The sequence below is a fragment of the Streptomyces sp. S3(2020) genome (assembly GCF_013044505.1).
GTDB lineage: Bacteria > Actinomycetota > Actinomycetes > Streptomycetales > Streptomycetaceae > Streptomyces.
Genome location: NZ_JABERD010000056.1, coordinates 1 through 51,939, shown reverse-complemented (window position 1 = coordinate 51,939; position 51,939 = coordinate 1). Strand labels below are relative to the sequence as shown.

At 70.5% G+C, this 51,939-nt stretch carries 36 protein-coding genes; 20 read left to right on the top strand and 16 right to left on the bottom strand.

Annotation, left to right across the window (positions count from 1 at the left end; translation table 11 throughout):
• Positions 1–190 precede the first annotated feature (190 nt).
• The 4 genes from HLK59_RS19750 to HLK59_RS19735 all read right to left on the bottom strand — a co-directional run bounded on the left by HLK59_RS19750 (position 191) and on the right by HLK59_RS19735 (position 4,469).
• Positions 191–694, bottom strand: coding sequence for an ATP-binding protein (locus tag HLK59_RS19750; RefSeq protein ID WP_171142794.1), 504 nt, complete (start codon positions 692–694; stop codon positions 191–193).
• 288 nt (positions 695–982) lie between these two features.
• Positions 983–1,750, bottom strand: coding sequence for an enoyl-CoA hydratase-related protein (locus tag HLK59_RS19745; protein WP_171142793.1), 768 nt, complete (start codon positions 1,748–1,750; stop codon positions 983–985).
• A gap of 79 nt (positions 1,751–1,829) precedes the next feature.
• On the bottom strand, positions 1,830–3,023 hold the full coding sequence (locus HLK59_RS19740; protein ID WP_171142792.1) for an Ig-like domain-containing protein: 1,194 nt from the start codon (positions 3,021–3,023) through the stop codon (positions 1,830–1,832).
• 225 nt (positions 3,024–3,248) lie between these two features.
• Positions 3,249–4,469 carry an Ig-like domain-containing protein gene (locus HLK59_RS19735; RefSeq protein ID WP_346779770.1) on the bottom strand — a complete coding sequence of 407 codons (1,221 nt, stop codon included), beginning with the start codon at positions 4,467–4,469 and terminating at the stop codon, positions 3,249–3,251.
• 151 nt (positions 4,470–4,620) lie between these two features.
• On the opposite strand from HLK59_RS19735, the gene glgX reads away from it, so the two are divergent.
• The 3 genes from glgX (at position 4,621) to HLK59_RS19720 (ending at position 11,512) form a co-directional block, all read left to right on the top strand.
• Positions 4,621–6,861, top strand: coding sequence for a glycogen debranching protein GlgX (gene glgX / locus HLK59_RS19730; RefSeq protein ID WP_171142790.1), 2,241 nt, complete (start codon positions 4,621–4,623; stop codon positions 6,859–6,861).
• Positions 6,862–6,932: 71 nt separating this feature from the next.
• On the top strand, positions 6,933–10,031 hold the full coding sequence (locus HLK59_RS19725; protein WP_171142789.1) for an NACHT domain-containing protein: 3,099 nt from the start codon (positions 6,933–6,935) through the stop codon (positions 10,029–10,031).
• A gap of 80 nt (positions 10,032–10,111) precedes the next feature.
• Positions 10,112–11,512 (top strand): sulfatase-like hydrolase/transferase, encoded by a 1,401-nt coding sequence (locus tag HLK59_RS19720; protein ID WP_171142788.1) that lies wholly within the window; start codon positions 10,112–10,114, stop codon positions 11,510–11,512.
• Here the strand turns inward: HLK59_RS19720 and HLK59_RS19715 are convergent.
• Genes HLK59_RS19715 through HLK59_RS19700 form a run of 4 tightly spaced genes read right to left on the bottom strand, consistent with a single transcriptional unit; the run spans position 11,509 to position 15,032 of the window.
• A complete protein-coding gene (locus tag HLK59_RS19715; protein ID WP_171142787.1) occupies positions 11,509–12,147 on the bottom strand; it encodes a response regulator transcription factor in 639 nt (212 codons plus the stop codon). The two genes, HLK59_RS19720 and HLK59_RS19715, sit on opposite strands and share 4 nt — an antisense overlap.
• Positions 12,137–13,369: a sensor histidine kinase gene (locus HLK59_RS19710; protein WP_171142786.1), complete on the bottom strand. Its 1,233-nt coding sequence runs from the start codon at positions 13,367–13,369 to the stop codon at positions 12,137–12,139. The genes HLK59_RS19715 and HLK59_RS19710 overlap by 11 nt, the downstream gene beginning before the upstream one ends.
• Before the next feature lie 26 nt (positions 13,370–13,395).
• Positions 13,396–14,130 carry an ABC transporter permease gene (locus HLK59_RS19705; protein ID WP_171142785.1) on the bottom strand — a complete coding sequence of 245 codons (735 nt, stop codon included), beginning with the start codon at positions 14,128–14,130 and terminating at the stop codon, positions 13,396–13,398.
• The gene (locus HLK59_RS19700) at positions 14,127–15,032 is read right to left on the bottom strand and encodes an ABC transporter ATP-binding protein (RefSeq protein WP_171142784.1); all 906 of its coding nucleotides are present in this window, start codon (positions 15,030–15,032) and stop codon (positions 14,127–14,129) included. Before HLK59_RS19700 ends, HLK59_RS19705 begins: the two co-directional genes overlap by 4 nt.
• A gap of 196 nt (positions 15,033–15,228) precedes the next feature.
• Here HLK59_RS19700 and HLK59_RS19695 point away from each other — a divergent pair, with 196 nt between their 5' ends.
• From HLK59_RS19695 to HLK59_RS19665, 7 genes are all read left to right on the top strand, one after another.
• Positions 15,229–16,998 carry an ABC transporter ATP-binding protein gene (locus HLK59_RS19695; protein WP_171142783.1) on the top strand — a complete coding sequence of 590 codons (1,770 nt, stop codon included), beginning with the start codon at positions 15,229–15,231 and terminating at the stop codon, positions 16,996–16,998.
• Positions 16,995–18,857 (top strand): ABC transporter ATP-binding protein, encoded by a 1,863-nt coding sequence (locus tag HLK59_RS19690; RefSeq protein WP_171142782.1) that lies wholly within the window; start codon positions 16,995–16,997, stop codon positions 18,855–18,857. The genes HLK59_RS19695 and HLK59_RS19690 overlap by 4 nt, the downstream gene beginning before the upstream one ends.
• A 20-nt stretch (positions 18,858–18,877) precedes the next feature.
• Positions 18,878–20,686: an ABC transporter ATP-binding protein gene (locus HLK59_RS19685; RefSeq protein WP_171142781.1), complete on the top strand. Its 1,809-nt coding sequence runs from the start codon at positions 18,878–18,880 to the stop codon at positions 20,684–20,686.
• A complete protein-coding gene (locus HLK59_RS19680; RefSeq protein WP_171142780.1) occupies positions 20,683–22,434 on the top strand; it encodes an ABC transporter ATP-binding protein in 1,752 nt (583 codons plus the stop codon). Before HLK59_RS19685 ends, HLK59_RS19680 begins: the two co-directional genes overlap by 4 nt.
• A 332-nt stretch (positions 22,435–22,766) precedes the next feature.
• Entirely contained in the window at positions 22,767–24,773 is a 2,007-nt protein-coding gene (locus HLK59_RS19675) for a M4 family metallopeptidase (RefSeq protein WP_240982520.1), read from the top strand.
• A 298-nt stretch (positions 24,774–25,071) separates the two neighbouring features.
• On the top strand, positions 25,072–26,736 hold the full coding sequence (locus HLK59_RS19670; RefSeq protein WP_171142778.1) for a M4 family metallopeptidase: 1,665 nt from the start codon (positions 25,072–25,074) through the stop codon (positions 26,734–26,736).
• A 70-nt stretch (positions 26,737–26,806) separates the two neighbouring features.
• Entirely contained in the window at positions 26,807–27,313 is a 507-nt protein-coding gene (locus HLK59_RS19665; RefSeq protein WP_171142777.1) for a DUF1990 domain-containing protein, read from the top strand.
• Positions 27,314–27,359: 46 nt separating this feature from the next.
• Here HLK59_RS19665 and HLK59_RS19660 read toward each other — a convergent pair whose 3' ends face one another.
• A complete protein-coding gene (locus HLK59_RS19660) occupies positions 27,360–29,978 on the bottom strand; it encodes a glycosyltransferase family 1 protein (RefSeq protein WP_171142776.1) in 2,619 nt (872 codons plus the stop codon).
• Between the two features lie 350 nt (positions 29,979–30,328).
• On the opposite strand from HLK59_RS19660, the gene HLK59_RS19655 reads away from it, so the two are divergent.
• From HLK59_RS19655 to HLK59_RS19630, 6 genes are all read left to right on the top strand, one after another.
• Positions 30,329–31,534 carry a S8 family peptidase gene (locus HLK59_RS19655; RefSeq protein ID WP_171142775.1) on the top strand — a complete coding sequence of 402 codons (1,206 nt, stop codon included), beginning with the start codon at positions 30,329–30,331 and terminating at the stop codon, positions 31,532–31,534.
• A gap of 201 nt (positions 31,535–31,735) precedes the next feature.
• Positions 31,736–33,820, top strand: coding sequence for an alpha-1,4-glucan--maltose-1-phosphate maltosyltransferase (locus tag HLK59_RS19650; RefSeq protein WP_171142774.1), 2,085 nt, complete (start codon positions 31,736–31,738; stop codon positions 33,818–33,820).
• Entirely contained in the window at positions 33,817–35,517 is a 1,701-nt protein-coding gene (gene treS / locus HLK59_RS19645) for a maltose alpha-D-glucosyltransferase (RefSeq protein WP_171142773.1), read from the top strand. Before HLK59_RS19650 ends, treS begins: the two co-directional genes overlap by 4 nt.
• A gap of 84 nt (positions 35,518–35,601) precedes the next feature.
• Positions 35,602–36,966: a maltokinase gene (locus tag HLK59_RS19640; protein ID WP_171142772.1), complete on the top strand. Its 1,365-nt coding sequence runs from the start codon at positions 35,602–35,604 to the stop codon at positions 36,964–36,966.
• A gap of 11 nt (positions 36,967–36,977) precedes the next feature.
• Positions 36,978–39,407 (top strand): 1,4-alpha-glucan branching enzyme, encoded by a 2,430-nt coding sequence (gene glgB, locus HLK59_RS19635; protein ID WP_171142771.1) that lies wholly within the window; start codon positions 36,978–36,980, stop codon positions 39,405–39,407.
• A gap of 65 nt (positions 39,408–39,472) precedes the next feature.
• Positions 39,473–40,282, top strand: coding sequence for a hypothetical protein (locus HLK59_RS19630; protein WP_171142770.1), 810 nt, complete (start codon positions 39,473–39,475; stop codon positions 40,280–40,282).
• On the opposite strand, the gene HLK59_RS19625 is transcribed toward HLK59_RS19630, so the two are convergent.
• The 4 genes from HLK59_RS19625 to HLK59_RS19610 all read right to left on the bottom strand — a co-directional run bounded on the left by HLK59_RS19625 (position 40,279) and on the right by HLK59_RS19610 (position 43,885).
• A complete protein-coding gene (locus HLK59_RS19625) occupies positions 40,279–42,492 on the bottom strand; it encodes a UvrD-helicase domain-containing protein (protein WP_171142796.1) in 2,214 nt (737 codons plus the stop codon). The two genes, HLK59_RS19630 and HLK59_RS19625, sit on opposite strands and share 4 nt — an antisense overlap.
• 153 nt (positions 42,493–42,645) lie before the next feature.
• Positions 42,646–42,960, bottom strand: a complete 315-nt coding sequence (locus HLK59_RS19620; RefSeq protein ID WP_171142769.1) for a thioredoxin domain-containing protein — start codon at positions 42,958–42,960, stop codon at positions 42,646–42,648.
• Entirely contained in the window at positions 42,957–43,346 is a 390-nt protein-coding gene (locus HLK59_RS19615; RefSeq protein ID WP_171142768.1) for a MerR family transcriptional regulator, read from the bottom strand. Before HLK59_RS19615 ends, HLK59_RS19620 begins: the two co-directional genes overlap by 4 nt.
• Before the next feature lie 29 nt (positions 43,347–43,375).
• The gene (locus HLK59_RS19610; RefSeq protein WP_206327329.1) at positions 43,376–43,885 is read right to left on the bottom strand and encodes an Lrp/AsnC family transcriptional regulator; all 510 of its coding nucleotides are present in this window, start codon (positions 43,883–43,885) and stop codon (positions 43,376–43,378) included.
• Between the two features lie 39 nt (positions 43,886–43,924).
• On the opposite strand from HLK59_RS19610, the gene HLK59_RS19605 reads away from it, so the two are divergent.
• Both HLK59_RS19605 and HLK59_RS19600 read left to right on the top strand, forming a co-directional pair.
• Positions 43,925–44,845 carry an NAD-dependent epimerase/dehydratase family protein gene (locus tag HLK59_RS19605; protein WP_171142767.1) on the top strand — a complete coding sequence of 307 codons (921 nt, stop codon included), beginning with the start codon at positions 43,925–43,927 and terminating at the stop codon, positions 44,843–44,845.
• Between the two features lies 1 nt (position 44,846).
• On the top strand, positions 44,847–45,743 hold the full coding sequence (locus HLK59_RS19600) for an aldo/keto reductase (protein ID WP_171142766.1): 897 nt from the start codon (positions 44,847–44,849) through the stop codon (positions 45,741–45,743).
• Here the strand turns inward: HLK59_RS19600 and HLK59_RS19595 are convergent.
• A complete protein-coding gene (locus HLK59_RS19595; RefSeq protein WP_171142765.1) occupies positions 45,722–47,347 on the bottom strand; it encodes an ATP-binding protein in 1,626 nt (541 codons plus the stop codon). The genes HLK59_RS19600 and HLK59_RS19595 overlap by 22 nt on opposite strands.
• Before the next feature lie 124 nt (positions 47,348–47,471).
• Complete coding sequence (locus HLK59_RS19590; RefSeq protein ID WP_171142764.1) at positions 47,472–48,086, bottom strand: hypothetical protein; 615 nt, start codon at positions 48,084–48,086, stop codon at positions 47,472–47,474.
• Between the two features lie 125 nt (positions 48,087–48,211).
• Between HLK59_RS19590 and HLK59_RS19585 the strand changes: the two genes are divergently transcribed.
• On the top strand, positions 48,212–48,829 hold the full coding sequence (locus tag HLK59_RS19585; RefSeq protein ID WP_171142763.1) for a TetR/AcrR family transcriptional regulator: 618 nt from the start codon (positions 48,212–48,214) through the stop codon (positions 48,827–48,829).
• 108 nt (positions 48,830–48,937) lie between these two features.
• On the opposite strand, the gene HLK59_RS19580 is transcribed toward HLK59_RS19585, so the two are convergent.
• Positions 48,938–50,320, bottom strand: a complete 1,383-nt coding sequence (locus tag HLK59_RS19580) for a cation:dicarboxylase symporter family transporter (RefSeq protein WP_171142762.1) — start codon at positions 50,318–50,320, stop codon at positions 48,938–48,940.
• Positions 50,321–50,472: 152 nt separating this feature from the next.
• Here HLK59_RS19580 and HLK59_RS19575 point away from each other — a divergent pair.
• The coding region (locus HLK59_RS19575; protein ID WP_171142761.1) for a sensor histidine kinase at positions 50,473–51,939 on the top strand (1,467 nt) is incomplete at its 3' end.

The following is a 51,939-nucleotide window of genomic DNA, read 5'->3' as shown; positions in this document are numbered from 1 at the left end:
GGTGGCGGCTCGGCCGGTGCGCGGGAGTGGGCGGGGTGGGCGACGGCACCACTGGTGGCACACCCGGTGGCGAGGACGAGCCCGGCGCTGGCACGCAGCACGGTCCGACGATCGGTCGTGGTCACCCGCCCCATTTAAGGGGGATTGAGGGAGAAAACTCGCGATTGAGCCGTTCGACGGCCCTACCGGATCAGCGGTCCGCGACCCTCATCTCGAACCATGTGGTCTTCCCTCGGGGCAGCAGATCGACTCCCCACCGGTCGGACAGCTTGTCCACCAGGAAGAGTCCCCGCCCGCTGATGTCCATCTCCTGCACCGGCATCAGACAGGGCAACCCACGCGAGGGATCACGCACCTCGACCCGGATCCACCCACGGCGACGCCGCATCCGGAGCCCGAAGACCCGGGCCCCCGTATGACGCACCGCGTTGCCCACGAGCTCGGAGACGAGTAAGACCGCGTCCTCGGTCATCTTCGGGGTGAGCCCCCACTGGCGCAGGACCACGACCTGGGTCAGCCGCCGCGCGGCCGCCGCGGACTCGGGACGCGAGGGCAGCGGAACCTCCGCCTCCGTCGGGTTGCCGAACAACTCCAGCGCCTTGAGCGCGTGTTCGTCCTCGACCGTGGGCGACCACCGCGCCGCGGTCGCACGGCCGTGTCCCCGCGGCTGTTCGATACCGTCCAGCCCCGCCATGCCCCCATCATGGCCGCACCGGACGCCCTCCGGGGCCGTCTCTACGGAATACGCCCCCCGGAATCCACCATTCCGCCGGTTCCGATCGGCATATGCCAAAGGCATTTCAGGGCTTGCTGAAGCCCCTCTGACCTGCGGAGAAGGCTCGACTGGGGGCAATCCAGGACTCCCTCGACAAGGCAGACTTAAGGTTGCCTTAAGGCTCCCATAAAACCGCCCCATCGAGGGACCCGGATCAGACATCCCGTCAACAGCAAGTGGTTCAGGCGACTTTCCTCAGGAGTTTCCTCACAGGAACTTGGCCTTGCCAGGGCCTTCCTCGACGAAGCTGCGCATACCCGTCTCGCGGTCCGCGGTGGCGAACAGGCCCGCGAACCAGTTCCGTTCGACGGCCAGTCCGGTGTCGATGTCGGTCTCCAGTCCGGTGTCGATGGACTCCTTCGCGGCGCGCAGCGCGATCGCCGGGCCCTGTGCGAGCCGCGCCGCCCAGGCGTGCGCCTCGGTGTACACGTCGGCGGCCGGGACGACCCGGTCCGCCAGGCCCAGCCTCTCGGCCTCGTCGGCCTTGACCATCCGGCCGGTGAAGATGAGGTCCTTCGCCTTGGACGGGCCGATGAGCCGGGCGAGACGCTGGGTGCCGCCGGCGCCCGGGATCAGGCCGAGCAGGATCTCGGGCTGGCCCAGCTTGGCGTTGTCGGCGACGATACGGAAGTCCGCGCACAGCGCCAGTTCGCAACCGCCGCCCAGGGCGTAGCCGGTGACGGCCGCGACGACCGGCTTGGGGATGCGGGCCACCGCCGTGAAGGAGTCCTGGAGGGCGCGGGCGCGCAGGACCATCGCCGTGTGGTCCATGGCCTGCATCTCCTTGATGTCCGCGCCCGCCGCGAACACCTTCTCCCCGCCGTAGAGCACCACGGCCCGCACGTCCTCGCGCCGCGCGGCCTCCTCGGCGAGCTCCTTGAGCCGGTCCTGGACGGCGATGTCCAGCGCGTTCATGGGCGGGCGGTCGAGGCGAATCGTGCCGACTCCGTCGGCCACTTCGAGAGTCACGGTCATGAGGGAAGGTTAACGGCGACTAACGACAACGGCCCCGGTGCGATGTCTCACACCGGGGCCGCCGTCGTCGTACGAACCGCTACTTCTTCCACTCCGCCCAGGACAGGTTCCAGCCGTTGAGGCCGTTGGCCGGGTCGACCGTCGGGTCGGTGGAGTTCTTCACGGTCACCACGTCACCGACCATGGAGTTGTTGAAGAACCACGCGGCCGGCACCGAACTGTCGTAGCCGCCGCGGACATCGCGCAGACCGATGCAGCCGTGGCTGGCGTTGTAGTTGCCGAAGGCGCCGCCGCCCCAGTAGTTGCCGTGCACGAAGGTGCCGGAGTTGGTCAGCCGCATGGCGTGCGGGACGTCCTTGATGTCGTACTCGCCGTCGTAGCCGACGGTGTCGCCGTTCATCCGGGTCACCGTGAACTTCTCGCTGATGACCATCTGGCCGTTCCACGTGGCGTAGCCGGGCTTGCCGGTCGTGACCGGGATGGTCTTGTAGAGCTTGCCGTCCCGCATGACCTTCATCGTGTGCTTCTTGGCGTCCACGATGGAGACCTGGCTGCGGCCGACGGTGAAGGACACGGTCTTGGACTGCTTGCCGTAGACGCCGCTGCGGCCCTCGACGCCGTCCAGGTTCAGCTCGACGGTGACCTTGGTGCCGGCCTTCCAGTAGTCCTCGGGGCGGAAGTCCAGCCGGTCGTTGCCGAACCAGTGACCCGCGACCTCGACGGCCGGCTCGGTCTTGATCGTGATGGCCTTCTCGACGTCCTCGGGCTTGGTGATGCCCCGGGTGAAGCGGATGGAGAAGGGCATTCCGACGCCGACCTTGGAGCCGTCCTCGGGCGTGAAGGTGCCGATGAAGGTGTTCTTCGGCGTCAGCGTGGTGAAGCTGGAGTCCTCGGCGGCCTCACGGCCCTCGGAGTCCTTGGCGACCGCGTGCACCGTGTACTTGGTGGCGGCGGCCAGATGGCTGGACGGCGTCCAGGAGGCGCCGTCGGCGGATATCGCGCCGTCGATCTTCTCGCCCTTGGAGTCCTTGACCTCGACCGTGGTCAGCTTGCCCTTGTCGGCGCCGATCTTGAGGGCCCCGCTGGTCTCGACGGACTTGGCGCCGTCCTTGGGGGCGATGGACACGACGGCCACCGACTGCTTGCTCTGCGCGGAAGCGGAATCCCCGGCGTTCTTGCTCTCTCCGGCCCCCGGCTTGGCGTCCGAGCCCCCGCCGCCTCCCCCGCACGCGGTGACGGCGGTCAGCACGACCCCCAGCACAAGCGCCGCCATCCGCCTGCGGCCACGCCCGCGTGCGTCAACCGACGCCCCCGATATCGGTCGCACGTTCAAGATCTTTTCTCCCCTCGCCGGGCCCGGTCCCAGGCCCGCAACCCCTGCGCGTCCCGCGCGTCCGGCGATATTAACCGCAAGATCAGACCCGTCGGCGGGGGCGATTGTCACCGTTCGGTCCCAACTGCGCCCGCCCGACCGGGGCCCGACCCCGCCCCCACCTGGTTACTTCACCGCGCTGCCCGCCTTCCACTCCTTCCAGCCCATATTCCACCCTCCGAGTCCGTTGTCAGGAGCGACCTTTTTGTCATTGCTGTGGACGACCTCCACGACGTCCCCGATGAGGCTGCGGTCGAAGAACCAGCCCGCCGGGGTGTCCGAACCGCCCCCCTTCACATCCCTCAGGCCCACACAGCCGTGGCTGACATTGACCTTGCCGGGGGCGTCCGGCGCCCAGTAGTTGCCGTGCAGGAAGGTGCCCGAGTCGGTCAGGCGCATGGCGTGCGGGACGTCCGGGATGTCGTACTCGCCGCCGAAGCCGACCGTGCGGCTGTTCATACGGGTCACTTCTAGCATCTCGGAGACGACCATCTTGCCGTTGTACGTGGTCGTCCTCGGGGCACCGGCGGTGATCGGCACGGTCGCGAGCAGCTCGCCGTCGCGCCTCACCTGCATGGTGTGCCTGGCGGCGTCGACCAGGGAGACCTGGCTGCGGCCGACGGTGAAGGAGAACGTCTTGTACTGCAACCCGTAGACCCCGGGCGCCCCTTCCACGTCCCGCAGCCTGAGCGCGACGGTGACCTGGGTGCCGGGCCTCCAGTAGCGCTCGGGGCGGAAGTCGAGGCGGCCCTTGCCGAACCAGTGCGGGCGGATCTCGACGGGCGGCTTGGACGTGACGTGGACGGCGCGTTCGACGGCGGACCGGTTCTCGATCTCCCGGTTGAACTCCAGGGAGACGATCATTCCGGTGCCGACCGTGGAGCGGTTCTCCGGGCTGACGTATCCGATGAAGCGCTCGTCGGGAACGTACGTGGTGAAGGTGGTGTGCCGGGCGGAGCGGCGCCCGTGGCCGTCCAGGGCCACCACGTCGACGGTGTACTTCGCGGCGAGCGCCAGCCGCGCCTCGTCGGGTTCCCAGCGCAGGCCGTCGTCGGAGACGTGCCCGGGCACCGGGGTGTCCTGCGCGTCCTGCGACTTGACGACCTTCACCGACTCCAGCCGCCCGCTGGGCACGCGGACGCGGAATCTGCTGTCCTGCCGGACTCCCTTGCTGCCGTCGTCGGGCAGGACGCGGATGACGTCCTCGGGTGCGGGAGGCTTGCCCAGCCCGCCGAGATCGATCCCTCCCGTGGCTCCGGAAGTGCAGCCGGACAGCAGCCCGGCCCATGTCAGTACGGCGGCCAGTGCGGCCCCTGCGCGCCGAGCGCGCCCTTGTACGTGCCTCACGCGGGGCCCAACGATCGGGCACGCCCTGGGGAAACGTGAGTGCGAGCCCGGCTCTGGGCAGAACAGTGGGGAGGACGACGCGACGGGGAGCCGCGGCCGGGATGCCGTGCGCCCTTTTTGACGTCGTTCCATGAGCCGTGGGAGGCCTCAGGTGTCCAGCGCAGCCGAGCAGAAGGCGGTGGCCGAGGAGCAGCTGCCGGCTGCCGTCGTCAATGGCGTACGACCTGCCGCGCCGCCGGTCCCCGTGTGGCCGGGCGCGCCGACGCCGCTCGGGTCCCGGTTCCGGGTGGGCCCCGACGGTGTCGCGGGCACCAACTTCGCGCTGTGGGCGGGCGGGGCCGAAGGGGTCGAGCTGTGTCTCTTCGACGAGCGGGGCAAGGAGACGCGGGCGCGGCTGACCGAGCTGACGCACGAGATCTGGCACGGGTTCGTGCCGGGCGTGATGCCCGGGCAGCGATACGGCTATCGGGTGCACGGCCGCTGGGACCCGTGGACCGGCGGCCGCTGGAACCCGGCGAAGCTGCTCCTGGACCCGTACGCGCGCGCGGTGGACGGCGACTTCGGTCTGCCGCCCGAGGTGTACGGCCATGTCCGCGACTGGCCGCAGCAGCAGGTCGCCGACACCGTCCGCGACGACCGGGACTCGGCGCCGTACGTCCCCAAGGGGGTCGTCGTCCACGACGACGCGCCCGACGACGAGTGGGAGGACGACCGCCGGCCGAAGACACCGTGGGCGGACTCCGTCATCTACGAGCTGCACGTGCGCGGCTTCACGAAGCTGCACCCGGGGATACCCGAGGAACTGCGCGGGACCTACGCCGGGCTGGCGCATCCGGCGGCCGTGGAACACCTGGTGAAGCTGGGCGTCACGGCGGTGGAGCTGCTCCCCGTCCACCAGTTCGCCCACGAGGACCACCTGTTGCGGCGGGGCCTGAGGAACTACTGGGGCTACAACTCCATCGGCTACTTCGCCCCGCACGCCGGCTACGCCGCCTCCGGTACGACCGGGCAGCAGGTCGGCGAGTTCAAGCGCATGGTGCGCGCGCTGCACGCGGCCGGGATCGAGGTCATCCTCGACGTGGTCTACAACCACACGGCGGAGGCGGGCGAGTTGGGCCCGACGCTGTCGCTGAAGGGCATCGACAACCGGGGCTACTACCGGTTGCAGTCGGACGCGCGGAAGTACGCCGACTACACGGGCTGCGGCAACACGCTGCATGTGGTGCAGCCGCATGTGCTGAGGCTCATCACGGACTCGCTCCGCTACTGGGTCACGGAGATGGGCGTCGACGGCTTCCGCTTCGACCTGGCCGCCGCGCTGGCCCGCTCGATGCACGACGTCGACATGCTGTCGCCGTTCCTGGCGGTGATCGCCCAGGATCCGGTGCTGCGGCGGGTGAAGCTGATCGCGGAGCCGTGGGACGTGGGGTCGGGCGGCTACCAGGTGGGGGCCTTCCCGCCGCTGTGGACGGAGTGGAACGACCGGTACCGCAACGCCGTGCGGGACTTCTGGCGGGGCGCGCTGCCGGACGTACGGGATCTCGGCTACCGCCTGTCGGGGTCCAGCGACCTCTACGCCTGGGGCGGCCGGCGGCCGTACGCCTCGGTCAACTTCGTGACCGCGCACGACGGTTTCACCCTGCGGGACATGGTGTCGTACGAGCGCAAGCACAACGAGGCGAACGGCGAGGGCAACCGGGACGGTTCGGACGACAACCGGTCGTGGAACTGCGGGACGGAGGGCGAGACCGACGACGAGCGGGTACGGGGGCTCAGGCGACGGCAGTTGAGGAACCTGCTGACCACCCTGCTGCTGTCGACGGGCGTGCCGATGCTGGTCGCCGGCGACGAGCTGGGGCGCACCCAGCGCGGCAACAACAACGCGTACTGCCAGGACAACGAGATCAGCTGGCTGGACTGGGAGCTGCTGGAACAGCCGGGCTGGAAGGCCCTGTTCGACCTGACGTCGAGGCTCATCGCGCTACGGCACCGGCATCCGGTCCTGCGCCGCCGGGCCTTCTTCTCCGGACGGGCGCACTCCGCGGACGGGCTGCGGGACCTGGCCTGGTTCACCGCGCGGGGCACGGAGATGACGGAACGGGACTGGTACGCGCCGGCGGCCACCCTCGGCATGTATCTGTCCGGCCGTGACATCCCGGGCCGCGACGAACGGGGTGCCCCGATCGTCGACGACAGCTTCCTCGCCGTCCTGCACGCCGGGGACCGCCCGACGAGCTTCGCCCTGCCGGCGCCTCCGTGGGCGGAACGCTACGAGGTGGTGGTCGACACGGCCCGGGAGTCCCAGGCGGAGGAGCCGCAGGTGGTGCATCGGGCGGGGACGGCGATCACGGTGCCGGCCCGGGCGGTGCTGCTGCTGAGGGTGGCGGGGTAGGCGGTGAGGTCTCAACTGCCGTCGTGCGCAAAGCCGTTCATGGGGTGCGGCCCAGCCGGTAGCCTCGCTCCGTGAGCGGACAGATCCAGACTCTTCTGGGTTCCGCGGCCGGTGTCACCGTCGTGGCGGTGGTGCTGTTCGTGGCACGCCCGTACTTCACCACTCTGGCCACCTGGGCCGCGCAGGCGACTCCGCACGCCGTACGCCGGCTGTACCGGCGGCTGCGCCCGGTCGGCGGCCGTCGGCTGAAGCGCTACCGCGATCAGGTCCGGGTCGAGTGCGCCAACGTACGGATCGGTCTCTCGCCCGCCGACCGGGACGGCGACGGGGGCCGTCCGCCCGGTCTGCGGGACGTGTACGTGCCGTTGCAGTGCGAGCGGGGCGGCGGTCGCTGCGACGCCGCGGGACTGCTGCGCGGCCACCGCCGCACCGTGCTGCTCGGGGAGCCGGGGGCGGGCAAGACCCTGCTGCTCAAGCACGAGATGCTGGAGTGGGCGGACGGCGGGGACGACAAGGTCGTACCGGTGATCGTCGAACTGCACGCGAGCAACCGCCGCAAGGACCCCTTCGAGGAGCTCATCACCGAGAAGTTCCAGCAGGCGGGCATCGCCACCGCCGCGGAGATGGTGGAGCGGCGCCTGGACTCCGGTGGGCTGCGGGTCTTCTTCGACGGGCTGGACGAGGTCGGTTCCGAGGAGTTCGAGCGGGTGGTCCGGGAGCTGCACGACTTCGCCGTCCGGCACCCCGACTGCGACATGGTCGTCTCGTGCCGGACGGCCGCCTACGACCAGCAGCTCCAGGGCGTGTTCGACCAGGAGATCCGTGTCGCCGAGTTCGACGACGCCTCCATCCTGCGCTTCCTGGCCAAGTGGCCCCACCTCGCCGACCAGGTCACGGCGGCCCGGATCTTCCAGGCGCTCCAGGACGACCCGGAGCTGATGGTGCTGGCGCGCAGCCCGCTGATGCTCACCCTGATCGCCTACCTCCAGTCCGGCGACCGGCCCGAGAGCGTCGGCCCGCTGCCCAACTCCCGGGCCCGCTTCTACGACATGGCGGTGGCCCATCTGCTGGACCGGGACCGGCTGCTGAACCGCAGCGAGGCGATCGGCACCTACCACGCGGGCCGCAAGACGCTGGTGCTCCAGCGGCTCGCGCTCCGGCAGCTCAGCGAGTCGTCGGCGCGCGGCGACCAGCAGGAGATCACCCGCGAGCAGTTCGAGTCGGTCGTCGAGGAGTTGCTGCCCGGCTTCGACCTGGACCGCAGTCCTCATCTCCAGGGAATGCTGCGGGAGATCGTCGGCCGCAGCGAGCTGATCAAGGACATCGACCGCGGCCGTCACTACCAGTTCACCCACCTCACGCTCCTGGAGTACCTGGCCGCCTGTGAACTGCGCGCCGACGAGCACACGTTGATGCATCACTACCGGCGGGACCCGAAGCCGTGGCGGGAGACCGTGCGCATGTGGTGCGCGGTCACCCGCGGTTCGTGCACCCGGGTGGTGCGCGAGGTCTTCGAGGACGCCGACATGTGGCGCAAGGTGCTCGCCCTTCAGTGCCTGGCCGACGCCGTGCACATCGAGGAGGAGCTGGCCGAGGAGATCCTGACGTTCTTCCTTGACGGGCTCGGCGCCCCCGGCGACCAGCACGATCACATCGCCAAGGGGCTCGGCACCCTCGCGGCCAGCAACAGCCCGCGCGGGCGGCGGGTTCTGGCGGCCCTGGTCGGGACGGCACAGGGTCCCGCCTCGGCACGGCGGACGGCGGCGCTGCGGGCCCTGACCGTGTCGGGGCGCCAGGAGGCGGCGCGGGCCCTGGCCGGACAGCAGGACGACGAGGCGCGTACGGCGCTCCAGGCGATGGGGGACGTGGCGGTGTCGTCGCTGGCGCGGCGGGCCGAGCTGGGCGAGATGTGGGCGGTGCGCTCGCTGCGGGCGGTGGGGACACCGACGGCGGCGGTACAGCTGGCGGGGCTGCTGTGGAGCGGGCACCCCGTGGTGTTCCCCGTCGCGCGGGCCGCGGCGTGGAACCTGGCCGCGCTGATGAGCAGCCCGGACGTGCGGGACGCGCTGAGCGAGTGGACCGCGCCACCGGATCTGCCGCGCGACCAGCAGTACGGGTGGATCTGGAGCGGGCTGCCGTACACCGGCACGCTGCGGGTGGTGGCGGCGCGGGTGGCGTGGCTGATGGACTGCGGGCGGCTGGACGGGCATCCGGCTTCCGATCTGGCCTCCGACATGGAACCGGCGGGGGGCGTCACGACAGTCCACCCGCATATCGGGATACCCCTGTTCGCCTGTGCTCGGTTTCGCTGGGCGAGGCTGCCCAGCGGGGACGCCACCTGGCAGGAGGTGGACAGCGGGGTCAACCTGGCCTGGGAGACGCTGGAGCTGCCGTCGCACGTCTCCGCCAGGGGCCCGCTGCTCGATCGCCGACGTCTGTGCGACTTCGCCTTCAAGAGTCCGGCGGCGCCGTCGGGTCGTGGCCGGCAGGCCCTGGAACCGCTGCGCGACGTGCTGCTGAGGATCCATGGTGTGCCACCGACGCAGCAGGCTGTGCTGCGGGCCCTGCCCTGGGCCGTGCAGGTGGAGCTCGTCAGGATCCGGTTCGGTGACCCGGCGCACCGGTTCGACACGCGGTTGCGGCACAGCGCGCAGGATCTGCGGACTCAGTGGTGTCAGATCCAGGAGCAGCCGGATCCGCCCCGTGCCCTGAAGGCCATGGCCTGGGCCGCGGGAGGTCTGCTGACTCTCCTCGTCGCGGGAACCGGCGGCACGCGCATCGTGTCGCAGATGTTCGGTTGGCACCCGTTCGGGCTCGGTTCCTGGGGCCCGTCGGATTTGGCCAAGGTGGTGTTCCTTCTCTTCCTCATCGCCGCTGCGACAGTGGTGTTCGGCTCGCGCAGACATGCCTGGGAGGACCGTGGCGGGGACGAAGTCGTGGATCAGCTGGGCATCGTCGTCGGAACAGTTCTCCTGTCGTCCCTCCTGTGGGTCGCGATCGACACCGGGAAGGAGCTGATGGGCAGCTGGCAGGTCCCGCTCCTCATCGCGGCCGTGCTGACCGGATGCTGCGCCATATCGCTCCAGTGGACCTCCCGGATCAACAAGAAGCGCAACAACCTCCTGCGCGCCGCCTTCTCCGCCCAGCCGGACCTCGCCCAGAACCGGTAGACCCGGGCAACGTTTCAGGTCCATGAACTCCCCGCCGCATCCCTGGCCATGAGACGCGCCGCGTTGATCCACTGAGGTCCATGCCCGAGATATCCCGCCGTGCCTTCGGTGGTCTCGTCGGTGGCGGTGCCGTGACCGCTGTCGCCGGTACGACCACCGCCGCCGACGCCGTTGAGCGCCCCTTCAAGGCCCGCCACGCCGCCTCCTCCGGCAGGCGCCCCAACATCCTGGTCATCCTCGGTGACGACCTCGGCTGGGCCGACCTCTCCTCCTACGGCGCCCCGCACATCAGCACACCGCACCTGGACCGGCTGGCCCGGCAGGGGGTGCGGTTCACCGACGCGTACTCGGGGTCCGCCACCTGCTCCCCGACCCGGTTCAGCCTCTACACGGGCCGCTATCCGGGACGCACCCCGGGCGGTCTCGCCGAGCCGATCGGCAACCGGACGCAGGGCCTCGACCCGAACCACCCCACCCTCGCCTCCCTGCTGAGGAAGGCCGGTTACGCCACCGCCCTGATCGGCAAGTGGCACTGCGGCTGGCTGCCGGACTACAGCCCCACCAAGTCCGGCTGGGACGAGTTCTTCGGCAACCACGGCGGCGTGCTGGAGTACTTCTCCAAGCTCGGCCAGCTCGGCGACTACGACCTGTACGAGGGCGACGCCACCTACAAGGACCTGCGCTACTACACCGAGGTCCTGACCGAGCGGGCCGTCGAGTACGTCGGCCGGGACCACGACAGGCCCTGGCTGCTCAACCTCAACTTCACCACCCCGCACTGGCCGTGGCTCGCCGAGGGCGACGAGGAGATGGGCGCCGAGATCGAGGCGAAGATCCGCGCCGCCAAGTCGCAGGCCGAGGTCGTCGCCGCGCTCAACCACTACGACGGCGGCTCGGTCGAGAAGTACAAGGAGATGGTGGAGAGCCTGGACGCGGCCGTCGGCGAGGTGCTGGCCGCGCTGCGCCGCTCCGGGCAGGAGGAGAACACCCTCGTCCTCTTCGCCAGCGACAACGGCGGTGAGCGCTACTCCTACAACTGGCCGCTCAGCGGCGAGAAGTTCGTGCTGCTCGAAGGCGGCATCCGCGTCCCGACGATCGTGCGCTGGCCCGCCCGCATCGACGGCCACCAGGTCAGCCACGAACCGAACTTCTCGCCCGACTGGACGGCGACCCTGCTGGAGATCGGCGGCGCCCGCCCCGACCCGGCGTACCCGCTGGACGGCACGAGCCTGGCCGGATACCTGCTCAAGGACGAGGAGCTGCCCGAGCGGGACCTGTTCTGGCGGGTGCGGGCCAACCGGGCGCTGCGGCGCGGGGACTGGAAGTACTACCAGGACGCCGCCAAGACCGACCACCTGTACAACCTGGCCGCGGACTCCCGCGAACAGGCCGATCTGGCCCCGGATGAGCCGGAGTTGCTCGCCGAGCTGAAGGCGTCCTGGGAGAAGACCGCCGCCACGCTGCTGCCGTACCCGAACTAGCCGAGGATTCCCCGCTCGTACGCCGTCGCCACCGCCGCCGCCCGGTCCTTGACGCCCAACTTGGCGTACAGGTGCGTGAGATGGGTCTTCACGGTCGCCTCGCTGATGAACAGCTCCCGGGCGATCTCACGGTTGGACGTGCCCCTGGCAACCAGGGCCAGCACCTCGCGCTCGCGCGCGGAGAGCGGCTCGTTGCCGCGAGCCCCGGGAGATCTGACGGCCGAGACCAGCCTGGAGGCGACGGCCGGGGACAGCACCGTACGGCCGTCCGCCGCCGCGCGGACGGCCGTGAACAGCTCGTCACGCGGGGCGTCCTTGAGCAGATAGCCCGTGGCGCCCGCCTCGATCGCGGGCAGGGTGTCCGAGTCGGTGTCGTACGTCGTGAGGACGAGTACTTTCGCGCGGGCGCCCCGGCGGGTCAGTTCCCGGATGGCGTCGACGCCCCCGCCGCCGGGCATGCGCAGGTCCATCAGGATCACGTCGGGGTCGAGCGCGGCTGCCCGCGCGAGGGCCTCGACGCCGTTCGACGCCTCGCCGAGGACGGTGAATCCGGGGGCGTTCTCGAACATGCCGCGCAGACCGTCCCGTACGACGGGATGGTCGTCGACGATCAGCAGCGAGATGTCACGGGTCATGGCGGACCAACGGTACGCGAGCCGACAGTGCCGTGCCGTGACCCGGTTCGGACTCCACGGTGAGGGAGCCGGCGATGCGTTCGGCGCGGGCGCGCATACCGTCCAGGCCGAAGCCGCCCGCGCTGGTGCGGGCGGGGACGGCGAGGGGGTCGAAGCCCCGGCCGTCGTCGCGGATGTCGAGGATGACCTCGTCGCCCAGGAAGCTGAGGGTCACCCCGACGCGGGTGGCCCGCGCATGGCGGGCGGCGTTCGACAGGGCCTCCTGGACGATCCTCAGCAGGGTGGCCGCGACCTCCTCGTGCAGCTGCTCCGCCCGGCCGGTGACGGTGAACTCGGCCCGCGTGCCCGTCCGTTCGCCCCACTCGGCGACCGTCTTCTTCAGCGCGTCCGGCAGTCCGGCGTTCTCCAGCGCCACGGGCGCGAGGTTGTGCACGGAGCGGCGGGCCTCGCCGAGGCTGTGCCGGGCCAGGTCGGAGGCGCGGGCGAGATGGGTGCGCGCGACGGACGGATCGGGGGCGTTCGCGACGACCTGGAGCTGGGCGATGATGCCGGTCAGCCCCTGGGCGATGGTGTCGTGGATCTCGGCCGCGAGCCGACGGCGTTCGTCGGCGACCCCCGCTTCCCGTGCCTGGACGAGGAGTTGGGAGTGAAGGGCGGCGTTCTCGTCGAGCGCCTGCCGCAGCGCCGCGATGGTCTCGGCGCGGTCGCGGGAGCGTTGCTCCTCCTGCCGGGCGAAGTGGGTGGCCGACGCCAGCAGGGTGGTGTTCACCACCAGCATCACACCGAACAGCGGCCACTGGATCGGGCTGTGGAACGGCAGCCCGCCGGCCTGCGCACTCGCGATCACGAGCGCGCTGGCGAGGAATCCGAGCCACTGCCGGCGGCGGCCGGGGATCAGTTCGTCGGTGTCGAAGTAGCCGGTCGCCGCGTAGAACGCGAAGAACGGGTTGATCACGGTGAGGCCGAAGGCCGTCGCCCAGCGCAGGCCGTAGAAGACGGCGCTGCGGCCCGAGGGGGTACGGCGGCCGTGGCGTGGCCCGTGCCAGAGCTGGAGCAGCACCGCGGTGATGAACAGCGCTCCGGCCGTGTACCACTCGGCGGGGGTCCCCACGAGTTCGCTGGAGACGAGCGCGAGAACGGCGGAGACGGCGAGCAGCCCGTAGGGAGCCCAGGTGTGGAACAGGTCCTGCCGGCGGTCGAGCCGCTGGTCCGTCGCCGTCATCTCCCCAGTCTGCACGGCCTCCGCCCTCACTCCCAGCGGAACCAGCGCGCGGCGCCGGCGGTGAGCAGCACCGTCCAGGCGGCGACCACGCCCAGGTGGCCCCAGCCGGGCCAGTCGCCCGCCGCCGCCTGGTTCAGCGCCTGGGAGGCCGCCCCGAAGGGGGTGAGGCCGACGATGTCGGCCAGCGTGTCCGGCATGACCTGCACCGGTATCCACACCCCCGCGCAGAACATCGCCGGGAAGAACACGACGGATCCAAGGGCGCCGGCGATCTTCGTCGTGCGGGACAGCGCGGAGATGACCGCTCCGAGCGCGAGGGCGGCCAGGACGGCCAGGAGCAGGGCGAGCAGATAGCCGAGGGGCTGCTCGGGCAGCGCCACGCCGAAGGCGACCCGGCCGACGGCCAGGGCCAGCAGCGCGGATGTGAGGGCGGCGGCGCCGTACACCAGCATCTGGGCGGTGAGCAGGGCGGACGGCCGTACCGGTGTGGTGGACATCCGGCGCAGGATGCCGCGCTCCCGGTAGCCGGTCAGGGTCTGGGGCATCGCCTGGATGCCTCCGACGATGAGGCCGAGCAGGACGGCCACGGGGACGTAGACGTCGATGGTCCGCAGGCCCCCGAGGTCGGCCTCGTGGTCGTGGAAGGCCGGGATCGAGCCCAGGATCACCAGCAGCAGGGTCGGGAACCCCAGCATCCAGAAGAGGGCGCCCGGCTCACGGCCCAGCAGGCGGGTCTCGGTCTTGAGCACCGCGGTGTTCATGCCGCCGCCTCCCTGGTCAGGTCGAGGAACGCGTCGTCCAGTGTGGCGTCGGTGACGCGGAGTTGGTGGGCGGTGATGTGGTGGCGGGCCAACAGGGTGATGACGGCGTTGACGGTCTCGTCGGTGCCGGAGAGGGTGACGCGGCCGTCCCGGTGCTCGATCGAGGCGAGCGCGGGCAGCGCGTCGAGGTCGCGTGCGTCGAGCGGGGCGGACGGGGTGAAGCTGATGACGGTGGCGCCCGCCGAGCGCCGGACGAGTCCGGCCGGGGTGTCCAGGGCGGCGACACGGCCCTTGTCGATCACCGCGATCCGGTCGCAGAGGCGCTGTGCCTCCTCCATGAAGTGCGTGACGAGCAGGACGGTGACGCCGCTCGCGCGGATCTCCTCGATGAGCTCCCAGGTGTCGCGGCGGGCGCGCGGATCGAGGCCGGTGGTCAGCTCGTCGAGGACGACGACCCGGGGGTCGCCGATGAGGGCGAGCGCGATGAACAGGCGCTGCTTCTGGCCACCGGACAGCTTGCCGAACCGGGTGGTCAGCTTGCCGGTCAGACCGAGGCGCTCAGCGAGGGGGCGCCAGTCGGCGGGCCTCGTGTGGAACGCGGCGTACAGCTCCAGGGCCTCGCGCACGGTCAGCTTGGCCTGGAGCTCGCTCTGCTGGAGCTGGGCGCCCAGGACGCGGGTGACCCGCTCGTGGTCGGCGACCGGGTCGAGGCCGGCGACGCGGACGCGGCCGGCGTCCGGAACGCGCAGGCCCTCGACGCACTCGACGGTGGTGGTCTTGCCGGCTCCGTTCGGGCCGAGGACGCCGAAGATCTCGCCCTCCTCGACGGCGAAGGAGACCCCGTCCACGACGGGCCGGCCGCCGTAGGACTTGCGCAGATCGGTGACTTCGATGACGGACATGGCATCAGCGTCGCGGTGGGCGGGCCGTGCGCACATCGGCCATCGCGCTCGGAACGGCATCGACCGATCGGTTGACGCCGGGGTACGACGGTGCTGTACGGCGGACCGAACGCGCAGGTCGTAGGACCGACGGCCGATCGCGGTCCGGCCAAAACTCGGTCGTCGTTGTCAGTGCCGGTCCGTAGGCTCGCCGTTGATGCCCACGACACGTGCAACCGCCGAGGAACACTCCGCCGTCCGTACTCTGCTGCGCCTGTGGCCGTATGTCCGGCCGGTCCGGGCGCGGCTGTTCACCGCCGCGTTCGTGGCGGTCCTCGCGTCCTGTACGGGGCTGGTGATCCCGCTCGTCCTGAAGTGGATGGTGGACGGGCCGGTCGCCGGCCGGGATCCGGCGGGCGTGTGGCTCGGCGCGCTGTTCCTGCTGCTGCTCGGGCTCGGGGAGGCGCTGCTGTTCGGGCTGCGGCGGTGGCTGGTGGCCCGGCCGCTGTCGCGTGTCGAGGCGGAGATGCGGGCGGATCTGTACGGGCATCTGCAGCGGCTGCCGGTGTCGTTCCACGACCGGTGGGCGTCGGGACAGCTCCTGTCGCGCGGCACCACCGACCTGATGCTGGTGCGGATGTTCCTGGCGTTCCCGCTGACGTTCCTGCTGGTCAACGGGGTCACGATCCTCATCGGTGTGACCATCATGCTGCTCCAGGACTGGACGCTCGGCCTGGTGATCCTGGGGCCCGCCGTGCCCGTGATCGTCACCTGCGTCCTCTTCGAGCGGCGGTACTTCCATGTGGCGCGGCTCGCCCAGGACCAGGTCGGCGATCTGACGACGGTCGTCGAGGAGAGCGTGCTCGGCATCCGCGTCATCAAGGGCTTCGGGCGGCACCGGAGCCAGGCGCAGGCGTTCCGTGAGCTGTCGGGGACCCTGCGCGGGACGGAGCTGCGCAAGGCCCGGCTGCTCGCGGCGATCTGGGGTGTCATCGTGACGCTGCCGGAGATCGCCATCGGGGCGGCGCTGGTGCTGGGGTCGGTGCAGGTGGCCGACGGGGACCTGTCGGCGGGGACCCTGGTCGCCTTCCTCTCCACGGCTCTGGCGCTGCGGTGGCCCGTCGACTCGATCGGCTTCCTGCTGGCGATCAGCCAGGACGCGGCGAGCGCGACGGAACGATACTTCGAGGTGATGGACGAGACGCCGGAGGACGCCGCGGTGGCCGCGGCCGACGCCGGCCGGGAGGACATGGGGCTGCGGTTCGACCACGTCGTCTTCCGCTACCCCGACGCCCCCGAAGACTCGCCACCCGTCCTCGACCGCGTAGACCTCCACATACGCCCCGGCGAGTCCATGGCCCTGGTAGGCGCCACCGGCAGCGGCAAGACCACCCTCACCGCGCTCGTCCCCCGCCTCCACGAGCTCACCTCCGGCCGCATCACGCTCGACGGCCGGGACATCACCGCCCTCCCGAGGGAAACGCTGCGCGAACTCGTCGCCGTCGCCTTCGAGGAGCCCACCCTCTTCTCCGCCAGCGTCGGCGAGAACGTGCTGATGGGCGACGAGGAAGGCGACCTGGACCGCGCCCTCGCCGTCGCCCAGGCCGAGTTCGTGCACGCCCTCCCCCAGGGCACCGGCACCCAGGTCGGCGAGCAGGGCCTGAGCCTCTCCGGCGGACAGCGGCAGCGGCTCGCCCTCGCCAGGGCCGTGGTCGGCCGGCCCCGTTTCCTGGTGCTCGACGACCCCCTGTCGGCGCTGGACGTGCACACCGAGGCCGCCGTGGAAGCCGCGCTGCGGGAGGTGCTCGCCGAGACCACCGCGCTCATCGTGGCGCACCGGCCCTCGACCGTGCTGCTCGCCGACCGGGTAGCGCTGCTGTCCGGCGGCCGGATCACCGCCGTGGGCACCCACCACGAACTGCTGCGCACGAACGCCGAGTACGCCCACCTCATGTCGGGGTCCGGGGAGACGGAGGAGAACCGATGACGGCGCCGACGACGGCCGCGCCCGCCACCGCCGACGAGGAACCGGACGTCCACAAGGCCGCCGGCGGCGGTGATCCCTTCGACCGCGACGTCCTGCCCACCCCGCCCCGCGCGACCTCCGTCCTGCTGCGCTCCCTGCTCGCGCCGATGCGGGCCCGCGTCCTCGGCGCCACGCTTCTGCTGCTGCTCCAGCAGGCGGCGGTGCAGACGGGCCCGCTGCTGGTGGCGTACGCGATCGACAGCGCCGTGCCGGCGTTCCGCGAGGACCGGCACGGCCCGCTGATCGCCGTGGGCGTCGGCTATCTGCTGTGCGCGCTGGCCGCGGGCGGACTCCAGTACGTGTTCATCCTCGCCTCGGCCCGGGTCAACCAGGATGTGCTCCTGGATCTGCGCGGCCGTATCTTCCGTCATGCGCAGGCCCTCAGCGTCGACTTCCACGAGCGCTACGCCTCGGGCCGGCTCATCTCCCGCTCCACCGCGGACGTCGAGTCGCTGCGCGAACTCCTGAGCGAGGGCCTCCAGGAGCTGGTGACGGTCGTCCTGTCGTTCGTCTACATCTCGGCGCTGCTGCTCTGGCTGGACCTGGGCCTGGGCGCGGTGGCGGTGGCGTCGTTCGTGCCGCTCCATCTCCTCATCCGGGTCTACCAGCGACGCGCGGGAGAGGTGTACACCCGGCGCTCCACCGCGATCGCCGCCGTGATCGTGAAGTTCGTCGAGACGATGAACGGCATCCGCCCGGTGCGCGCGTTCCGCCGCGAGGCGGCCAACGACGCCGACTTCGCCGTGCTCAACAAGCGGCACGAGCGCACCAACGGCGACGCGCTCATCGAGATGGCCCGCTATGTCGTCGGCTCCCGGCTGGTCGCCAACACGGCCGTCGCGCTGATCGTGCTGTGGGGCGCCTACCGGGTGGCGGGCGGCACGCTGGAGCTCGGTGTGCTGGCCGCGTCGGTGCTGTATCTGCGGCGGCTGTACGACCCGATCGACCGGCTCGGCATGTTCCTCAACTCGTACCAGTCGGCGGCGGCCTCGCTGGAGAAGATCGCGGGCCTGCTCGCGCAGACGCCGTCGGTGCCGGAGCCGTCCGAGCCCCGGCCGCTTCCGGCACGGGAGTCCGAGCACCCCGGCCGTGAGGTCGTCTTCGACGGCGTCGGCTTCGCCTACCGCACCGGCGGCGAGGTCCTGCCGCGCTTCGACCTGACCCTCCCCGCCGGACAGACGGTCGCGGTGGTCGGCTCGACGGGCGCCGGCAAGTCCACGCTGGCCAAGCTCCTGGCCCGCTTCTACGACCCCTCCGAGGGCCGCGTCCTGCTCGACGGGGTCGATCTGCGCGAGCTGGCCGTGCCCGAACTGCGGCGCGGGGTCGTCATGGTGACGCAGGAGGCCTTCCTGTTCTCCGGCACGGTCGCCGACAACATCGCCATCGGCCGCCCGGACGCGACCCGCGAGGACATCGAGCGGGCCGCGAAGGCGATCGGCGCCCATGAGTTCATCGGCGCCCTGCCCGACGGCTACGACACCGACGTCCGCAAGCGGGGCGGCCGCATCTCCGCCGGCCAGCGTCAACTCGTCGCGTTCGCGCGGGCGTTGCTCGCCGACCCGGCGGTGCTCATCCTGGACGAGGCGACCAGCTCGCTGGACATCCCGGGCGAACGGGCCGTGCAGCGGGCGATGTCGACGGTCCTGCACGGCCGTACGGCGGTGGTGATCGCCCACCGTCTCTCCACGGTCGAGATCGCCGACCGGGTGCTGGTGATGGAGCACGGGCGGATCGTCGAGGACGGCCCGCCGGCCGAACTCATCGCGGGGACAGGCAGGTTCGCGGATCTGCACCGGGCGTGGCGGGACAGCCTGGCGTAGGGAAGACGGGGGAACGACAGGTGATCGACGCGTACGAGGATCCCGGCACGCCCGACGCGCGGGGCGGCTGGCGGTATCTGTGGTGGCTCGTGCGGTGCCAGCGGGGCCGGTGCGCCCTCGGGGCGGTGATCGCCAGCACCTGGATGGTGCTGCTGGCCGCGACACCGTTCCTCATGGCCAAGGCCATCGACGAGGGCCTGGAACCGGGCGACTTCGGCGCGCTGACCGGCTGGTCCGCGGCCCTCTTCGTGGTGGGGACGTTCAACGCGTGGCTGAGCATCATGCGGCACCGCACGATGACCCGGGTGCGGATGGACGCCAACTTCCGCACGGTGAAGGTCGTCGTCGGCCACGCGGTCCGGCTCGGCGCCGCGCTGTCGCGCCGGGCGGGTGCCGGGGAGGTCGTCACGATCGGGGTGGGCGACGTACAGACGATCGCCCAGGCCCTGACCGTGGTCGGCCCGGGCGTCGGGGCCGTCATCGCCTACCTGGTGATCGCGGGCCTGCTGGTGTCGGTCTCCCCGCTCATCGCGGCGGTGGTCCTCCTCGGCATCCCGACGATCGTGCTCCTCGTCGGCCCCCTCCTCACCCGCCTCCAGGGCGCCGAGACCGAGTACCGGGAACGCCAGGGCGTCCTCACCGCCCGCATCGCCGACCTCGCGGGCGGTCTGCGCGTCCTCAACGGCCTCGGCGGCAAGAGCCTGGTCGCGGACGCCTTCCACCGCGACTCCCAGCGTCTGCGCGCCCAGGGGTACCGCGTCGGCGCGGTCACCAGCTGGGTCCAGGCCCTCGGAGTGGGGCTGCCCACGCTGTTCCTGGCCGTGGTGACCTGGCTGGCGGCCCGTCTCGCCGCCCGGGGCGACATCACCATCGGCGAGCTGGTCTCGGTCTACGGCTATGTCGCGGTCCTGGTGGGCCCGGTGGCCTTCTGGGTGGAGTGCGGCTACATGCTGAGCCGGGGCGTGGTGGCGGCACGCCGGGTCGTACGGTTCCTGCGCCTGGAGCCGATGGAGGACGCGGGCACGCGCCCGGCCCCCGCGGAGCCGTCGGTACTGCACGATCCCGAGTCGGGGGTACGGGTGCGTCCGGGCCGTCTGACGGCACTGGTGAGCGCGAGCCCGGCGGACACGGCCACGGTGATCGACCGCCTGGGCCGGTACACCCCGTCGCGAACGACCTGGGGCGAAGTCCCGCTGGACGAGATCCCGTTGAAGCAGATCCGCGCCCGCATCCTGGTGGCGGACCACGAGGCGGACCTGTTCGCGGACACCCTGTACGAAATGGTGGGCGGCAGGGCAGCGCCCCTCAGGGGCGCGGGGCTGTATCAATGTGCGGCTCCGCCGCGGGGCGCGACCAGCCACAACGAGCCCGCAGACGCCGTACGACAATCCGAGGCACCCCCTGAAGCGCATATCACCCAAGCCCTCCACACAGCGGTGGCCGACGACATAGTCCAAGCCCTCCCCGACGGCGTCGACTCCGCCATAGACGCCCAGGCCCGCAACCTCTCCGGCGGCCAACGCCAACGCATCCGCCTGGCAAGGGCCCTCGCCGCGAACCCGGAGATCCTCCTCGCCGTGGAACCCACCTCCGCCCTGGACGCCCACACCGAGGCCCGCGTGGCCGACCGCCTCAAGAAGGCCCGCGACGGTCGTACAACCGTCGTCACCACCACATCCCCCCTGGTCCTGGACCGCGCGGACACCGTCCTCTACCTGGTCAACGCCAAGCGCGTAGCGTCCGGCACCCACCGCCACCTCCTCGACACCACCCCCGGCTACCGCGCACTCGTCGCCAGGGACACCGACTCCGAGGAGGCCGTACGGTGACGTCCGGACACCTGCCCGTCGCCGAACCCGCGGACGTGCGCAGGGCCTCGCTCCGCCTGATCCGGGCCGACGGCCGAGCCTTCGTCGTGGCCCTCTCCCTCAACGCCCTGGCCGCGATCGCCGGCCTCGGCGGCCCCTGGCTGCTCGGCAGGATCATCGACGAGGTGCGCGGAGGCGGCGGAGCGGGCGCCGTGGACCGGCTCGCCCTCGCCCTGCTGGTGTGCGCGCTGGCGGAGTTGCTCCTGGCCCGCTGGGCCCGCTACGTGGGCCACCGCTTCGGCGAACGCACCCTCGCCCGCGTCCGCGAGGAGTTCGTGGACCGCTCCCTCGCCCTGCCCGCGTCCGTGGTGGAACGGGCGGGGACCGGCGACCTCACCGCCCGCGGTACGGCCGACGTGGCCACGGTCGGCCAGACACTGCGCGACGCCGGCCCCGACCTGTTCATCAACTCCGTACGGTTCCTGTTCGCGCTCGCCGCCATCTTCGTGATCGACCCGGTCCTGGGCCTGGTGGGCGTGCTCGGTCTCACGCCGATCTGGTTCGCCCTGCGCTGGTATCTGCGCCGGGCGAGGGACGGCTATCTCGCCGAGGGCGCGGCCACCTCGGACATCGCCGAGATCGTCGCGGCGACGGCGGCGGGCGCCCGTACGGTGGAGGCGCTCCGGCTGGAGGAACGCCGGGTCCGGGCGAGCAGGGACACCGTCGAGACAGCCCGGCGCACCCGCCTGCACACCCTCTACCTGCGCAGTGTGTTCTTCCCTTCGGTGGAGGTGTCGTACATCCTCCCCATCGCCGGGATCCTGATCGTCGGCGGACTTCTGCACACCCACGGCGAGATGAGCCTGGGCTCGGTCGTGGCGGCCACCCTTCTCTACAACCAGCTGATCACCCCGCTCGACCAGATCCTGATCCGGGTCGAGCAACTCCAGAGCGCCAGTGCCTCGTTCGCCCGTGTGGAGGGGCTGGCGCGCGCTCCGCGGGCCACCGGGGCCAAGGCGCTCACCCCGGCCGGCGACCGGATCGACGTGACCGGTGTGCGGTACTCCTACGGCCGGGGCGGCGAGGTGCTGCACGGGGTCGACCTGACGGTACGGCCCGGGGAGCGGCTCGCGGTCGTGGGTCCTTCCGGCGCCGGGAAGACCACGCTGAGCCGGCTCGTCGCGGGTGTCGACGCGCCCAGTGAGGGCACCGTGACGGTCGGCGGGGTGCCCGTCGTGGAGCTCGGCCCCGAGCAACTGCGCCGCCAGGTCGTCCTGGTCACCCAGGAGCACCATGTGTTCCTGGGCTCGGTCCGGGACAACCTGCTGATCGCCGAACCGTCCGCCGGGGACGAGGAGTTGTGGTCCGCGCTGGCCACGGTCGGCGCCGACGCCTGGGTACGGGAGCTGCCCGACGCCCTGGACACCGCGCTGGGCGACGGCGGTCACCCCACCGACGGCTCGCAGGCCCAGCAGCTGGCCCTGGCCCGGGTGGTCCTGGCCGACCCGCACACCCTGATCCTCGACGAGGCCACGGCGCTGCTCGACCCGACCACCGCCCGGCACACCGAGCGCGCCCTGGCCGCCGTACTGGAGGGGCGTACCGTCATCGCGATCGCGCACCGGCTGCACACCGCGCACGACGCGGACCGGGTGGCGGTGATGGAGGGCGGGCTGCTCACCGAACTCGGCTCGCACGAGGAGCTGGTGGCGGCCGGCGGGGCGTACGCGGCGCTGTGGCACTCGTGGCACGGGGACCGGCCGTCCTGACCTTCGGGCGCGGCGCCCACGGTTCTGACTTTCAGGCAAATTGCCCGTATAGCGAACATGACCAACCGGGCAACGGACGATTTCCGGCCAACTTCCTGACGCGGTCCTGACAGAAACCGCAAACTCCTGCGACTCTTCCCACGGCCCCGTCACAGCAACCCCACAGCACGTGCACAGTGCTGCGCCGCGGCCGAACTCCCGCACACGCAACGCCCGTTCTGCCCGGTCGGCCCACCAGCCGGCCGGTCTCCCCCGGCCGCGCGACCCGCGGCCCGCAGACGCAGGAGTCAGTGTTGAGAGCGAGTTCCTCCCACAGACGCACCTCCCACACCATGCCCCGCCGAGCCGCCGCAGTGGCCCTCGTCGGTGTGTCCGCCCTGATCGCCGCGGCCGTCCAGTCGGGCGCCGCGTCCGCAGCCCCGGAGAAGGCACCGTCGGCCGTGGGCAAGGTCATACCGGGCGCCGAGTCCGTCAAGCTCACCCCCGCACAGCGCGCCGAGCTGATCCGCACGGCCAACTCCACCAAGGCGGACACCGCCAAGGAGCTGGGCCTGGGCGCCAAGGAGAAGCTGGTCGTCCGTGACGTCCTCAAGGACGGCAACGGCACGGTCCACACCCGCTACGAGCGCACCTACGACGGACTGCCCGTCCTCGGCGGCGACCTCGTCGTGGAGTCCACGAAGGCCGACGCCACCGAGGCCGTCGTGAAGGCGAACCGCGCCGCCATCAAGCCGGCCACCACCACGGCCGCCGTGCCCGCCGCCAAGGCGCGGACGCAGGCCCTCGGCGCCGCCAAGGCCGAGGACGCCAAGAGCCCCGAGGTCAACAGCGCCCCGCGCAAGGTGATCTGGGCCGCCGAGGGCAAGCCGACCCTGGCGTACGAGACGGTCGTGGGCGGCTTCCAGCACGACGGCACCCCGCAGGAGCTGCACGTCATCACGGACGCGGCGAGCGGCGCGAAGCTGTACGAGTGGGAGGCCATCGAGACCGGCACCGGCAACACGGTGTACTCGGGCACGGTCACCCTCGGCACCACGCAGTCCGGGTCCACGTACAACCTCACGGACGGCGCCCGAGGCGGCCACAAGACGTACAACCTCAACCGCGGCACCTCCGGCACCGGGACCCTCTTCTCCGGCGCCGACGACATCTGGGGCAACGGCAGCCCGTCCAACCTGGAGTCGGCCGCCGCGGACGCGCACTACGGTGCCGCGCTGACGTGGGACTACTACAAGAACGTGCACGGACGCAGCGGTATCCGCGGTGACGGCGTCGGGGCGTACTCCCGGGTCCACTACGGCAACGCGTACGTCAACGCGTTCTGGTCCGACAGCTGCTTCTGCATGACGTACGGCGACGGCTCGGGCAACGCCAACCCGCTCACCTCGATCGACGTGGCCGCGCACGAGATGACCCACGGGCTCACCTCGAACACGGCCGGCCTCAACTACTCCGGTGAGTCCGGCGGTCTCAACGAGGCGACGTCCGACATCTTCGGCTCGACCGTCGAGTTCTACGCCAACAACTCCTCCGACGTGGGTGACTACCTCATCGGCGAGGAGATCAACATCAACGGCGACGGCACGCCGCTGCGTTACATGGACCAGCCGAGCAAGGACGGCTCGTCGTACAACAACTGGACGTCCAGCATCGGCAACGCCGACGTGCACTACTCGTCCGGTCCGGCGAACCACTTCTTCTACCTCCTGTCCGAGGGCAGCGGCGCCAAGACCATCAACGGCGTCAGCTACAACTCGCCCACCGCGGACGGCCTGGCGGTCACCGGCATCGGCCGCGACAAGGCGGAGAAGATCTGGTTCCGCGCGCTGACCACGAAGTTCACCTCCACGACCAACTACGCGGCGGCCCGTACCGGCACCCTCGCGGCGACGGGTGAGCTGTACGGCACGACGAGCGCCGAGTACACGGCGGTCCAGAACGCCTGGGCGGGCGTGGCGGTCGGCTCGCGTCCCGGCGGTGGCGGTGGCGGTACCTCCTTCGAGAACACCGCCGACGTATCGATTCCGGACAACGGGGCCGCGGTGACGTCCTCGATCACCGTGTCCGGCCGGACGGGCAACGCGCCGTCGAACCTCGCGGTCGCGGTCGACATCGTGCACACCTACATCGGTGACCTCCAGGTCCAGCTGGTCGCCCCCGACGGGTCGGCGTACACGCTGAAGGCGTACGGCACCGGTGGCAGCACGGACAACCTGAACACCACCTACACGGTGAACGCGTCCTCCGAAGTCGCCAACGGGACCTGGCAGTTGAGGGTCCAGGACAACGCGGCCGTCGACACCGGCTACATCAACAGCTGGAAGCTCACCTTCCCGTAGACCGGATGGTGCCGATCGGCTGAAGGACAGGGCGCCGCCCCGGTGGTTCGACTCCCCGGGGCGGCGCCCTCTTTTTTGCCAGTGCCTTACCGAGGGCTTGTTGGGCCTTTGCCGAGGTCAAGTCGCTTTACATTGCGGCAATGTTCACTCAGGAGCTGGTTTTCGGCCAACATCACGACGGGGTCATGACATTTATGCGGCCCTGATGTCACTCTTCCTCACACCCGCCGCACAACTTCACAACCACCCCGGGCCGGTTGCCCCACAGCCGTCCGGGCTCCCCCACTAAGGAGCTTGTGTGACCCCCGTCTACGCGCGTCACAAGCGCACCACTCTGGCCATCGCCACCGCTGTGGCGGCCGGAGCCCTGCTCACCACCGGTCTGACCACCGGCAGCGCCGCCGCCCAGACCCCGGCGGAGAGCACCAGTACCAAGCCGCTCGCCGCGCCGACCTCGCTCGCCCCGGCCGCCCGCGCCGCGCTCATCGAGCGGCAGCAGGGTGCCGCGGCCGACACAGCCCAGGAGATAGGCCTCGGCGCCAAGGAGAAGCTGGTCGTCCGTGACGTCGTCAAGGACGCCGACGGCACGGTGCACACCCGCTACGAGCGCACCTACGCGGGCCTGCCGGTCCTCGGTGGCGACCTGGTCGTCCACGAGGCCAAGTCCGGTGCCACGCAGGGCGTCACCAAGGCGACGAAGCAGACCATCAAGGTCGCCTCGGTCAAGCCGGTGCTCGCCGCCGCCAAGGCGGAGAAGCAGGCCCTGACCCTCGCCAAGGCGGCCGGCTCGGAGAAGACCGAGGCCTCCGACGCGCCCCGCAAGGTGATCTGGGCGGGCAACGGCGCCAAGCCGGTCCTCGCCTACGAGACCGTCGTCGGCGGCCTCCAGGAGGACGGCACCCCCAACGAGCTGCACGTCATCACCGACGCGGCCACCGGCAAGAAGCTCTACGAGTACCAGGGCATCGAGACCGGCACCGGCAAGAGCCAGTACTCCGGCACGGTGACGCTCGGCACCTACCTCTCCGGTTCGACGTACCAGCTGTACGACACCTCGCGCGGCGGCCACAAGACGTACAACAAGGCCCGCAGCACGAGCTCTTCGGCCGGCACCCTGTTCACGGACGCGGACGACACGTGGGGCACCGGCTCCACCACGACCTCGACGTCCTCCCAGACCCCGGCCGTGGACGCCGCCTACGGCGCCCAGACCACCTGGGACTTCTACAAGAACACCTTCGGCCGTCTCGGCATCAAGAACAACAACGTCGCCGCCTACAGCCGGGTCCACTACGGCAACGCGTACGTCAACGCGTTCTGGGACGACAGCTGCTTCTGCATGACGTACGGCGACGGCGAGGGCAACACCAAGCCCCTGACGTCCCTGGACGTGGCCGGCCACGAGATGACGCACGGCGTCACCTCGAACACGGCGGGCCTGAACTACTCCGGTGAGTCCGGCGGCCTGAACGAGGCGACGTCCGACATCTTCGGCACGGCGGTCGAGTTCTACGCGGCGAACTCCACCGACGTCGGCGACTACCTCATCGGCGAGAAGATCGACATCAACGGCGACGGCACCCCGCTGCGCTACATGGACCAGCCGAGCAAGGACGGCTCCTCGGCCAACTACTGGTCGTCGAGCCTGAAGAACCTCGACGTCCACTACTCGTCGGGTCCGGCGAACCACTTCTTCTACCTCCTGTCCGAGGGCAGCGGTTCGAAGACGATCAACGGGGTGTCGTACAACTCCCCGACCTACAACAGCTCCACCATCACCGGCATCGGCCGCGCCAAGGCGGTCCAGATCTGGTACAAGGCGCTGACCGAGTACATGACGTCGACGACCACGTACGCGGGCGCCCGCACGGCGACCCTCAGCGCGGCGTCGGCCCTGTACGGCTCCAGCAGCACGGAGTACTCGACGGTCGCCGCGGCCTGGTCCGCGGTCAACGTGAGCTAGCCCGAGGGGGGCTCGCTGGGCGGCACCCGGGACGAAGGCATTCCGGGGTGCCGCCCTACCCTTGTCTCCCATGTCCTTCACGTACGACGACGTAGGCGCCACCCAGCGGAACGGTTTCTGCCCGCCCGGCTTCCGCCCCCTCCACGTCCGCTCCCGCATCGGCGAGGGCGAACAGGTCTTCCGCCGCGCCTCGGAAGCGGTCCTGACCTGGGAGATGCACCGCGCGATGGGCGTCGGCATCAACGCCTCCGCGGACCGCGCGGCCCCCGACGTCGACGTCACGGTGACGCTGGCCGGCGTCATAAAAGCCCCCTGCCGCGTGGTCTGGACGGTCGAGGAACACCGTCGCGCGGGCTGGGCCTACGGAACGCTTTCCGGCCACCCGGAGTGCGGCGAGGAGTCCTTCGTCGTGGACCGGACGGGGGACGGCACGGTATGGCTGACGATCTCCGCGTTCAGCCGCGCCGCGAAGTGGTACGCCCGAGCGGGCGGACCGGCGACGCGGGGCTTGCAGCATGCCTATGCGCGGCGGTGCGGGGTGGTGCTGCGGCGACTGAGCGGCGGGGACGAGGACTGAGCCCCGCCCCGGCCCGCGTCAGCCGCCTGACCGGCACCTGCGCGGGTCACCTCATCAGCACGCCCGCCGCCTCCACCACATCCTCCGACGGCACCGCCACCAGCCCCAACTCCGCCCCGGACGCCAGCAGTCGATGCGAGGGCAGAATCCGGACGGTGTATCCGAAGGGTCCCGTGCGGTCCAGGGCCAGCGGGCCCTCGTAGACCCACTGCCCCTCCGGGTCCGGCCCGCCCACGGGCTTCAGGGGGACGGTCATCGCGTCCGCGATGCGGTCCTCCTCGTCCACGCGGCCGGAGACGGCCTGCACCTCGACGTCCTCGGGGGTCAGCTCCCCGAGCCCGACCCGCACCCGGAGCCCGAGTGTCGTGCCGAGTTCCGCCGTGGCCGTGGCGACCGACGTCTCGACGTGGTCGACGGTGACCGAGGACCACGCACCCCGCACCCGCCCCTTCCAGACCGCGAGCTCCCGGGCCGGCTCCGGCGTCATCGCGCGATGCGCGTGCGCGGCCGGAGTGTAGAGGCGCTCCACGTAGTCGCGGACCATCCGCCCGGCCAGGACCTTCGGGCCGAGCAGGGTCAGCGTCTGGCGGACCATCTCGATCCAGCGGTCCGGCAATCCACCCTGGCCGCGCTCGTAGAAGCGTGGCGTGACCCGCTGTTCCAGCAGGTCGTACAGTGCCGCCGCCTCCACGTCGTCACGGTGGTCGGGATCCGTCCCCGTGCCGTCCGCCGTCGGGATCGCCCAGCCGAAGTCGGGCTGGAACCACTCGTCCCACCAGCCGTCCAGGACGGAGAGGTTGAGGCAGCCGTTGAGCGCCGCCTTCATCCCTGACGTCCCGCACGCCTCCAGCGGCCGCAGCGGGTTGTTCAGCCAGATGTCACAGCCGGGGTAGAGCTTCTGCGCCATCGCCATGCCGTAGTCGGGGAGGAACACGATCCGGTGCCGGACCCGAGGATCGTCCGCGAACCTCACCAACTCCTGGACCAGGCGTTTCCCACCGTCGTCCGCCGGGTGCGCCTTCCCCGCGACCACGATCTGGATCGGCCGCTCGGCATGCAGCAACAGGTCCATCAGACGGTCCCGGTCGCGCAGCATCAGCGTCAGGCGCTTGTACGACGGGACGCGCCGCGCGAATCCGATCGTCAGGACGTCGGGGTCCAGCACCCCGTCGATCCACCCCAACTCCGCGGTCCCCGCGCCCCGTTGGCGCCACGACACCCGCAGCCGCTCCCGCACCTCGGTCACCAGTTGCTCACGCAGCACCCGGCGCAGCTCCCAGATGTCCTGGTCGGGGATCTCCCCCACCGCGTCCCACCGGTCCGAGCCGCCGACGGTCAGCGCGTCCTCGGTGCGCTGGGCGCCGATCTGCCGGGCACCGAGGCGGAAGACCTCCGGGGCGACCCAGGTCGGGGCGTGCACCCCGTTCGTCACGGAGGTGATGGGCACCTCGTCGGGGTCGAATCCCGGCCAGAGACCCGAGAACATCTCCCGGCTCACGTGCCCGTGCAGCAGTGAGACGCCGTTCGCCCGCTGCCCCAGCCGCAGGCCCATCACCGCCATGTTGAACAGATTCGGCTCGCCGCCCGGGTACGTCTCCATGCCCAGCCGCAGGATCCGTTCGACGTCGATGCGGGGCAGCTCGGCGTCCGGCCCGAAGTGCCGGGCGACCAGTTCGCGGTCGAAGCGGTCGATGCCGGCGGGGACGGGGGTGTGGGTGGTGAAGACCGTGCCCGCGCGGACCGACTCCAGGCCGGAGTCGAAGTCCAGGCCCTCGTCGCAGAGTTCGGCGATCCGTTCCAGGCCGAGGAAGCCGGCGTGGCCCTCGTTGGTGTGGAAGACCTCGGGTGCGGCGTGGCCGGTCAGCCGGCAGTAGGCGCGTACCGCGCGGACCCCGCCGATTCCCAGCAGCATCTCCTGGAGCAGCCGGTGCTCGCTGCCGCCGCCGTAGAGCCGGTCGGTCACCCCGCGTTCGCCGAGGTCGTTCTCCTCGACGTCGGAGTCGAGCATCAGCAGGGGCACGCGGCCGACCTGGGCCAGCCAGATCCGGGCGTGCAGCTGTTTGCCGCCGGGCAGGGCCAGCGACACCTGTGCGGGGGTGCCGTCGGCCTCCTTCAGCAGCCCCACGGGCAGCTCGTTGGGGTCGAGGACCGGATAGTGCTCCTGCTGCCAGCCGTCACGGGACAGCGACTGGCGGAAGTAGCCGTGGCGGTACAGGAGTCCCACGCCGATCAGCGGGACGCCCAGGTCACTGGCGGCTTTCAGATGGTCGCCCGCGAGGATTCCGAGGCCCCCGGAGTACTGCGGCAGGGCCGCGGTGATGCCGAACTCGGGCGAGAAGTAGGCGATGGCGGCCGGGAGTTCGCCGGGCTGCGCCTGGTACCAGCGCGCACCGGACATGTAGTCGTGCAGATCGTCTGCGGCGGCCGTCAGACGGCGCAGGAAGCGGCGGTCCTCCGCCAGCTCCGCGAGGCGCCGGGGCGGCACATCGCCCAGCAGGCGTACGGGATCGCGGCCCGAAGCGGCCCAGCACTCCGGATCGACCGACTGGAACAGGTCACGGGTCTCCGCATGCCAGGACCAGCGCAGATTGCGCGCAAGGTCGCTCAGCGGCCGGAGGGGTTCGGGCAGGACGGGTCGGACGGTGAATCGACGGATAGCCTTCATTGCCACCTCGTCAGGCGTGCGGAAGCGGACGCACCACGTTGTGCGTCCCGTCGTCGACATCGACGGTATCGGTGCGAGGCCGTCGTAACCATGGCGCCGTTTCAGGCCGCCGGGCCCCACCCGGTGGTGCCGGACCGGTCCAGGAGGTCCGGAAATCGCCGCAACCCTTCCGCGACCTTCGCGCGCCACCCATGGACGATATGGCCGATTCCACCCCCGTAGGCGTCCTTGTGGTGACTTCACACCCCACGAGAGGCTGCAACTGGCGTACCGGCCACGCCGGTCGACTCCCGGCAGAGCACATCGCACCACGGCCGCGGTACGCCGAGTCGAGGAGGGGAACTCACACCATGGCACGGACGCACACATGGCGTCTGCGCTGGGCGGGGGGCTTGACCGCGGTGACCTGTGCCGCCGCGCTTTCGGCCATCACCCTGCCCGCGCACGCCGCACCGGAGGGGAAGATACTCGGCGCCGGGGACCCCGGTTCCGTCGGGGGAAGCTATCTGGTGACTCTCAAGGGGGAAACGAAGGCCCCGTCGTCGGCGGGCAGGAGCCTCGCCGAGAGGTATGGGGCGAAAATAAGCCACACCTACGGCACGGTCCTCAACGGCTATGCGATCAAGGCCGATGCGAGACAGGCCAGACTGCTCGCCGCCGACTCCCGCGTGGCGTCGGTCACCCAGGACACCCGGGTGGCCCTGGAGCACACCCAGAAGAACCCGCCGTCCTGGGGCCTGGACCGCGTCGACCAGCCGAACCTGCCGCTGGACAAGAACTACACCTGGCCGGAGTCCGGGGGCGCCGGAGTGACGGTGTACGTGATCGACACCGGCATCCGCGTCTCGCACAAGGACTTCGGCGGACGCGCCAGTTACGGCTGGGACTTCGTCGGCAATGACAGGACGGCGAGCGACGGCAACGGCCACGGCACCCATGTCGCCGCGACCATCGCGGGCACCGGATACGGCGTCGCCAAGCAGGCCGAGGTCGTCGCCGTCCGCGTCCTCGACAACGCGGGATCGGGCACGACCGCCCAGGTCATCGCGGGGATCGACTGGGTGACCAAGCACGCGAAGAAGCCCGCGGTCGCCAACGTCAGCCTCGGCGGCTACCGCAACGCCCCACTCGACGCCGCCGTACGCAACTCGATCAAGTCGGGTGTCACGTATACGGTCGCGGCGGGCAACGACGCGCTGCCGGCGAGCCTCTACTCGCCCGCGAACGTCAAGCAGGCGATCACGGTCGGCGCGACCGACAAGAAGGACGCACGAGCGGACTTCTCCAACTTCGGCGCGGCCCTCGACCTGTTCGCCCCGGGCGTCGCGATCACCTCGGCGTCCAACAAGAGCGACAACGCCAAGGCCACCTACTCGGGCACGTCGATGGCGTCGCCGCACGCCGCGGGCACGGCCGCGCTCTATCTGGCCGACCATCCCAAGGCCACACCCGCACAGGTGTCCAAGGCCCTGGTCGCACAGGCGGTTTCCGGCAAAATCTCCGGCCGGGGGCTCTCTTCGCCGAACAAACTCCTCCAGGTCCCGACCTCTTGGTGACGGAGTTCAGGCACCGGCCCCGTTCCTCTCGAACGGGGCCGGTCTTGTGTGTAGACATACGCGTGAGTAGTTAACAAAGTGCCGGATTGCCCACCCGAATAGGGTGGGAAGGCTCCTCCGGTAAACCCCTCAGGAACACCACGCAGGACCCACCTCCCCACAGCCATCCGCCCACCCACGTTGACGCGGACAGGAGCGGTCATGCCCGCCACGCACCACTCGTCAGCACCCCCGACGGCCGGCACCGAGACACCCCCCGAACAGCGCTCGATCGACATCCAGCCACCGCCTCCGGAGCCACCCTCCACCGGCGACGGCATCGGGCGCATACCCGTCCTCGACGTCCGTCCGATCGTCCAGCGCGGACGCCGGCCCGCGAAGGCGGTCACCGGCGAGACCTTCGAGATCTCGGCCACCGTGTTCCGCGAAGGCCATGACGCGGTCGCCGCCAACGTCGTACTGAAAGACCCCGAGGGCCGCCCGGGCCCCTGGACCCCGATGCGGGAACTGGCCCCCGGCACCGACCGCTGGGGCGCCGACGTCACCCCCGACGCACCCGGTCACTGGACCTTCCACGTCGAGGCCTGGGGCGATCCGGTCAGCACCTGGCGCCACCACGCCCAGATCAAGATCCCGGCGGGCATGGACACCGACCTCGTTCTGGAGGACGGCGCGCGCCTGTACGAGCGGGCCGCCGACGGCGTCCCCAAGGGCGAGGGCCTGCGCAAGGTGATCCGCGCAGCCGTCTCGGCCCTCCGGGACGAGACCCGCCCGGCCGCGTCACGGCTGGCGGCGGCGTTGACGCCGGAGGTGGACGCGGTGTTGGCGCGGTATCCGTTGCGGGAGTTGGTGACGGTGTCGGAGGTGTTGCCGCTGCTGGTGGAGCGGGAGCGGGCGTTGTACGGGTCCTGGTACGAGTTCTTTCCGCGTTCGGAGGGCACGCCGGAGTGTCCGCACGGCACGTTCCGTACGGCGGCGCGGCGGTTGGGGGCGATCGCGGCGATGGGTTTCGACGTGGTGTATCTGCCGCCGGTGCATCCGATCGGGACGACGTTTCGCAAGGGCCCGAACAACACGCTGTCGGCGACCGCGCAGGATGTGGGGGTGCCGTGGGCGATCGGTTCGCCGGAGGGCGGGCACGACGCGGTGCACCCGGATCTGGGGACGATCGAGGACTTCGACTGGTTCGTGGGGCAGGCCGCCTCGCACGGTCTGGAGATCGCGCTGGACTTCGCGTTGCAGTGCTCCCCCGACCACCCGTGGGTGCAGAAGCATCCGGAGTGGTTCCACCACCGTGCGGACGGCACGATCGCCTATGCGGAGAATCCGCCGAAGAAGTACCAGGACATCTACCCGATCGCCTTCGACGCGGATCTGGAGGGTCTGGTCGCGGAGACGGTGCGGGTGCTCAGGTTCTGGATGGAGCACGGTGTGCGGATCTTCCGGGTCGACAATCCGCACACCAAGCCGGTCCTGTTCTGGCAGCGGGTGATCGCGGAGGTCAACGCCGGCGGCCCGGATGTGATCTTCCTGGCCGAGGCGTTCACCCGGCCGGCGATGATGCGCACCCTGGGCGAGATCGGCTTCCAGCAGTCCTACACCTACTTCACCTGGCGCAACACCAAGGAGGAACTCACCGCCTATCTGGGCGAGCTGTCCGGTGAGGCGGCCGCCTCCATGCGGCCCAACTTCTTCGCCAACACCCCCGACATCCTGCACGCCTACCTCCAACAGGGCGGCCGGCCCGCCTTCGAGGTCCGCGCGGTCCTGGCCGCCACCCTCTCCCCCACCTGGGGCATCTACAGCGGCTACGAACTGTGCGAGAACACCCCGCTGCGCGAGGGCAGCGAGGAATACCTCGACTCGGAGAAGTACCAGCTCCGCCCCCGCGACTGGGACACCCCCGACACCATCGCCCCCCTGATCACCCGGCTCAACGCGATCAGGCGGGCGAGCCCCGCCCTGCGCCAGTTGCGCGATCTCCACTTCCACCACGCGGACCAGGAAGCGGTGATCGCGTACTCGAAGCGGAGCGGCTCGAACACGGTTCTGGTGGTCGCCAACCTCGACCCTCACCACACCCAGGAGGCCACGGTCTCGTTGGACATGCCGCAACTCGGCCTGGAATGGCACGAGTCGGTGCCGGTGCGCGACGAGCTCACCGGCGAGACCTATCACTGGGGCAGGGCGAACTACGTGCGCCTGGAACCGGGCACTCGCCCCGCGCACATCCTCACCGTCCTGCGACCGTCCACCCCGCAGACCGGAGGGTCACCCACAACATGATCGTCAACGAGCCCGTCCAGGACACCTTCGAGGACACTCCCGCGAAGGACCGGGACCCCGACTGGTTCAAGCGTGCCGTCTTCTACGAGGTGCTGGTCCGTTCCTTCCAGGACAGCAACGGCGACGGCGTCGGCGACCTCAAGGGCCTCACCGCCAAACTCGACTACCTGCAATGGCTGGGCGTCGACTGCCTCTGGCTGCCGCCCTTCTTCAAGTCACCGCTCAGGGACGGCGGTTACGACGTCTCCGACTACACCGCCGTGCTGCCCGAGTTCGGTGACCTCGCCGACTTCGTGGAGTTCGTCGACGCCGCCCACCAGCGCGGCATGCGCGTCATCATCGACTTCGTCATGAACCACACCAGCGACCAGCACCCGTGGTTCCAGGAGTCCCGCAAGGACCCCGACGGCCCCTACGGCGACTACTACGTCTGGGCCGACGACGACAAGCAGTACCCCGACGCCCGCATCATCTTCGTCGACACCGAGGCCTCCAACTGGACCTTCGACCCGGTCCGCAAGCAGTACTACTGGCACCGCTTCTTCTCCCACCAGCCGGACCTCAACTACGAGAACCCGGCGGTCCAGGAGGAGATCACCTCCGCGCTGCGGTTCTGGCTGGACCTCGGCATCGACGGCTTCCGTCTCGACGCGGTGCCGTACCTCTACCAGCAGGAGGGCACCAACTGCGAGAACCTTCCGGCGACCCATGAGTTCCTCAAGCGGGTCCGCAAGGAGATCGACGCGCACTATCCGGACACGGTGTTGCTGGCGGAGGCCAACCAGTGGCCCGAGGACGTCGTCGACTACTTCGGCGACTACCAGTCCGGCGGCGACGAATGCCACATGGCCTTCCACTTCCCCGTCATGCCCCGCATCTTCATGGCCGTCCGCCGCGAATCGCGCTACCCCGTCTCGGAGATCCTCGCCAAGACCCCCGCGATCCCCTCCAGCTGCCAATGGGGCATCTTCCTGCGCAACCACGACGAACTCACCCTGGAGATGGTCACCGACGAGGAACGCGACTACATGTGGGCCGAATACGCCAAAGACCCCCGCATGCGCGCCAACATCGGCATCCGCCGCCGCCTCGCCACCCTCCTCGACAACGACCGCAACCAGATCGAACTCTTCACCGCACTCCTGCTCTCCCTGCCCGGCTCACCGATCCTCTACTACGGCGACGAGATCGGCATGGGCGACAACATCTGGCTCGGCGACCGCGACGCCGTGCGCACCCCGATGCAGTGGACACCCGACCGCAACGCAGGTTTTTCCTCCTGCGACCCCGGACGGCTCTACCTGCCCACCATCATGGACCCCGTCTACGGCTACCAGGTCACCAACGTCGAGGCGTCGATGTCCTCGCCCTCCTCGCTGCTGCACTGGACCCGCCGCATGATCGAGATCCGCAAACAGAACCCCGCCTTCGGCCTCGGCTCCTACACCGAACTCCCCTCCTCCAACCCCGCCGTCATCGCCTTCCTGCGCGAATACGAGGACGACCTCGTCCTGTGCGTCCACAACTTCTCCCGCTTCGCCCAGCCGACGGAGCTGGACCTGAGCAGGTTCAACGGGCGCAACCCGGTCGAGCTGTTCGGCGGGGTGCGGTTCCCGGCCATCGGGGACCTCCCGTACTTGCTGACGCTGGCGGGCCACGGTTTCTACTGGTTCCGGCTCCGCAAGGAAGCCCCCTAGCAGCCCGGGCGGGACGGTTTCCGCCGCCCCGCCCGGGGCACGCATCAGTAACACCCCGCCCACCCGGGGAAAGGACGCGACGCCATGTCGGAAGCCGTCATCCGTACTGCCACGACAAGTCCCGCCCTCCTCGCGTCACTTGATCCACTGCTGCGGGAGTGGCTGCCGCGGCAGCGCTGGTTCGCGGGCAAGGGTCGTCCGGTCACCGGGTTCTCGCTGGTCGCGGCCACGGCGGTGCTGCCGGCCGACGGGCAGCTGGGTCTCCACCACCTGCTGGTGCGCGCCGAGCAACCCCGCACACAGGGTGACTGCTACCAGCTCCTCATAGGTGTGCGCGAGGCGCTGCCACCCCATCTGGCGCCCGCGCTGATCGGCCATATCGAGGAGGGCCCGCTCGCCGGACGCACGGTGTACGAGGCCCTGTACGACCCGCGACTGACCGAGGTGATCTTCGAAGCGTTGCGGGGATCCCAGAAGCGCATCGGCGAGCTGTGCTTCAAGCGTTCACCGCGCCGGCCGCGGATGGAGAGCGGCCTGGTACCCCGCCTCGTCTCCGCGGAGCAGTCCAACTCCTCGATCGTCTATGGAGATACGTTCATCCTGAAGCTGTTCCGCCGGGTCCTGCCCGGCGTCAACCCCGACGTGGAACTGCCCCTGGCGCTGGAACGCGAGGAATGCCGACAGGTGCCGGCACCGGTGGCCTGGATGTTCACGGAGGTGTCCCAGGAACCGTACGTCCTGGGCGTTCTCCAACCCTTCGTCCAGGGTGCGACGGACGGCTGGGAGCTGGCGCTGGACATGCTGGCCAAGGGCGAGGACTTCGCGGCGGAGGCACGGGCCCTGGGACGGGCCACCGCCGAGGTGCACACGGCACTGGCCCGCGCGCTGCCCTCGGTGACACTGGGCCACGCACAGCTGGGCGCACTCGTCGACGGCATGATCGAGCGCCTGGAGGCGGCCGTGCAGGCGGTGCCCTCGCTGCGTCCGTACGCCCCCGGGCTGCACTCGGCGTTCACCGCGCTGGCCGACCTGGCCGCGGAGGGCCGCACCTGGACGGCGCAGCGCGTGCACGGCGATCTGCACCTCGGCCAGTGTCTGCGCTCGCCCGCCGGACAGTGGTCGCTGATCGACTTCGAGGGCGAGCCGTCGAAGCCGCTGGCCGAACGGCGGATGCCACAGCCTCCGGCGCGGGACGTGGCGGGCATGCTCCGCTCCTTCGACTACGCCGCCCTGTCGGCCGATCCCCCGATGCCGGGCTGGGCCCACGCCTGCCGGGCCGCGTACTGCTCCGGGTACGCCGAGATCGCCGGTGCCGATCCGCGCACCGACCCCGTGCTGCTGCGGGCCTACGAGACGGACAAGGCGATCTACGAGGTCGTCTACGAGGCCCGGCACCGCCCCGACTGGCTGCCCGTACCGATGGCCGCGATCCAGCGGTATGCGACATAGGAGGCTCCCCCGTGACCCCCCGCCCCCCGTCCAGCGATCAGGATCCCGAGAAGTCGGCCAAGAAGGCCGCGAAGAGCGTGAAGAAGGCCGCCACGAAGAAAGCGACAGCCAAGAAAGCGACAGTGAAGAAGGCGACGGCGGACAAACCGACGGCCAGGAAGACAACCGCCGGGAAGACCCCCGCGAAAAAGCCGGCCCTGAAGAAGACGGCCCCCGAAAAGGTCTCCGCTTCCCCGCCGGAGGCACCCGTGACGGTCTCGCCGACCGTCCATGCCGACGACCGCCATCGTCTCCTCACCGGCACCCACCACGACCCGCACGGAGTGCTCGGCGCCCACCCCGTGCCCGGCGGCATCGCCTTCCGCGTCCTCAAGCCGTACGCGCTCTCCGTCACGGTCGTCGCCGGAACCCTGCGGGTGGAGCTGCACGACGACGGCGACGGGTTCTTCTCGGGCCTGGTGCCGCTGCGGGAGGTCCCCGCGTACCGGCTGCTCGTGGCGTACGAGGGAAGCGTCCAGGAGACCGAGGACGCGTACCGCTTCCTGCCCGCGCTGGGCGATCTGGACCTGCATCTGATCGGCGAGGGCCGGCACGAGCAGCTGTGGACGGCGCTCGGCGCCGAGCCGATGACCCACCAGGGCGTGACCGGCACCCGCTTCACGGTGTGGGCGCCGAACGCGCGCGGGGTGAGCCTGGCCGGCACCTTCAACTTCTGGGACGGCACCGGGTATCCGATGCGCTCCCTCGGCTCGTCGGGGGTCTGGGAGCTGTTCGTGCCCGGTATCGGTGAGGGCGAGCTGTACAAGTTCGCGATCACCCGGCAGGACGGTTCGAAGACCCTGCGCGCCGACCCGCTGGCCCGCCGTACCCAGGTCCCGCCCGACACCTCGTCGATCGTGCACGCCTCGCACCACGAGTGGCACGACGACGCGTGGCTGGAGCGGCGCGCGGACACCCCGGCGCACGAAGGGCCGTTCTCGGTGTACGAGGTCCATCTGGCGTCCTGGCGACCGGGGCTGACGTACCGTCAACTCGCTGATCAGCTCCCGGCGTACGTCAAGGACCTCGGGTTCACCCATGTCGAGCTGATGCCGGTCGCCGAGCATCCCTTCGGCGGCTCCTGGGGCTACCAGGTCACCGGGTTCTACGCCCCGACGGCCCGCCTGGGCACCCCCGACGACTTCAAGTACCTGGTGGACGCCTTCCACCAGGCCGGTATCGGCGTGCTGATGGACTGGGTGCCGGCCCACTTCCCGCGCGACGACTGGGCGCTGGCCGAGTTCGACGGGCGGCCCCTGTACGAGCACGAGGACCCGCTGCGCTCCGCGCATCCCGACTGGGGCACCCTGGAGTTCGACTTCGGCCGCCGCGAGGTGCGCAACTTCCTGGTCGCCAACGCCGTCTACTGGTGCGAGGAGTTCCACATCGACGGGCTGCGGGTGGACGCGGTCGCCTCGATGCTCTACCTCGACTACTCACGCGAGCCGGGTCAGTGGCTGCCGAACGAGCACGGCGGCCGGGAGAACCTGGACGCGGTGGCGTTCCTCCAGGAGATGAACGCCACGGTCTACCGGCGGGTTCCGGGCGTGGTGACCATCGCCGAGGAGTCGACGGCCTGGGACGGCGTCACCCGCGCCACCCACCACATCGGCCCCGGCGGCTTCGGCGGACTCGGTTTCGGCCTGAAGTGGAACATGGGCTGGATGCACGACTCCCTGGGCTACGTCCAGCACGAGCCGGTCCACCGCAAGTACCACCACCACGAGATGACCTTCTCCATGGTCTACGCCTACAGCGAGAACTACGTCCTGCCCATCTCCCACGACGAAGTCGTCCACGGCAAACGCTCCCTGGTCTCCAAGATGCCCGGCGACTGGTGGCAACAACGCGCCACCCACCGCGCCTACCTCGCCTTCATGTGGGCCCACCCCGGCAAACAACTCCTCTTCATGGGGCAGGAGTTCGCCCAGGGCGCCGAATGGTCGGAGGCACACGGCCCCGACTGGTGGCTCCTCGACCCCGGCTACGGCGCCGAGGCCGACCACCGGGGAGTGCGGGACCTGGTCCGTGACCTCAACATCGTCTACCGCCACACCCCGGCGCTGTGGCAACAGGACACGACCCCCGACGGCTTCCAGTGGATCGTCGGAGACGCGGCCGAGGACAACGTCTTCGCCTTCCTCCGCTTCGACGCCGCCGAAACCCCCCTTCTCGCCGTCTCCAACTTCTCCCCCGTCGCCCGCCACGACTACCGCCTCGGCGTCCCCGACTCCATCCCCGCCTGGCACGAGACCCTCAACACCGACATCGCCAAGTACGGCGGCGGCGACCTCACCAACCCGGACATCATCAAACCGGACGCAACCCCCTGGCACGGCCGCCCGGCCGGCATCACCCTCACCCTGCCGCCACTGGCAACGGTGTGGCTACGACCCGAGTAGCCGGGAGCGACTGTCTCTAGAGTGAACCGGGTCCACGTCGGTGCTCCACGGGGGAGTCGAGGCCCATGCGATCCGGAAGCACGCGCGGGGCGGCCCCGGCCGCCCTGCTCTGCGCTGTCGCCGTACTGCTGCTCGGCGCGTGCGGAACACAGGTGGCCGGCCGGGAGACCTCACCGTCGGCCACCGCGCTCCCCTGGACACTGTCCGCACCCATCCGGACCACCGGCGCCGAACTCGCCGACGACCAGCGGACGTTGACCATCTCCTCGGACGTGCCCAGCGGCCCGAACCCCTGCGTGCGACACCTCAAGGCGGTGCTCACCGAACCCGTGGCGAACAGCGTGCGGGTCCAGGTCACGTTCGACTCGCCGTCGGGCGACCGGCGTTCCGGCTGCACCGGGACGACCACGGCGAAGACACGGGTCAGGCTCCCCGAGCCGCTGGGAGACCGGGAGTTGGTGGTCGGCATGAGCACCGTGTTCACCACCGAGGGCGCCCATCTGCCCGCGCTGCGCCTCTGCGGCGACCTCGGCTGCACCCCTCCGGCCACCGGCTGCACCGCACCGTCCTACGAGCAGGCGCTGAAGGAGATCGGCGCACCCGCCCACACCTACCGGAACGCGGAGCACTGCGACGGCAAGTGGCTGGTACTGGACTTCTCCTGGCGCGCGGGCCCGGCCTGCGAGGACACGACGACCGGAGCCTGCAACTCCCACGTGAGCGACCGCTGGTTCTACAAGGCCGGGAAGTCGGGCTGGAAGTCCTTCTTCCGTACGGCGGCGGGGGGCTGCCAGGGCGTGCAGGACCGAGAGCCGGCCTTCCCGACCGCCCTGTGCGCTTCGCTGGAGCCCCTCTCCCCGTCGCCCTCTCCCTAACCGGCCAACGCCTTCGGCAGTCGGCCGGTGTGCAGCACGCCCAGCCGTTGGGTGGCCCGGGTGAGGGCCACGTAGAGGTCACTCGTGCCGTACAGCCCCGGCTCGACCACAAGGACGGAGTCGAATTCGAGGCCCTTGGACTGCCGCGGGTCGAGGAGGACGACGGTCCGGGTGAGGTCGGGCTCGGCGCCCGCCGTCACCCCGTCCAGCCGGGGCGCGATCCTGCGGTGCAGATGGCGTGGGGCGATGACCGCGAGCCGGCCCTCGGCGGGGGTCAGCTCCTCGACCGCCTCGGCCACGGCGCCGGGCAGGTCGTCGGTGGCGCGTACCCAGGGCCGTACCCCCGTCGATCGGACCGAGCTCGGCGGTTCGAAGTCCGGGTCCTCCGCCCGTACGACGGCCGCCGCGAGCTCCATGATCTCGGCGGGCGTGCGGTAGTTGACAGCCAGGCGGGTGTGGTCCCAGCGGTCCTCGACATACGGTTCGAGGATCTTCCGCCAGGAGCCGACGCCTGCCGCCTCCGCGGTCTGCGCGGGATCGCCGACCAGGGTCATCGAGCGGGTCGGGCTGCGCCGCATGAGCAGCCGCCAGGCCATCGGCGACAGCTCCTGCGCCTCGTCGACGATGATGTGCCCGAAGGCCCAGGTCCGGTCGGCCGCCGCGCGCTCGGCGGCGCTGCGGTGGTCGTCCTCCTCCTGTCGCTCGGCGAACCGTTCGGCGTCGATGATGTCGTGCGCGGAAAGGACTTCGGAGTCCTCGTCGTCGATGTCCTCGAACTCGTAGGTGCGTGAGGCGTAGGAGACGTCCAGCACGCCCTGCGCGTAGGCGACCTGGGTCTCGCGCTCGCGTTCCGCCCGGGCCCGCGCCAACCGCTCGTCCACGCCGAGGAGTTCGGCCGCCTCGTCGAGCAGCGGTACGTCCGCGACGGTCCACGCCCGGGTCACCGGGCGCCGGATCGCGGCCGCGTCCTCGTCGGGGAGGTGACCCACGGGGTCGGCGAGGAAGTCCGCGACCAGGCGCTGCGGGGTCAGACGGGGCCACAACTGGTCGATGGCGGCCCAGACTTCACGGTTCTCGGCGATCTCGTCGCGGATCTGTGTGACGTCGCTCGGGTCGAGGAGGCTCGTGCCGTCGTACGGATCGGTGCCGACGCGCTCGGCGTACAGCTCGGTGAGGGTGTTGAGGATGTGGCCCTCGAAGTGCTCGCGGGCGACGTTGTGCGGCAGTCCGGCCTCGCGGGTGCGTTCGCGGGCGACCCGCACCAGATCGTCGTCGAGCATGAGGATCTCGCGTTCGTGCTCGATCGCGATCACCGGATCGGGCAGCGACTGCCAGTCGCGTACGGCTGCGGCGAGGACGTCGGCCATCGCGGCGCTCCCCTTCACGGCGGCCGCCTCGCGGGTGTCGGTCGCCTTCGCCTTCACGCCGGGGAACAGTTCGCCGACCGTCGCGAGCAGCACGCCCGTCTCGCCCAGCGAGGGCAGCACCTCGCCGATGTAGCCGAGGAAGGCGGGGTTGGGGCCGACGATCAGGACGGCACGCTTGGCCAGCAACTCCCGGTGTTCGTAGAGGAGATACGCGGCCCGGTGCAGTGCGACGGCCGTCTTGCCGGTGCCGGGGCCGCCCTCGACGACCAGTACCCCGCGGTGCGGTGCGCGGATGATCTCGTCCTGCTCGGCCTGGATGGTCTGCACGATGTCGTGCATCCGGCCGGTGCGGGCGGCGTCGAGCGCGGCGAGCAGTACGGCGTCACCGGTCGGGTCCTCGTGGCCGGTGCGGGTGGCGTCGCCGAGGTCGAGGATCTCGTCGTGCAGGGCGGTGACCTCACGGCCCTCGGTGGTGATGTGCCGGCGCCGCCGCAGGCCCATCGGGGTGTGGCCGGTGGCCAGGTAGAACGGCCGGGCCACGTCGGCCCGCCAGTCGATGAGGACCGGAGTGCGCTCGGCGTCGTCCCTGCGCAGCCCGATCCGGCCGATGTGGTGGCTGGTGCCGGAGGTCAGGTCGATCCGGCCGAAGCACAGCGAGCCGTCCACCGCGTTGAGCGCGGCCAGCAGCCCCGAGCGTTCGGCGACCAGGATGTCCCGCTCCAGGCGGGCCTGCATGGGCGTGTTGCCCTGGGCGAGCGCGTCGGTGACACCGGCCTCGGTGTCACCGCGCAGGGCGTCCACGCGTGCATACAGGGTGTCGATGAATTCCTGCTCACCGCGAATTTCATCGCTGTTTGACAATTCCACTCCCACGCCGATATACTGTGCCTACTGAGCTTCTCCGCGACCGAATTCCCGTAAAGTCGCGAACCATTGAGTGTAAGCAGAGAAATCCCCCCGGCGCAATTGCCGAGGGGATTCTTTCGTTGTGCGGAATCAGATCACGTCGGCCAGTTCCTCCAGCAGACGGCGCTTGGGCCTGGCTCCCACCATGGACTTCACCGGCTCACCGTCGCGGAAGACCATGAACGTCGGCATGGAGAGAACCTTGTAGGCGTTCGTGGTCAGCGGATTGTGGTCCACGTTCAACTGCACCACCTTGAGCCTGTCGGCCTCCTCCTCCGCGAGAGCGTGCAGCACCGGCTTCATCTGCCGGCACGGCGGGCACCAGTCCGCCGTGAACTCGACCAGCACCGGCACATCGGACCCGATCACTTCCGCCGCGAAATCCGCGTCCGTCACATCGATCACCGTTCCTGCCCTCCCAGTTCGCACAAAGGTGGTTCGTCCCCGGACATGGCCGCGAGGCGTACGCCGATCCGCGCCCGCACGGTTCGCAGTTCGCCGATCAACTCGTCCAGCTCCGTCAGCTTGCGCCGGTAGACCGCGAGCGACGCGGGGCACGAGTCGCCCTCGGGATGCCCGGACCGCAGGCACTCCACGAAGGGCCGCGTCTCCTCCAGGTCGAACCCGAAGTCCTGGAGCGTCCTGATCTGCCGCAGCAGCTTCAGATCGCTCTCGTCGTACGCCCGGTACCCGTTGTCGCCGCGCCGCGCGGACAGCAGCCCCCGGGACTCGTAGTACCGCAGCGTCCGCGTCGTGGTCCCGGCCCGTGCGGCCAGCTCGCCGATTCGCATGCGTACGAACGTAAGCCTTGACCCCGACGTCAAGGCAACAGGGGTTTGCGCTCCACGGGAGAGGTGAGCACGATCGAGGTGGTCGTGCGGCCGAGCGCGGAGACCGCTTCGAGGACCTCCTCCAGATGGACCGTGTCGCGGACGGCGACCTTGAGGATCCAGCAGTCCTCGCCGACCACGTGGTGCACCTCGGTGATCTCCGGGCGTTGGATCAGCTCCAGGGTCCTCGGGTGCTTGAGGCTGTAGCCGCCGTGCGGACTGACCCGGATGAACGCCTGGATGCCGTAGCCGAGCCGGGCGGGGGCGACATGGGCGCCGTAGCCGCTGATCACGCCCGCCGCCTCCAACCGTCGTACCCGCTCGGTGACCGCCGCCGGACTCAGCCGCACCCGGCGTCCCAGCTCGCTCAGCCTGATCCGGCCGTCGCTCTGGAGGAGCTCCAGGATCTGCCGGTCCAGCGCGTCGAAGGCCACCGAGGTTTCATCGGCGCTGGCGCGCAGATGCCGAGGTTCTTTTGGTGCGGCTGCCTGAACTCCCATGGTTCCCCCTTCAGAACGTGGATGTACGCCGGGAGAATTATGGTCATGGAAAAGGCACGGGAGATACTGGTCATCGGCGGCAACCGCTATGTCGGCAAGCGGCTCGTCGCGCGGCTGCTGGCCGCCGGGAACCGCGTGACCGTACTGAACCGGGGATCCTCGCCGGCACCGCCGGGCGCGACCCATGTGGTCGCCGACCGGAACGACGAGAAGTCCCTGACGGACGCGCTCGGTTCACGCCGGTTCGACGTCGTCGTCGACCAGGTCTGCTACACCCCGCGCCAGGCGGAGACCGCCCGCCGGGTCTTCGCGGGGCGCACCGGACGCTATGTGATGACGTCGACGGTCGAGGTGTACGAGTACGAGGACTCCATCGCGCTCGTACGGGAGGACGCCGTCGACCCGCTGACGGTGTCGGTCGATGTCGAACTCCCCTGGGACGACCCGGAGTTCCTGGAGTCCCACTACGGCGAGGGCAAGCGGCAGGCGGAGGCGGTGTTCGCGGCCGCGCCGGACCTCCCGTACACGGCCGTCCGCGTGGCCCATGTGCTGGGCGGGGACGACGACTTCACGGGACGCCTCGGCCACTACGCCTCCCGCATCCGCACCGGCGAGCCGATCGCGGTGCCCTTCTCGAACCAGCCCGCCACCTACATCCATGTCGAGGAGATCGCCGACTTCCTCGCCTGGGCGGCCGGCGAGGAGTTCACGGGCCCGGTCAACGCGGCCTCCCACGGCCTGCTGAGCACCGTCGAGCTGTGCGAGGCGGTGACCGCGCACCTGCCCCGGGGCAAGGTCGTGCTCCAGCTCGTCGAGGTCGGCGAGGTCTCGCCGTTCTCCTTCACCCGCTCCTACGGCATGGACAACTCCCGCGCCACGCGGCTCGGTTTCTCCTTCGGCGACGTACGGCGGTGGCTGCCCACGGCGATCGCCGAGACCCTCGGGAAGGACGGCGACTGACATGCGGTACCGCACACTCGGCGATCTGCGGGTGAGTGCCGTCGGGCTGGGCGCGATGCCACTGTCCCTGGAGGGCCGCCCGGACGAGCGGCGGGCGCTGGCCACCGTGCACGCGGCGCTGGAGGCGGGCGTCACCCTGCTGGACACGGCGGACTCGTACCATCTGCCCGGCGCCGAGCCCGGCCACAACGAGCTGCTGGTGGCCCGCGCCCTCGCCACGTACGGCGGCGACACGTCCGAGGTGCTGGTGACGACGAAGGGCGGCCGGGGCCGCCCGGCCGACGGCAGCTGGACGGTGACGGGCGACCCGCACCGGCTGAAGCGGGCCGCCGAGGGCTCCCTGAAGCGGCTCGGCGTCGAGGCGATCGGCCTCTACCAGCTGCACAAGCCCGACCCTGCCGTGCCCTTCGAGGAGTCGGTCGGCGCGCTGCGGGAGCTGCTCGACGCGGGCAAGATCCGCCTCGCCGGGATCTCCAACACCGACGGGGAGCAGATCCGTACGGCCCGCGCGATCCTCGGTGAGCGGCTGGTGTCGGTGCAGAACCGGTACTCGCCCGCGGTGCGCGACAGCGAGGCCGAACTGCGGCTCTGCGCGGAGCTCGGTCTGGCGTTCCTGCCGTGGAGTCCGCTGGGCGGTATCTCGCGCAGCGCGCTGGACGGGCCGTCGCGGCTGCCGGGAGCGGGCCGCTTCGGCGCCTTCCACGAGGTCGCGGCCGAGCGCGGGGTGAGTGCCCAACAGGTCTGTCTGGCCTGGCTGTTGGCGAAGTCCCCGACCGTGATCCCGATTCCGGGGGCGAGCAGGCCGGAGACCATCCGGGACTCGGCGGGTGCGGCGGACCTCGTGCTGGGCGCACGGGAGCTGGCGCGGCTGGACGGTCAGCGCAGCGGCGGGTCGTAGCGGCCGGGAGGCATCCCCGGATACCGCGGGTGCAGACCGGGCCCCGGACGCAGGTCCCTGACGACCCGTACCCGGCCGCCCTCGTCGTCGCCCCCGTCATCGCCCTCGTCGCCGCCCATCCAGTCCTCGTCCTCGATGTCCTCGGCACCCCGCACCCCCAGCAGCCGCCGGGTGAGCCGGTCTCCGTCGGACAGCAGTTCGTCGAGGGCCTCGCGGACGTCCCGCGGTTCCGTGCGCGCCGACTCCCGTTCGGCGGCGATCAGCACGGAACGCCGTACGAGCTCCTTGGTGAAGGAAGCCGTCGTGCCCTCCGTACGGACCACCACCTCCTCGGCGATCTCCTTCCCGAGGTCGAGTCCGCCCCCGTACAGCGCCAGCAGGGCTCGGCGGCCCGCGGCGTCCGGGAGCGGGATCTCGACGGCGAGGTCGACCCGGCCGGGGCGCTGCACGAGGGCGGGTTCGAGGAGGTCGGCGCGGTTGGTGGTGAGGAGGAAGGTCACGTCGGCGTCGTCGCCGAGGCCGTCCATCTCGTTCAGCACCTGGAAGAGCAGGGGCTGTTCGCCGCCGCCGTAGTCGCGGGACTCGGCGATGAGGTCGCAGTCCTCCAGGACGACGAGGGCCGGCTGGAGCATCCGGGCCAGGGCGCAGGCCGGGCCGATGGCCCCGATGCTCTCGCCGGACAGGACCACCACCGTGAACTGCGGGAGGTGGGAGAGGAGATAGCGGATCGTGTGCGTCTTGCCGGTGCCGGGCGGGCCGTACAGCAGCAGGCCCCGGCGCAGATGCTGGCCGGCCGCGCGGAGCTGTTCGCGGCGCCGGGCCACGCCCACGACCTGGCGCTCCACCCGCTCCAGGAGTCCGGCCGGCAGCACGATGTCGGTACGGGTCAGGTCGGGCCGGCGGTGGAAGCGGAACGGGCCGAGACCGTGGCCGAACTCCGAGCCCTCGAAGGAGAGGACCTGGCCGCGGAAGACGTTGTGCTCGCGCAGGAGCGAGTCGATCTCGGCGAGGAAGCGGTCCCCGAACTCCTTCTCCGAGGCGAGGACTTCGAGTTCGACCTTGTTGCGCCCGTACTCGTCCTGCGGGCCGCGCAGCAGGACGGCGAACCGTTCGTCGCCCTCGGCGCCGAGGTAGAACCCGCAGGAGACACAGGCCAGTTCCTCGTCCGGGGAGACGGGCAGGTGGGCGTAGTCGACGGCGCCGATCACGAACCGGTCGTAGCGGTCGGCGGCTTCGATGATGTCGCCGAGGGTGAGTTCGCCGTGGTGCTGGGCGCCCCTCATGCCGATCAGTTCGTGGGTCCGGCCGGCCGCGGCGAACCAGCGCTCCAGGGCGAGGTGGACGTTGGGCAGGTCGAAGGAGGCGTACGCCGCCTTCACCACCGGGCGGTCCGTCGGCGCCGAGCCCAGGTGGTCACGGAGCCGCTTGGCGAGGTCTCGGCTGCCGTCGGCGTCGGTCCGCTTGGGACGGGCGACCGCCGTGAGGAACTCGTAGAACAGCTCGTTGACCCGGTCGAGCGAAAGGGGCGAGGGCTCGCGGCCCTCCCCGTACCTCGCCTTGTACTCGTCGTTGCTGAGGATCTCCGCCCCACCGGGTTCCCCCATGTCCGCCTCCGCGTCGCTCCGCCGTACGCACCGAGGTTCTCCAGCCTGCGCCCCGGCGGGCCGCGGGTCAAAGCATTTGGGGCAAGTGGTCGTGAACAGACCGGAAAGGGGCGGAAGGCGTCACTCAGGCGGCGTCGAGCAGGGCCCGCTCCTCGTCGGTGACCCGGTTGAAGCAGTCGTCTTCCGTGGCCATGACGCTGGTGAGGCTCCGGGACCCCAGGTCGCTGTGCCGGGCGTGGAGCGTCCAGCCCCGCTTCTCGTAGGTGGCCACGACGTGGGTCCCGTCGTCTCCGACCGGCGCCTCCGTGAACGGCTGGGCCCGTCCCCAGTCCCGCGCCTCCAGGCCGGACAGCACGGCGTCGAACGTGCGACGCGCCCCGGCGGGGTCGTTCGTGGAGAAGGACGCCTTGCCGTCCGGCGACCACAGGACCACGCAGGGTGACAGCCGGGCGATGAGGGCGGCCACCTTCCGCCGCTCCTCGGCGGTCGCCGCACCGGCCGAAAGACCGCCGCCGTCGGGATACCCCGCCTCCGTCCCGCCCTTCGGCAGCCCGGCGGCCGCGACGGCCTTCTCCACGTCCGCCCGCACCGCCTCCTGACCGAAGGACGCCGGGGAGGAGGCGGCCGAGGCGGAGGTGGCCGAGGCGGAGGGTGCTTCGGCGCCGCCGCATCCGGCGGCGAACAACACCCCGGCCAGGGCGGCGGACGCCCGTCCGGCCCTGGTCACAGTGGTACGCATGTGCTCTTCCCGGTCGCTGGATCGTCTGCGGATCCCACGCTTGCACAACGCTGTGCATCTATGCAACGCGGCACCATGCGCACATATTGCACAGTGCAGTGCAAGTCCATACGGGAGAAGGCACAATGGCAGCCATGACCACGGGTAACACCAGCCGCGCCGACGCCAACCGCCGCCGCATCCTCGACGTGGCCCTCGCCGAGCTGCTGCGCGATCCCGACGCGTCCATGGACCAGATCGCGCGCGCCGCGGGAGTCGTACGGCGAACCGTGTACGGGCACTTCCCCAGCCGTGAGGCGCTGATGAGCACGCTCGTCGACGGAGCCGTGGAGGCGGTGGCGGCCGCGCACGCGGCGGGCCGCGAGGGCCTGGAGGAACCGGCTCAGGCGCTGGCCGGATCCACGCTGGCCGTCTGGGAGGTCGCCGACCGCTACCGCATCCTGGTCGCGCTGGCCCAGCGCAGCGTGACGACGCAGGGCATCCGGGAACGTCTGGCACCGGTGCGCGAGTCCAGCGAGGAGCTGCTGCGGCGCGGTCTGGAGGAGGGCGCGTTCACCTCCCCACTGCCCGCGCCGGCTCTGGCGTACGTCCATGAACAGCTGGTGTTCGCGGTGATGGAGGCGGTGAACGACGGCCTCCTGGCAGCCGAAGAGGCGGGCCGCTCCGCCGCGGTCACCGTACTGACCGCGGCGGGCGTACCCGCCTCTCGTGCCACCGAGCTGGTGGCGAAGCTGAGCGATTGAGCTGTACTGCCTCGGAGCGTTGCCCGGGCGGCTGAGCGACGGGGGAGCAACTCAGCCGCCCGGAGTCTGTGCCCTCGCGGGACCGGGCCTCGGCTCTGGGCCTCAGCTCTACGCCTTCGCAAGTTCCTTCTCGCCGCCCTGCTCCGGCACCTCCGCGGCAGCGGCCCCGTGGCCGTCGTCGAGGAGGGTCTTCTCGTCGAACGGGAAGTGGCCGCCGAGGACCTGGTCGACGCGCTCGCGGTCGATCTCCTTGGTCCAGGTGCCGATCAGGACCGTGGCGACGGCGTTGCCCGCGAAGTTGGTGAGGGCGCGGGCCTCGCTCATGAAGCGGTCGATGCCGACGATGAGGCCGATGCCGTCCACCAGGGCCGGCTTGTGCGACTGGAGACCGCCGGCCAGCGTGGCCAGACCGGCGCCGGTGACACCGGCGGCGCCCTTCGAGGCGACGAACAGGAAGAGCAGCAGCGGGATCTGCTCACCGATCGACATCGGCGTACCCATGGCGTCGGCGATGAACAGCGAGGCCATGGTCATGTAGATCATGGTGCCGTCGAGGTTGAAGGAGTAGCCGGTCGGGACGGTGATGCCGACGACGGGCTTGCTGACACCGAGGTGCTCCATCTTCGCGATGAGCCGCGGCAGCGCGGACTCGGAGGAGGAGGTCGACAGGATCAGCAGGAACTCACGGCCGAGGTACTTGAAGAGCGTGAGGATGTTCATCCCCGCGACCACCCGCAGCAGCGCGCCGAGCACGATGAAGACGAAGAGGACGCAGGTGGTGTAGAAGCCCAGCATCAGGATGGCGAGATCCTTGAGCGCGTCCACGCCGGCCGAGCCGACGACGGCGGCGATGGCACCGAAGGCACCGATCGGCGCGGCCCACATGATCATGCCGAGGATGCGGAAGACGAGGCGCTGGATGTGCTCGACACCCCGCAGGACCGGCGCACCGGCGGAGCCCATGGCCTGGAGCGCGAACCCGGCGAGCAGCGCGATGAGCAGGGTCTGGAGGACCTCGCCCTCGGTGAACGCGGAGACCATCGTGGTCGGGATGATGCCGAGCAGGAACTCGGTGGTGTCCTTGGCCTCCGCGTCGACCTGCGCGTGGCCGACGTCCTTGACCGCGTCGGTCACCGCGAGGCCGGTGCCCGGGTCCAGGAGGTTGCCGACGATCAGGCCGATACCCAGCGCGACCAGCGACATGACCATGAAGTAGGCGAGCGCGATACCACCGACGGCACCGACCTTGGCGGCCTTCCGTACCGAACCGATACCGAGCACGATCGTGCAGAAGATGATCGGCGAGATCATCATCTTGATCAGGCTCACGAAGCCGGTGCCGATCGGCTTCAGCTCGACGGCGAAGTCCGGCGCGATCATGCCGACGCCGATACCGAGGGCGACCGCGACGATCACCGCGATGTACAGATAGTGGGTGCGGTCCCGCTTGGCGGGCGCGGCAGGTGCGGTCTCGGGGGTGCTGGCGGCCACGGCTGCCCTCCTTTGACGTCTTCGTCGGTTGTCACCGGCGTGCGGCTCACGTCCGGGCTTTAGAGGAATGCCGTGACTATCTCCCGCCCTGTGAGGGCGGTCACCCTTCCGTTCATTTAGTTCACACTTAACCTCGGAGGCACACTGACGACATGCGCATCCCTGTCCCGAGACCCCGCAGCCTGGCCGGCCAGCTCTTCGGCATGCAGGCCGTGCTCATAGCGGTGCTCGTCGCCGGGTACGCCCTGTTCACCTACGTCAGCGACCGCAGCCAGGCGGAGGAGGCGGCAGGCCGCCAGGCGATGGCGGTGGCGCGTACGGTCGCGGACTCCCCGTCGGTCCGGGAGGCGATCGCCACGTCCGACCCCTCGGCGCGGCTCCAGCCGTACGCGCTGCGGGTGATGAACGACGCGGAGGTCGACTTCGTCACGATCATGAACCTCGACGGCATCCGCTGGACCCACCCGAACAAGGACGAGATCGGCCGCAAGTTCCTCGGTCACATCACCCCCGCACTGGCGGGTAAGTCCTTCACCGAGACCTACAAGGGCACCCTGGGCCGTTCCGTCCGCGCGGTCACCCCGATCAAGGAGGGCGACAAGGTCGTCGGCCTGGTCAGCGCCGGGATCAGGGTCGAGGCGATCAGCCAGCGGGTGCAGGGCCAGCTGACCGCGCTGCTCGGGGTCGCGGGCGGTGCGCTGGCGCTCGGCGCGGTGGGCACGTACGTCATCAACGCCCGTCTGCGCCGCCACACCCACAACATGAACGCGACCGAGCTCAGCCATATGCACGACTACCACCAGGCCGCGTTGCACGCGGTGCGCGAGGGGTTGCTGATGCTGGACGGGCAGTACCGGGTGGCGCTGATCAACGACGGCGGCCGGGAACTGCTCGGTGTGGCCGACGACGTGATGGGCCGCTCGGTGGCGGAACTGGGTCTGCCCGCGCCCCTGACGGGTGCGCTGCTGGCGTCGGAGCCGCGGGTGGACGAGGTGCAGCTGACGGCGGACCGGGTCCTGGTGATCAACACGTCACCGGTGTCCGGAGGAGACCGCCGGGGCACGGTCGTGACCCTGCGCGATGTGACCGAACTCCAGTCCCTGATGGGCGAGTTGAACTCCGAGCGCGGCTTCACCCAGGCGCTGCGCTCGCAGGCGCACGAGGCGGCGAACCGTCTCCACACGGTCGTCTCACTGATCGAACTGGGCCGCGCGGAGGAGGCGGTGGACTTCGCGACGGCGGAACTGGAGCTGGCCCAGGCGCTCACCGACCAGGTGGTGGCGGCGGTGAGCGAACCGGTGCTGGCGGCTCTGCTGCTCGGCAAGACGGCCCAGGCGAACGAGCGGGGCGTCGAGCTGGTGGTGTCGGAGGACAGCCGCCTCGACGACGGCCTGCTGCCGCCGTCCCTGCCCCCGCGGGACCTCGTGACGATCCTCGGCAACCTGATCGACAACGCCGTGGACGCGGCGCAGGGCAGCGTGGGCGCGCGAGTGACGGTGACCGCGTACACGCAGGCCGACGAGCTGATCCTGCGCGTCTCCGACACGGGCGGGGGCGTGGATCCGGCGCATGCGGAGGCGGTCTTCCAGCGAGGCTTCTCGACGAAGCCGGCGGGGCCG

Excerpts from the sequence above, each read along its gene's own strand:
- HLK59_RS19750 (WP_171142794.1), bottom strand. The coding sequence starts at position 694 with ATGGCGGGGCTGGACGGTATCGAACAGCCGCGGGGACACGGCCGTGCG.
- HLK59_RS19745 (WP_171142793.1), bottom strand. The coding sequence starts at position 1,750 with ATGACCGTGACTCTCGAAGTGGCCGACGGAGTCGGCACGATTCGCCTC.
- HLK59_RS19740 (WP_171142792.1), bottom strand. The coding sequence starts at position 3,023 with ATGGCGGCGCTTGTGCTGGGGGTCGTGCTGACCGCCGTCACCGCGTGC.
- HLK59_RS19720 (WP_171142788.1), top strand. The coding sequence starts at position 10,112 with ATGCCCGAGATATCCCGCCGTGCCTTCGGTGGTCTCGTCGGTGGCGGT.
- HLK59_RS19715 (WP_171142787.1), bottom strand. The coding sequence starts at position 12,147 with ATGACCCGTGACATCTCGCTGCTGATCGTCGACGACCATCCCGTCGTA.
- HLK59_RS19710 (WP_171142786.1), bottom strand. The coding sequence starts at position 13,369 with ATGACGGCGACGGACCAGCGGCTCGACCGCCGGCAGGACCTGTTCCAC.
- HLK59_RS19705 (WP_171142785.1), bottom strand. The coding sequence starts at position 14,130 with ATGAACACCGCGGTGCTCAAGACCGAGACCCGCCTGCTGGGCCGTGAG.
- HLK59_RS19700 (WP_171142784.1), bottom strand. The coding sequence starts at position 15,032 with ATGTCCGTCATCGAAGTCACCGATCTGCGCAAGTCCTACGGCGGCCGG.
- HLK59_RS19695 (WP_171142783.1), top strand. The coding sequence starts at position 15,229 with ATGCCCACGACACGTGCAACCGCCGAGGAACACTCCGCCGTCCGTACT.
- HLK59_RS19690 (WP_171142782.1), top strand. The coding sequence starts at position 16,995 with ATGACGGCGCCGACGACGGCCGCGCCCGCCACCGCCGACGAGGAACCG.
- HLK59_RS19675 (WP_240982520.1), top strand. The coding sequence starts at position 22,767 with ATGCCCCGCCGAGCCGCCGCAGTGGCCCTCGTCGGTGTGTCCGCCCTG.
- HLK59_RS19665 (WP_171142777.1), top strand. The coding sequence starts at position 26,807 with ATGTCCTTCACGTACGACGACGTAGGCGCCACCCAGCGGAACGGTTTC.
- HLK59_RS19660 (WP_171142776.1), bottom strand. The coding sequence starts at position 29,978 with ATGAAGGCTATCCGTCGATTCACCGTCCGACCCGTCCTGCCCGAACCC.
- HLK59_RS19655 (WP_171142775.1), top strand. The coding sequence starts at position 30,329 with ATGGCACGGACGCACACATGGCGTCTGCGCTGGGCGGGGGGCTTGACC.
- HLK59_RS19650 (WP_171142774.1), top strand. The coding sequence starts at position 31,736 with ATGCCCGCCACGCACCACTCGTCAGCACCCCCGACGGCCGGCACCGAG.
- treS (WP_171142773.1), top strand. The coding sequence starts at position 33,817 with ATGATCGTCAACGAGCCCGTCCAGGACACCTTCGAGGACACTCCCGCG.
- HLK59_RS19640 (WP_171142772.1), top strand. The coding sequence starts at position 35,602 with ATGTCGGAAGCCGTCATCCGTACTGCCACGACAAGTCCCGCCCTCCTC.
- HLK59_RS19630 (WP_171142770.1), top strand. The coding sequence starts at position 39,473 with ATGCGATCCGGAAGCACGCGCGGGGCGGCCCCGGCCGCCCTGCTCTGC.
- HLK59_RS19615 (WP_171142768.1), bottom strand. The coding sequence starts at position 43,346 with ATGCGAATCGGCGAGCTGGCCGCACGGGCCGGGACCACGACGCGGACG.
- HLK59_RS19610 (WP_206327329.1), bottom strand. The coding sequence starts at position 43,885 with ATGGGAGTTCAGGCAGCCGCACCAAAAGAACCTCGGCATCTGCGCGCC.
- HLK59_RS19605 (WP_171142767.1), top strand. The coding sequence starts at position 43,925 with ATGGTCATGGAAAAGGCACGGGAGATACTGGTCATCGGCGGCAACCGC.
- HLK59_RS19600 (WP_171142766.1), top strand. The coding sequence starts at position 44,847 with ATGCGGTACCGCACACTCGGCGATCTGCGGGTGAGTGCCGTCGGGCTG.
- HLK59_RS19595 (WP_171142765.1), bottom strand. The coding sequence starts at position 47,347 with ATGGGGGAACCCGGTGGGGCGGAGATCCTCAGCAACGACGAGTACAAG.
- HLK59_RS19590 (WP_171142764.1), bottom strand. The coding sequence starts at position 48,086 with ATGCGTACCACTGTGACCAGGGCCGGACGGGCGTCCGCCGCCCTGGCC.
- HLK59_RS19585 (WP_171142763.1), top strand. The coding sequence starts at position 48,212 with ATGGCAGCCATGACCACGGGTAACACCAGCCGCGCCGACGCCAACCGC.